Annotated in this window: 57 protein-coding genes, 1 tRNA gene and 1 other RNA gene (2 of these 59 cut by a window edge); 26 read left to right on the forward strand and 33 right to left on the reverse strand. The window is 63.5% G+C overall.

Translation table 11 applies throughout. From position 1 onward, the window contains the following. On the reverse strand, positions 1-829 hold the 5' portion of the coding sequence (locus tag KIH45_RS13945; RefSeq protein ID WP_213176646.1) for a LacI family DNA-binding transcriptional regulator. 221 nt of this gene lie to the left of the window's left edge; 829 of the gene's 1050 nt are visible here — the first part of the coding sequence; it begins with the start codon at positions 827-829; the stop codon falls past the left edge of the window. A gap of 387 nt (positions 830-1216) precedes the next feature. Here KIH45_RS13945 and KIH45_RS13950 point away from each other — a divergent pair, with 387 nt between their 5' ends. The 3 genes from KIH45_RS13950 to KIH45_RS13960 all read left to right on the forward strand — a co-directional run bounded on the left by KIH45_RS13950 (position 1217) and on the right by KIH45_RS13960 (position 6780). Then, positions 1217-2119, forward strand: coding sequence for an ROK family protein (locus KIH45_RS13950; protein WP_213176647.1), 903 nt, complete (start codon positions 1217-1219; stop codon positions 2117-2119). Positions 2120-2178: 59 nt separating this feature from the next. Beyond that, positions 2179-3252 carry an ACR3 family arsenite efflux transporter gene (gene arsB / locus KIH45_RS13955; RefSeq protein WP_213176648.1) on the forward strand — a complete coding sequence of 358 codons (1074 nt, stop codon included), beginning with the start codon at positions 2179-2181 and terminating at the stop codon, positions 3250-3252. Positions 3253-3375: 123 nt separating this feature from the next. Next, positions 3376-6780, forward strand: coding sequence for an acyl-[ACP]--phospholipid O-acyltransferase (locus KIH45_RS13960; RefSeq protein ID WP_225899926.1), 3405 nt, complete (start codon positions 3376-3378; stop codon positions 6778-6780). Between the two features lie 91 nt (positions 6781-6871). Here KIH45_RS13960 and KIH45_RS13965 read toward each other — a convergent pair whose 3' ends face one another. The 3 genes from KIH45_RS13965 to KIH45_RS13975 form a co-directional block, all read right to left on the reverse strand. Continuing rightward, on the reverse strand, positions 6872-7021 hold the full coding sequence (locus tag KIH45_RS13965) for a hypothetical protein (RefSeq protein WP_172807498.1): 150 nt from the start codon (positions 7019-7021) through the stop codon (positions 6872-6874). A 243-nt stretch (positions 7022-7264) separates the two neighbouring features. After that, entirely contained in the window at positions 7265-7606 is a 342-nt protein-coding gene (locus tag KIH45_RS13970; protein ID WP_213176649.1) for an ArsR/SmtB family transcription factor, read from the reverse strand. Beyond that, entirely contained in the window at positions 7606-8247 is a 642-nt protein-coding gene (locus KIH45_RS13975) for a peroxiredoxin (RefSeq protein ID WP_213176650.1), read from the reverse strand. Before KIH45_RS13975 ends, KIH45_RS13970 begins: the two co-directional genes overlap by 1 nt. A gap of 76 nt (positions 8248-8323) precedes the next feature. On the opposite strand from KIH45_RS13975, the gene KIH45_RS13980 reads away from it, so the two are divergent. The 7 genes from KIH45_RS13980 to KIH45_RS14010 all read left to right on the forward strand — a co-directional run bounded on the left by KIH45_RS13980 (position 8324) and on the right by KIH45_RS14010 (position 14639). Then, complete coding sequence (locus KIH45_RS13980) at positions 8324-9253, forward strand: MBL fold metallo-hydrolase (RefSeq protein ID WP_213176651.1); 930 nt, start codon at positions 8324-8326, stop codon at positions 9251-9253. Next, positions 9250-9699: a YeeE/YedE family protein gene (locus tag KIH45_RS13985; protein ID WP_213176652.1), complete on the forward strand. Its 450-nt coding sequence runs from the start codon at positions 9250-9252 to the stop codon at positions 9697-9699. The genes KIH45_RS13980 and KIH45_RS13985 overlap by 4 nt, the downstream gene beginning before the upstream one ends. Beyond that, the gene (locus KIH45_RS13990) at positions 9696-10112 is read left to right on the forward strand and encodes a DUF6691 family protein (RefSeq protein ID WP_213176653.1); all 417 of its coding nucleotides are present in this window, start codon (positions 9696-9698) and stop codon (positions 10110-10112) included. Before KIH45_RS13985 ends, KIH45_RS13990 begins: the two co-directional genes overlap by 4 nt. A gap of 3 nt (positions 10113-10115) precedes the next feature. Beyond that, complete coding sequence (locus tag KIH45_RS13995; protein WP_213176654.1) at positions 10116-10538, forward strand: protein tyrosine phosphatase family protein; 423 nt, start codon at positions 10116-10118, stop codon at positions 10536-10538. A 21-nt stretch (positions 10539-10559) separates the two neighbouring features. Further along, the gene (locus KIH45_RS14000; protein ID WP_213176655.1) at positions 10560-11789 is read left to right on the forward strand and encodes an NAD(P)/FAD-dependent oxidoreductase; all 1230 of its coding nucleotides are present in this window, start codon (positions 10560-10562) and stop codon (positions 11787-11789) included. Continuing rightward, complete coding sequence (locus KIH45_RS14005) at positions 11789-13594, forward strand: SulP family inorganic anion transporter (protein WP_213176656.1); 1806 nt, start codon at positions 11789-11791, stop codon at positions 13592-13594. Before KIH45_RS14000 ends, KIH45_RS14005 begins: the two co-directional genes overlap by 1 nt. A gap of 97 nt (positions 13595-13691) precedes the next feature. Next, positions 13692-14639: a complex I NDUFA9 subunit family protein gene (locus tag KIH45_RS14010; protein WP_213176767.1), complete on the forward strand. Its 948-nt coding sequence runs from the start codon at positions 13692-13694 to the stop codon at positions 14637-14639. A gap of 32 nt (positions 14640-14671) precedes the next feature. Here KIH45_RS14010 and KIH45_RS14015 read toward each other — a convergent pair whose 3' ends face one another. Continuing rightward, positions 14672-15343, reverse strand: a complete 672-nt coding sequence (locus tag KIH45_RS14015) for a glutathione S-transferase family protein (RefSeq protein ID WP_066763892.1) — start codon at positions 15341-15343, stop codon at positions 14672-14674. 152 nt (positions 15344-15495) lie between these two features. Between KIH45_RS14015 and mobA the strand changes: the two genes are divergently transcribed. From mobA to dcd, 4 genes are all read left to right on the forward strand, one after another. After that, the gene (mobA, locus tag KIH45_RS14020) at positions 15496-16029 is read left to right on the forward strand and encodes a molybdenum cofactor guanylyltransferase (RefSeq protein WP_213176657.1); all 534 of its coding nucleotides are present in this window, start codon (positions 15496-15498) and stop codon (positions 16027-16029) included. Between the two features lie 62 nt (positions 16030-16091). Continuing rightward, positions 16092-16574: a UPF0262 family protein gene (locus KIH45_RS14025; protein ID WP_213176658.1), complete on the forward strand. Its 483-nt coding sequence runs from the start codon at positions 16092-16094 to the stop codon at positions 16572-16574. Positions 16575-16578: 4 nt separating this feature from the next. Beyond that, the gene (locus KIH45_RS14030) at positions 16579-17277 is read left to right on the forward strand and encodes a glycoside hydrolase family 25 protein (RefSeq protein WP_213176659.1); all 699 of its coding nucleotides are present in this window, start codon (positions 16579-16581) and stop codon (positions 17275-17277) included. A 96-nt stretch (positions 17278-17373) separates the two neighbouring features. Next, positions 17374-17928 (forward strand): dCTP deaminase, encoded by a 555-nt coding sequence (dcd, locus tag KIH45_RS14035; RefSeq protein ID WP_213176660.1) that lies wholly within the window; start codon positions 17374-17376, stop codon positions 17926-17928. Between the two features lie 6 nt (positions 17929-17934). Here dcd and KIH45_RS14040 read toward each other — a convergent pair whose 3' ends face one another. Both KIH45_RS14040 and yghU read right to left on the reverse strand, forming a co-directional pair. Then, on the reverse strand, positions 17935-19260 hold the full coding sequence (locus tag KIH45_RS14040; protein ID WP_225899927.1) for a GntP family permease: 1326 nt from the start codon (positions 19258-19260) through the stop codon (positions 17935-17937). Between the two features lie 72 nt (positions 19261-19332). Beyond that, positions 19333-20169, reverse strand: a complete 837-nt coding sequence (gene yghU / locus KIH45_RS14045; protein WP_213176661.1) for a glutathione-dependent disulfide-bond oxidoreductase — start codon at positions 20167-20169, stop codon at positions 19333-19335. 106 nt (positions 20170-20275) lie between these two features. Here yghU and KIH45_RS14050 point away from each other — a divergent pair, with 106 nt between their 5' ends. Then, positions 20276-21133, forward strand: coding sequence for a DUF2785 domain-containing protein (locus KIH45_RS14050; RefSeq protein ID WP_213176662.1), 858 nt, complete (start codon positions 20276-20278; stop codon positions 21131-21133). Positions 21134-21214: 81 nt separating this feature from the next. Here the strand turns inward: KIH45_RS14050 and KIH45_RS14055 are convergent. After that, positions 21215-21289 (reverse strand) — tRNA-Gly (locus KIH45_RS14055). Positions 21290-21514: 225 nt separating this feature from the next. Between KIH45_RS14055 and KIH45_RS14060 the strand changes: the two genes are divergently transcribed. Next, entirely contained in the window at positions 21515-22423 is a 909-nt protein-coding gene (locus tag KIH45_RS14060) for a tetratricopeptide repeat protein (protein ID WP_213176769.1), read from the forward strand. Between the two features lie 13 nt (positions 22424-22436). Beyond that, positions 22437-23060: an LON peptidase substrate-binding domain-containing protein gene (locus KIH45_RS14065; RefSeq protein WP_213176663.1), complete on the forward strand. Its 624-nt coding sequence runs from the start codon at positions 22437-22439 to the stop codon at positions 23058-23060. A gap of 3 nt (positions 23061-23063) precedes the next feature. Here the strand turns inward: KIH45_RS14065 and KIH45_RS14070 are convergent, their stop codons facing one another. The 12 genes from KIH45_RS14070 to KIH45_RS14125 all read right to left on the reverse strand — a co-directional run bounded on the left by KIH45_RS14070 (position 23064) and on the right by KIH45_RS14125 (position 36071). Next, positions 23064-23699 carry a MarC family protein gene (locus tag KIH45_RS14070; protein ID WP_213176664.1) on the reverse strand — a complete coding sequence of 212 codons (636 nt, stop codon included), beginning with the start codon at positions 23697-23699 and terminating at the stop codon, positions 23064-23066. A gap of 3 nt (positions 23700-23702) precedes the next feature. Then, entirely contained in the window at positions 23703-24401 is a 699-nt protein-coding gene (locus KIH45_RS14075) for a Cif family virulence factor (protein WP_213176665.1), read from the reverse strand. Beyond that, on the reverse strand, positions 24401-25273 hold the full coding sequence (gene folD / locus KIH45_RS14080) for a bifunctional methylenetetrahydrofolate dehydrogenase/methenyltetrahydrofolate cyclohydrolase FolD (protein ID WP_213176666.1): 873 nt from the start codon (positions 25271-25273) through the stop codon (positions 24401-24403). Before folD ends, KIH45_RS14075 begins: the two co-directional genes overlap by 1 nt. After that, positions 25273-25566 carry a YggT family protein gene (locus KIH45_RS14085; RefSeq protein ID WP_213176667.1) on the reverse strand — a complete coding sequence of 98 codons (294 nt, stop codon included), beginning with the start codon at positions 25564-25566 and terminating at the stop codon, positions 25273-25275. The genes folD and KIH45_RS14085 overlap by 1 nt, the downstream gene beginning before the upstream one ends. Before the next feature lie 213 nt (positions 25567-25779). Further along, complete coding sequence (argB, locus tag KIH45_RS14090; RefSeq protein ID WP_213176668.1) at positions 25780-26688, reverse strand: acetylglutamate kinase; 909 nt, start codon at positions 26686-26688, stop codon at positions 25780-25782. Between the two features lie 35 nt (positions 26689-26723). Further along, a complete protein-coding gene (locus KIH45_RS14095; RefSeq protein WP_213176669.1) occupies positions 26724-27698 on the reverse strand; it encodes a bile acid:sodium symporter family protein in 975 nt (324 codons plus the stop codon). 25 nt (positions 27699-27723) lie between these two features. After that, positions 27724-30507, reverse strand: coding sequence for a phosphoenolpyruvate carboxylase (locus KIH45_RS14100; RefSeq protein ID WP_213176670.1), 2784 nt, complete (start codon positions 30505-30507; stop codon positions 27724-27726). A gap of 11 nt (positions 30508-30518) precedes the next feature. Further along, positions 30519-31130 (reverse strand): bifunctional 4-hydroxy-2-oxoglutarate aldolase/2-dehydro-3-deoxy-phosphogluconate aldolase, encoded by a 612-nt coding sequence (gene eda, locus KIH45_RS14105; protein ID WP_213176671.1) that lies wholly within the window; start codon positions 31128-31130, stop codon positions 30519-30521. Positions 31131-31164: 34 nt separating this feature from the next. Beyond that, complete coding sequence (gene edd / locus KIH45_RS14110; RefSeq protein ID WP_213176672.1) at positions 31165-32994, reverse strand: phosphogluconate dehydratase; 1830 nt, start codon at positions 32992-32994, stop codon at positions 31165-31167. Positions 32995-33082: 88 nt separating this feature from the next. Further along, positions 33083-34534, reverse strand: a complete 1452-nt coding sequence (zwf, locus tag KIH45_RS14115) for a glucose-6-phosphate dehydrogenase (RefSeq protein WP_213176673.1) — start codon at positions 34532-34534, stop codon at positions 33083-33085. A gap of 225 nt (positions 34535-34759) precedes the next feature. After that, positions 34760-35560, reverse strand: coding sequence for a transglutaminase-like domain-containing protein (locus KIH45_RS14120; protein WP_213176674.1), 801 nt, complete (start codon positions 35558-35560; stop codon positions 34760-34762). Between the two features lie 94 nt (positions 35561-35654). Further along, entirely contained in the window at positions 35655-36071 is a 417-nt protein-coding gene (locus KIH45_RS14125) for a secondary thiamine-phosphate synthase enzyme YjbQ (RefSeq protein ID WP_213176675.1), read from the reverse strand. Positions 36072-36263: 192 nt separating this feature from the next. On the opposite strand from KIH45_RS14125, the gene KIH45_RS14130 reads away from it, so the two are divergent. Both KIH45_RS14130 and KIH45_RS14135 read left to right on the forward strand, forming a co-directional pair. Next, complete coding sequence (locus tag KIH45_RS14130) at positions 36264-37310, forward strand: diacylglycerol/lipid kinase family protein (RefSeq protein WP_213176676.1); 1047 nt, start codon at positions 36264-36266, stop codon at positions 37308-37310. Then, positions 37310-38215 carry a hypothetical protein gene (locus KIH45_RS14135; RefSeq protein WP_213176677.1) on the forward strand — a complete coding sequence of 302 codons (906 nt, stop codon included), beginning with the start codon at positions 37310-37312 and terminating at the stop codon, positions 38213-38215. The genes KIH45_RS14130 and KIH45_RS14135 overlap by 1 nt, the downstream gene beginning before the upstream one ends. Here KIH45_RS14135 and KIH45_RS14140 read toward each other — a convergent pair whose 3' ends face one another. From KIH45_RS14140 to KIH45_RS14150, 3 genes are all read right to left on the reverse strand, one after another. Then, positions 38216-38614 carry a hypothetical protein gene (locus tag KIH45_RS14140; RefSeq protein ID WP_213176678.1) on the reverse strand — a complete coding sequence of 133 codons (399 nt, stop codon included), beginning with the start codon at positions 38612-38614 and terminating at the stop codon, positions 38216-38218. A gap of 76 nt (positions 38615-38690) precedes the next feature. Further along, positions 38691-40118: a metalloprotease TldD gene (tldD, locus tag KIH45_RS14145; RefSeq protein ID WP_213176679.1), complete on the reverse strand. Its 1428-nt coding sequence runs from the start codon at positions 40116-40118 to the stop codon at positions 38691-38693. Positions 40119-40194: 76 nt separating this feature from the next. Further along, positions 40195-40413, reverse strand: coding sequence for a zinc-finger domain-containing protein (locus tag KIH45_RS14150; protein ID WP_213176680.1), 219 nt, complete (start codon positions 40411-40413; stop codon positions 40195-40197). A gap of 102 nt (positions 40414-40515) precedes the next feature. On the opposite strand from KIH45_RS14150, the gene KIH45_RS14155 reads away from it, so the two are divergent. Next, complete coding sequence (locus tag KIH45_RS14155; protein ID WP_213176681.1) at positions 40516-41469, forward strand: ABC transporter ATP-binding protein; 954 nt, start codon at positions 40516-40518, stop codon at positions 41467-41469. A gap of 64 nt (positions 41470-41533) precedes the next feature. Next, positions 41534-42094 (forward strand): YqgE/AlgH family protein, encoded by a 561-nt coding sequence (locus KIH45_RS14160; RefSeq protein ID WP_213176682.1) that lies wholly within the window; start codon positions 41534-41536, stop codon positions 42092-42094. A gap of 3 nt (positions 42095-42097) precedes the next feature. Here KIH45_RS14160 and KIH45_RS14165 read toward each other — a convergent pair whose 3' ends face one another. From KIH45_RS14165 to KIH45_RS14185, 5 genes are all read right to left on the reverse strand, one after another. Next, the gene (locus KIH45_RS14165) at positions 42098-43456 is read right to left on the reverse strand and encodes an MFS transporter (protein WP_213176683.1); all 1359 of its coding nucleotides are present in this window, start codon (positions 43454-43456) and stop codon (positions 42098-42100) included. Between the two features lie 68 nt (positions 43457-43524). Then, on the reverse strand, positions 43525-44058 hold the full coding sequence (locus KIH45_RS14170; protein WP_225899928.1) for an NUDIX hydrolase: 534 nt from the start codon (positions 44056-44058) through the stop codon (positions 43525-43527). A gap of 32 nt (positions 44059-44090) precedes the next feature. After that, entirely contained in the window at positions 44091-44774 is a 684-nt protein-coding gene (locus KIH45_RS14175; RefSeq protein WP_213176685.1) for a TPM domain-containing protein, read from the reverse strand. Beyond that, a complete protein-coding gene (locus tag KIH45_RS14180; RefSeq protein WP_213176686.1) occupies positions 44774-45607 on the reverse strand; it encodes a TPM domain-containing protein in 834 nt (277 codons plus the stop codon). The genes KIH45_RS14175 and KIH45_RS14180 overlap by 1 nt, the downstream gene beginning before the upstream one ends. Before the next feature lie 13 nt (positions 45608-45620). After that, positions 45621-46301: a LemA family protein gene (locus KIH45_RS14185; RefSeq protein ID WP_213176687.1), complete on the reverse strand. Its 681-nt coding sequence runs from the start codon at positions 46299-46301 to the stop codon at positions 45621-45623. Positions 46302-46537: 236 nt separating this feature from the next. Here KIH45_RS14185 and mscL point away from each other — a divergent pair, with 236 nt between their 5' ends. From mscL to KIH45_RS14200, 3 genes are all read left to right on the forward strand, one after another. Continuing rightward, the gene (mscL, locus tag KIH45_RS14190) at positions 46538-46999 is read left to right on the forward strand and encodes a large conductance mechanosensitive channel protein MscL (protein WP_213176688.1); all 462 of its coding nucleotides are present in this window, start codon (positions 46538-46540) and stop codon (positions 46997-46999) included. A 12-nt stretch (positions 47000-47011) separates the two neighbouring features. Further along, positions 47012-47357, forward strand: a transfer-messenger RNA (tmRNA) gene (gene ssrA, locus KIH45_RS14195). Between the two features lie 259 nt (positions 47358-47616). Further along, complete coding sequence (locus KIH45_RS14200; RefSeq protein WP_213176689.1) at positions 47617-47826, forward strand: hypothetical protein; 210 nt, start codon at positions 47617-47619, stop codon at positions 47824-47826. 73 nt (positions 47827-47899) lie between these two features. On the opposite strand, the gene KIH45_RS14205 is transcribed toward KIH45_RS14200, so the two are convergent. The 4 genes from KIH45_RS14205 to KIH45_RS14220 form a co-directional block, all read right to left on the reverse strand. Beyond that, positions 47900-48103: a hypothetical protein gene (locus KIH45_RS14205; protein ID WP_213176770.1), complete on the reverse strand. Its 204-nt coding sequence runs from the start codon at positions 48101-48103 to the stop codon at positions 47900-47902. Positions 48104-48279: 176 nt separating this feature from the next. Then, positions 48280-49530 carry an N-succinylarginine dihydrolase gene (locus tag KIH45_RS14210; RefSeq protein WP_213176690.1) on the reverse strand — a complete coding sequence of 417 codons (1251 nt, stop codon included), beginning with the start codon at positions 49528-49530 and terminating at the stop codon, positions 48280-48282. After that, positions 49530-50546: an arginine N-succinyltransferase gene (locus KIH45_RS14215; RefSeq protein WP_213176691.1), complete on the reverse strand. Its 1017-nt coding sequence runs from the start codon at positions 50544-50546 to the stop codon at positions 49530-49532. The genes KIH45_RS14210 and KIH45_RS14215 overlap by 1 nt, the downstream gene beginning before the upstream one ends. Continuing rightward, positions 50543-51778: a hydrolase gene (locus tag KIH45_RS14220; protein ID WP_213176692.1), complete on the reverse strand. Its 1236-nt coding sequence runs from the start codon at positions 51776-51778 to the stop codon at positions 50543-50545. The genes KIH45_RS14215 and KIH45_RS14220 overlap by 4 nt, the downstream gene beginning before the upstream one ends. Before the next feature lie 217 nt (positions 51779-51995). Between KIH45_RS14220 and KIH45_RS14225 the strand changes: the two genes are divergently transcribed. Continuing rightward, positions 51996-54113 carry a malate synthase G gene (locus KIH45_RS14225; protein WP_213176693.1) on the forward strand — a complete coding sequence of 706 codons (2118 nt, stop codon included), beginning with the start codon at positions 51996-51998 and terminating at the stop codon, positions 54111-54113. Positions 54114-54191: 78 nt separating this feature from the next. Beyond that, a complete protein-coding gene (locus tag KIH45_RS14230) occupies positions 54192-55271 on the forward strand; it encodes a sensor histidine kinase (protein WP_337925491.1) in 1080 nt (359 codons plus the stop codon). Between the two features lie 3 nt (positions 55272-55274). Here the strand turns inward: KIH45_RS14230 and rsmA are convergent, their stop codons facing one another. Then, positions 55275-55411: the 3' portion of a 16S rRNA (adenine(1518)-N(6)/adenine(1519)-N(6))-dimethyltransferase RsmA gene (gene rsmA / locus KIH45_RS14235; protein WP_213176695.1), read on the reverse strand. 685 nt of this gene lie beyond the right edge of the window; only the last 137 of its 822 coding nucleotides appear in the window; its start codon lies off the right edge, out of view; its stop codon occupies positions 55275-55277.

The raw sequence follows: 55411 nt of genomic DNA on the forward strand, positions 1-55411 counted from the left end.
TTTCGGTCAGGATACGCATCGCGGTTACGGCAATCAGATCGGATGCCGTCACGATGCCGTCGATCTCGTCCGCGTGAGCGGCGAGATGTTCGCGCAATTCGTCTTCCATCAACTGGTCGGACATGTGGCAAGGCAGGTGAAGCAGGCTCGCCCCCGCTTCATTCGCGGCTTGCTCCACACCGCTCAGGCGGTCCGCGATCTCGATGCCGGTGCGATAGCCGAAGAACGCAAGCTTGCGCGCGCCGGCAGCGATCAACCGCCTCGCCGCGATCGCGCCGCCTTCGATGTTGTCGGTGCCGATACTGCACTGGTTCTGGCCGGGGCGATGTGCCCCCCAGATCACCATCTTGTAATAGGATTTCGCCACCTGCTCGATCGTGTCGAACTGGTCGGATTGACCGATCACGATGACGCCGTCGACCATGCCGGACCAGCAGATGCGATCCAGCCAGTCCGGCGTTTCGGACGGGATCGCACGGCTGAGCAACAGATCGTAACCGCACTCCGTCAGTTCATCGGCAAGGTGGCCGATCAGCTTCATGAAGAACGGGTCGGAGATGTGCTGCTTCAGTTCGTGGCCGAGCGGGATGACCACGCCGATGATGCCGGTGCGCTGGGTGCGCAGCTTGCTCGCCATCTGGTTCGGGCGAAAGCCGTGTTCGCGCGCCAGCGCCTGAATTTGTTCGCGTGTCTTGGTCTTGACCAGTTCCGACCCTGCCAGCGCCCGCGAAACAGTGCCGGTCGACACGCCTGCCAGCTTCGCAAGGTCCGCAAGGGTGCGAATTTTAACCGATTCTTTTTTGCCCGAAGGGGTGTCCGGCCTCTCCATCGGGGCACCTTAGATTGCCTTTGGCCAAGTGCGCAAACCCTTGTTTCGGGTGCGCGGTTCGAGATTGTACCAAAGGTCGAATTGACACCCTGTACAATCGATTGCAGTCTTGTTCCACAAGCGGACCGGCGCGGACACCGGGAGAGGGCGACAAGGCGAATGGACTGCCGCCTCGCAAAACCCTCTCCCGCGACGCAACCTCTCCCCCCTCGGCCGGTCCCTTCGCATGGCGCTTCGACCCGACTGGTTCGGACAGGGCGCGTGGGGGTGGTTCCGGCTCCCTCGACAGGGCCACCCCCCAACCATCCCGATCATCGGTTCTTTGCCATGCACCGCGAAAACGCTACGCGCTGTTTGGCACGATAAAGACAAGGACTGCGCCGCTTCATGGACAGCGAAACGCCGGTTGCCGGGATTGAACTGGGCGGAACGAAAGCCATCGCCGTGCGCGGCAGGGGCATGACCGTCACCGAGATGCGGTCGTTTCCGACCACGACGCCTGATGAAACGCTTGGCGCTGTTCTCGACGTTCTTGCAGAATGGAATGCGCAGGAAGCGCTAGCCGCCATCGGGATCGCCAGTTTCGGGCCGATCCGAGTTGCGCGCGATGCGGCGGATTTCGGGTCCATTCTGGCTACACCCAAGGCAGGGTGGGCGAATACCCCGATCCACGCGCCGGTCGCCGCCCGCTTCGACTGTCCGATCGGTTTCGACACCGACGTAAATGCCGCGGCGCTGGCCGAACACGCGATCGGGGCGGCGCAAGGGTGTTCGAATACGATCTACATCACCATCGGAACGGGCCTGGGCGCAGGGATCTTGCTGGATGGTGTGCCGGTCCATGGTCTATTGCATCCAGAGGCCGGCCATGTCCGAACGCGCCGTGCAGTCGGCGACGGTTTCGAAGGCGTGTGCCCGTTTCATGGAGACTGTGCCGAGGGGCTGTTGAGCGGGCCGGCACTTCTGGCCCGCCTTCCCAAGCATCCCGGAGAGCTTGAGCCCGACGATCCGGCTTGGGGGCCGGTGGGACGGGACCTTGCCGAACTGCTCGCCCAGCTGATCCTGACCTTCTCGCCGCAGCGGATCGTTATCGGTGGCGGCGTCACCAATCGTCAGCCGCACCTGCTCGACAAGGCGCGAAGCCATATTCCCGAAATACTCGCAGGCTACCTGACCGACATAGACGCGGTGCGGCTTGCCGACATGATCCGCCCGCCGAAACTCGGCGATGAAGCGGGACCGGCTGGCGCATTGGCGCTGGCTTTGGCGGCAGTTGCCGAAAATCGTTGATCGCCTCGCGTCAATCTGGAAGGCGACTGGCTTCGGATTGACGGGGGAATCGGACTTCCATGGCATCGACTGCATCCACGCCCATTGACGCTCGCGAGGCAGGCCTCGGCCTGTTCGAGAAATGGCTTTCGCTTTGGGTAGCGGCCGCGATCCTTGCCGGGATCGTGCTGGGCAACGTCCTGCCGGGCGCTTTCGCCGCGCTGGCGGGGATCGAATATGCCTCGGTCAATCTGGTCGTCGCGGTGCTGATCTGGGCAATGATCTTCCCGATGATGGTCGCGGTCGATTTCGGGGCGGTGCGCCGGGTCGGTGACAAGCCCAAGGGGCTGATCATCACGCTGGTCGTGAACTGGCTGATCAAGCCCTTCACGATGGCCGCGCTTGCCGTCCTGTTCTTCGAGGTGTTCTTCGCCGACCTGATCGCGCCTGCCGACGCGCAGCAGTATATCGCGGGCCTCATCCTGCTGGGCGCTGCGCCTTGCACCGCGATGGTTTTCGTTTGGTCGCAGCTCACCCGCGGCGATCCGGCCTATACGCTGGTGCAGGTGGCGGCGAACGACCTCATTATGATCGTCGCCTTCGCGCCCATCGTGGCACTGTTGCTGGGCGTAACCGACATCGCGGTGCCGTGGGAAACGCTGCTGCTCTCGGTCCTGCTCTATGTCCTCGTGCCGCTGGCGGCGGGCGCATTCGTGCGTTCGCGCCTCCTGGTGAAAAGCGGCGGGGACGAGGCGGCAGTGTCGCGCTTTACGCATGCATTGAAGCCGCTCTCCATCGTGGGACTGCTGCTGACGGTCCTGCTGCTGTTTGGTTTTCAGGCAGGTACGATCGTCGGCAATCCGTTGCTCATCGCGCTGATTGCCGCGCCGATCGTGGTGCAAAGCTACGGCATCTTCGCCATCGCCTATGCCGCTGCGCGGGTCTGGCGCGTGCCCCATGCCATTGCTGCCCCTTGCGCGCTGATCGGCACGTCCAACTTTTTTGAACTGGCGGTCGCAGTGGCCATAGGGCTTTTCGGCTTGGGCAGCGGAGCGGCGCTCGCCACTGTGGTCGGCGTACTGGTCGAAGTGCCGGTCATGCTCTCGCTCGTCGCCATCGCCAACCGGACGCGGGGCAGCTTTCCCGCCGCCTGATCGCGGGCGCGTTTCGTCGCAAGCCGTAGCGTCTACGCACAATTTTAACGCGCGCGGCCCTAGCGCGGCCAAGCCGCGGTCGACTAGCGTTGCGGCCATCGCGAGAGCGCGAGGGGGAAACGATTGTCCGCACCTGACCTGTCCCTGCTGACGAAGCGCCGCTTTGCGCCGCTTTTCGTCGTCCAGTTCCTTGGCGCGTTCAACGACAACCTGCTGAAGTTCTCGCTACTCTTCCTCGCCAGCTTTACCGTTTACGCGGCAGAGCCGGGCAAGGCGGAAATGCTGGCCACCGTATCGACCGGCCTGTTCATCCTGCCCTATTTCCTGTTCTCCGCTATGGCGGGGCAGATCGCCGACACGATCGACAAGTCGAAAGTGATCCGCGTCGTCAAACTGGGCGAAGCGGTGATCATGGGCTTCGGCCTCTTGGGGTTCCTGCTGCAGTCGATCCCGATCCTGTTGCTGGCCTTGTTCCTGTCGGGGCTTCAGTCGACGTTCTTCGGTCCGGTCAAATACTCGATCATCCCGCAGCACCTTAAGCGCGAGGAAGTGATGGGCGGCACCGGCCTGATCGAGGCGGGGACGTTCGTTGCCATCCTCGGCGGGCAATTGCTGGCGGGCATCATCGATCCGTGGCTGGGCGGCATCACGGCACTGTGTTTCGCAGGGCTCGGCTTCCTCGCCAGTCTTGCCGTGCCCAGCGCGCCGCCGGTTCGCGAAAGCCACCGGATCGATCGCAACATCTGGCGCGCGACGGCGCAGATCCTGTCCATCGCCAGACACGGTCGCGGCGTCTGGCTCGCCATTCTCGGCATCAGCTGGTTCTTCGCCTGCGGGGCGGTGGTCGTCTCGCTGTTCGCTCCGCTCGTTAGCGGTACGCTGGACGCGCAGCAGGGCGTGGTGACGCTGTTCCTGATCGTCTTCTCGATGTTCGTCGCGATCGGCTCGCTGCTGGTGAACCGGCTGCTGAGAGGCGAGGTTTCGGCCAAGTTCGTGCCAGTCTCCGCGCTGTTCCTCGCACTGGGCCTGATCGACCTCTATTTCTCGACCAGTGGGTTCGTACCGCGCACCAGCGATGCGACCATCGGGCTATTTCTCGACCATCCCTCGTCGAAGCGCATCCTGGCCGACCTTGCCGTCATCGCACTGTCGGGCGGTATGTTCATCGTGCCGCTCTACGCGATCCTGCAAGTCCGCTCCGATCCCGAGGAACGTTCGCGCGTGATTGCCGCGAACAACATCGTGAACGCGGGCGTGACGGTGTTCCTCGTCGCGATCATGACGGGGCTGCTATCGATCGGTTTCGCAACGCCGGGACTGCTGGCGGTGCTGGGCGTGATGACGCTGGCCGTGGCGCTGATGTCGATCTGGCTGCTGCCCGAATACCTGTTCAAGCAGATCACGGCTTTCATCCTGCGCCTGCTCTACCGCGTCGAAGTCACGGGCCTTGAAAACATGCCGGCCAAGGGCGAGCGTGCCGTGGTCGTCGTCAACCACCTCTCGTTCCTCGATGGCGTGCTGTTGGGGGCGTTCCTTCCGGGCAAGCCGACTTTCGCGGTCCATACCGCGATTGCCCGCAATCTCTGGCTCAAACCGTTCTTCAGCCTTTTCGAGATATTCCCCGTCGATCCCACCAACCCGATGTCGGCCAAGGCCATGGTCCGTGCGGTTCAGGAAGGACGCACGCTGGTGATCTTCCCCGAAGGCCGCATCACGGTCACCGGTGCGCTGATGAAGGTTTTCGACGGCCCCGGCATGGTCGCCGACAAGGCCGATGCGCCGATCGTGCCGGTGCGGCTGGACGGCCCGCAGTTCACGCCGTTCTCGCGCCTCAAGGGCAAAGTCCGGCAGCAGCTTTTCCCGAAGATCACCATCGATGTCCTGCCGCAGCGGCGCTTCGCGATCGAGGGCGAGATGAGCGCGCGCGAACGCCGCGCAATCGCGGGCCGCAGGCTCTATGACGAAATGAGCCGGATGATCTTCGACACGACCAAGATCTACCGCACGCTATTCTCCGCCTTGTGCGCGGCGCGCGAACTGCACGGCGGGGACACGCCGGTGATCGAGGATGTGACCCGCAAGCAGGTCTCGTTCGACCGCCTGATCGCGGGCTCGGGCGTGCTCGGCAAGCGGCTGTCGCAAGGGACCGAAGTGGGCGAGGCGGTCGGCCTGCTGATGCCCAACGTCAACGGTGTCGTCGTCGCGTTCTTCGCGCTGCAGTCCATCGGGCGCATTCCCGCGATGCTGAACTTCACGGTGGGCGAGGCCAGCCTCAAATCCGCTTGCGCGACGGCGAAAATCAGGACGGTGGTGACCGCGCGGGCCTTCGTCGAACAGGCAAAGCTCGAAGGCGCGATTGCTGCGCTGGAAGCCGACGGCATCGCGATCCGGTACCTCGAAGACCTGGCGGAGACCGTCGACGGGCCTGAAAAGGTCTGGGCCGCGTTCACCGTGGGCCGGATCGAACATCGCCACGCCAAGCTGAACGTCGATCCCGGCAGTCCTGCCGTGATCCTGTTCACCAGCGGATCGGAAGGCACGCCCAAGGGCGTTGTGCTCAGCCATCGCAACTTGCTGGCCAACTGCGCGCAATTGTCGGCGCGGATCGATTTCAACGGCAGCGACGTGGTGCTGAACGCGCTGCCGGTGTTTCACAGCTTCGGCCTGACCGGGGGCACGTTGCTGCCGGTGCTCAACGGCATCAGGACCGTGCTCTATCCCAGTCCGCTGCATTACCGGATCGTGCCTGCGCTGGCCTATGACGCCAATGCGACGATCCTGTTCGGGACCGACACGTTCCTGTCGGGCTACGCCCGCATGGCGCATGGGTATGACTTCTACTCGGTCCGCTATATCTTCGCAGGGGCCGAAAAAGTGCGCGACGAGACGCGGCGCGCTTATGCTGAGAAGTTCGGGCTGCGCATCCTCGAAGGCTATGGCGCGACGGAGGCGGCGCCGGTCATCGCGGTCAATACGCCGATGCATTTCAAGGCAGGTTCGGTTGGGCGGATGTTGCCCGCGATGGAAGCGCGGCTGGACGATGTGCCGGGGATCGAGGAGGGCGGACGCCTCTTCATTCGCGGGCCGAACGTCATGGCGGGATATTACCTCGCGGACGAACCGGGCGTCCTGCAACCGCCGGAGGGTGGCTGGCACGATACCGGCGACATCGTCACCATCGACGAGGAAGGCTTCGTCACCATTCGCGGCAGGGCAAAACGCTTTGCCAAGATCGGCGGGGAGATGGTCTCGCTACCGGCGGTAGAGGGATATGCGGCGGCTGTCTGGCCGGATGCGGAAACCGCCATCGTGACACGGCCCGATTCCAAGAAGGGTGAGCAAATGGTGCTCTACACCACTGCGGCGGATGCAGACGCCAAGGCGCTGCAAAGCTGGGCCAAGGCCAACGGCATTGCCGAGATCATGGTGCCGCGTGAAATACGTGTCGTCGACGCGCTGCCGGTGCTGGGCACGGGCAAGATAGATTACGTCACGTTGAACGCCATGGCACGCGACGAGGGCGCATAACGGGCGCACCCATGAAAAGAGGCCGCCCGGACGAACCGGTACGGCCTCTCCCATGTGGATTTGTGGCCCGCGGGTTTACCCCGCGTGGCGATCAGGCGCCGCGGATCAGGCGTTCCCAGAAGCCGGGGGCTTCCATGGGCTGAAGGGCACCAAACTTGGCATAGCGCTGTGATGCGTCCGAAAACGGACGCGGCATAGTCCACCGATCGGGCGAACTGCTGCGATAGCTGGGTGTGAACATCGTACTACCTCATGCATTCGTTACTTGTCCGTTAAAATCCTCAAAGCCAGAAAAGGTTTCCCGCGTCGAACCGATTAACCAAGCCCAGATGGTGCGAAACCGCGCCAAACTGCCCCTTCGCCATGCTTGACGAAGGACTTAAATGGTTAAGTGAAGGTTGAAAAAATTGGCTGATTCGGCCGGAATCGAGCCGACGTTAACCATTTCCGCGAGGAAAAGAGGGTTAACGAGGGGGCCTGCGAATCAGGAAAGTCGCGCGAAATTCGCAGCGCCCGGCAAGGGGCGACGAGTAACGGCAGGCAGGTCGCCAGCCGTGGCACCCGAAAGCGACGTCAGGGCCGAGACCACTTCCTGAATGGCATCACGGTCGAGACTGTAGAACACCAGTTTTGCCTGCTTGCGCGACTGGACGAGGCCGGCACCGCGCAGAACGGCCAATTGCTGCGACAGGCCGGGCTGGGCGATCTCGGTCGCTTCCTCGATCTGCCCGACGTTCAGTTCGCCGCCCGACAACGCCTGCAGGATGCGAAAACGCACCGGGTGGGCAACGGCCTTCAAGGCATCGATCGGAGGCCCGTCCGCCATTACTTCGTTTCCTTGATGGTGCGCAGGAACCAGTCGCTGTCGCCATCAGCGCCATAAACATCATCGAGCGTCGCAATGGGCTGTTGCAGCAGCGGCTCGCCCACCTGCCAGTTCGCAGGCGCAAGGGCAGGTTCGTCGTTCGTCGCCTGCAGCGCATCGAGCATGCGGAGCATTTCGGGCGTCGAGCGACCGACATTGGCCGGATAGCAGGTCATCGCGCGCACGACGCCATCGGGATCGATGAAGAAGGTGGTGCGTACAGTACCACTGTCATGGGCGTCGGCTGCGACCATCCCGTAGGCGCGCCCGATCACGAGAGTTGGATCCTCGATGATGGGAAAGCGAACTTCCACGCCGAACCGGTCGCGGATCATCCGCAGCCAGGCGAAGTGCGAAAAGAGGCTGTCGACCGACAGGGCCATCAGCGCACAATCCCGATCCGCGAAGTCGCTGGCCATTTTCGCCAGCTCGACGAACTCCGTCGTGCAGACGGGCGTGAAGTCCGCCGGATGCGAGAAGAGGATGAGCCAGCGTCCGCGGAAATCGGACAGGCGAACATTGCCTGCCGTGCTGCGGGCCGAGAAATCCGGCGCGACATCGCCGATGCGCAGGCCGGAACAAGGTGGGTTGGTCAGGTCCATTCCGGCCTTATTGCACCTTGACTTTCGGAAAGCAATACATATACACGATTTATGTAAATAAAGTTTGGAGGCTGCAATGTCCCGAGATGCCGTTATCGATCGCGCTGCCGAGCAGGTCGGCCGCGCTCAGGCCGACAAGGCGCTAAGGCCCACGATTGCTGGGTTTTTCGACGAGGCAACTTATACCGTCAGCTACGTCGTGCACGATCCTGCGACGAACGAGGCCGCGATTATCGACTCGGTCCTCGATTACGAGTCGGCCTCGGGTCGCACCTCGAACGGGTCCGCTGACCGGATTATTGAGTATATAAATACGAATAATCTGAAAGTGACCTGGCTGATCGAGACGCATGCCCATGCCGATCATATTTCTGCCGCGCCCTATCTGCAGCAGAAGCTGGGCGGCAAGCTGGCAATCGGCAAGGACATCATCCGCGTCCAGGAAGTCTTCGGCAAGCTGTTCAACGCCGGCACCGATTTCCAGCGCGACGGTTCGCAGTTCGACAAGCTGTTCGAGGATGGCGAGACCTTCCGCATCGGCGAGCTTGAAGGCATGGCGCTTCACGTGCCGGGCCATACGCCTGCCGACATGGCATTCCTGATCGGCGATGCCGCCTTCGTCGGCGACACGATCTTCATGCCCGACTTCGGCACCGCCCGCGCCGACTTCCCCGGCGGCGATGCGCGCCAGCTGTTCCAGTCGATCCGCCGCCTGCTTTCGCTGCCGGGCGATACCCGCCTGTTCCTGTGCCACGATTACAAGGCACCGGGCCGCGACGAATATGCTTGGGAGACCACCGTCAAACAGCAGCGCGAGGAGAACGTCCACGTAAAGGACGGCGTCACCGAGGACGAATTCGTCGAAATGCGCACCAGCCGTGACAAGACGCTGGCCATGCCGAACCTGATCATGCCCAGCGTGCAGGTGAACATCCGCGGCGGGCGCCTGCCCGAGCCCGAGGACAATGGCGTCAGCTACATCAAGATCCCGGTGAACGCGGTATGACGATCCCCGGTTTCCCTGATGCCGCACCGCTTGCGGGTCTGATTGGCGGCATCCTCATCGGCCTGTCGGCTGCGGTCATGCTGCTTGGCATGGGCCGTATCGCGGGCGTCTCCGGCATTTTCGCCAAGGCTACCGGTGTCGGCGGCAGCGGAATTACCCGCGGCGGGGCATGGGCCTTCGTGCTCGGCCTGCCGCTCGGCGCGCTGATCGTCGCGATCGTGACCGGCGGGGTCGATGCGCAGTTTGCAGGCTTTGGCCCGATCGTTGTTGCCGGCGTGCTGGTCGGCATCGGTACGCGGCTGGGCAGCGGCTGCACCAGCGGCCACGGCGTCTGCGGCGTCAGCCGTCTTTCCGCCCGCTCGATCGTCGCCACGGTTACTTTCATGATCGCGGGGATCGTCACGGTCGCCGTCATGAACGCGATGGGGATGGAGGTGCTGAAATGAGCAGCAAGATCCTGACACCGCTCGCCGCCGGAACCCTGTTCGGCGCGGGCCTCACCATCGGCGGCATGACCGATCCGGCGCGTGTGCGCGGCTTTCTCGACATCTTCGGCGACTGGGACCCGACGCTGGCCTTCGTCATGGGCGGCGCAGTCATCGTCATGGCCATCGCGTGGCGCATCGTGCCCCGCATGGTGGAGCCCCTTTTTGCCGAGAAGTTCCACATTCCCGACCGCTCCGACCTTACGCCTAGCCTCATCGGCGGTTCGGCCCTGTTCGGTGTGGGCTGGGGCATCGCGGGCCTGTGCCCCGGACCGGGCATCGCCGCGCTGGTGATCGAACCCACGCTCGCCGCGACATTTGTCGTCTCGATGTTCGCGGGGATGCTGATCCTGCGCCTTTTCGAACGGAACTGACCCATGGAAATTCGCCGCATAGACGACCAGTTCGCGGTATCGCCCCAGATCACGCCTGCAGACGTTGAAAAAATTGCGGACGAGGGCTTCACCACGATTATCTGCAACCGTCCCGATAGCGAAGAGGCGGGCCAGCCAACGTCCGTCGCCATTGCCAAGGCGGCGAAGCAGGCAGGGCTCGATTTCCACCTGATCGCGGTTTCGGGCGGCGCCTTTCCAGAGACTGCCGTCGCGCGTTTTCGCGGCGTGCGACAGGCGGCTGAAGGGCCGGTGCTGGCCTATTGCCGCACCGGTACGCGCTCGATGACGCTGGAGACGCTGGCCAACCCCGAAGACCGCTCGATCGAAGATCGCCTCTCGCGCGCAGAGGGGGCTGGATACGACCTGTCCTCCCTGCGTGAGCGGCTGGTCTACGAAGACAACTAAAAAGAGGCAGGAGAAGACACGATGGCCCAGGCACTGAAGCACACGGTCGTGATCATCGGCGGCGGGGCCGCGGGCATCGCGACGGCATCCTCCATGCTCAAGCGCGAGCCCCTGCTCGACATTGCGATCGTGGAACCTTCGCCGTCTCATTATTACCAGCCCGGCTGGACGATGGTCGGCGGCGGTGTCTTCAAGTCGCCGGTGACGTGCCGCCCGATGGCGGATGTCATGCCCGACCGCGTGAAGTGGATCCGCGAATCCGCGGCCAGTTTTCAGCCCGACGACAATATGGTCACGTTGGCTGACGGGACGACGATCGCTTACGAGTTGCTGATCGTCGCACCCGGTATCCGGCTTGCCTGGGAACAGATCGAGGGTCTGTCCGACACGCTGGGCAAGAACGGCGTGACGTCGAACTATCGTTTCGACCTAGCGCCCTACACCTGGGATCTCGTCAGCAACCTCAAGTCCGGCCGCGCGCTGTTCACGCAGCCGCCGATGCCGATCAAGTGCGCCGGTGCGCCGCAGAAGGCGATGTACCTGTCGTGCGACACGTGGGAGCATAACGGCGCGCTGCCCAACATCGATGTCGAGTTCCACAATGCGGGCGGCGTCCTGTTCGGCGTTCCGGCCTATGTCCCGGCGCTCATGGAATATGTCGATCACTACGGCATCGGGCTGAACTTCGGCTCGACGCTGGTTGCCGTCGACGGTCCGTCGCGCAAGGCGACGTTCAAGACCGAGGCGGGCGAGGTGACCCGCGATTTCGACATGATCCATGTCGTCCCGCCGCAAGTCGCGCCCGATTTCGTGGCCGACAGCCCGCTGGCAGGCGAAACCGGTTTTGTCGATGTCGACAAGTTCACCATGCGCCATGTGAAGTACCCCAACGTCTTCGGCCTCGGCGATGCTGGCTCGATGCCCAATGCCAAGACTGCAGCTGCGGCGCGCAAGCAGGCGCCGATCGTGGCCGTGAACGCGCTGTCGGTGCTGAACGGCGGCGAGCCTGTTGCCGACTACGACGGCTATGGCTCGTGCCCGCTGACGGTCGAGAAGGGCCGCATCGTCCTGGCCGAGTTCGGATATGACGGAAAGCTGCTGCCGACGTTCCCCAAGTGGATCATCGACGGCACCCGCCCGCGCCGCCTGTCGTGGCTGCTGAAGTCCGAGGCGCTGCCGTGGGTTTACTGGAACGGCATGCTCAAGGGGCATGAATGGCTGGTCAAGCCGCACGAGAAGCAGGACCACTGATGACCACCGAAGCCGCCGCGGCCAAGCCTCGCAAGGCAGCCAAGCCGGGCATTGTCGCGCAGTATCTGCCGATCCTCGACTGGGGACGGCGCTATGACAAGTCGATCTTCACGAACGACCTGATCGCGGCGGTGATCGTCACGATCATGCTGATCCCGCAGAGCCTTGCCTATGCGCTGCTCGCAGGTCTGCCGCCGGTCGTCGGGCTATATGCCTCGATCCTGCCGCTGGTCGCCTACGCGATCTTCGGGACGAGCCGGACGCTGGCCGTGGGGCCGGTCGCGGTCGTCTCGCTGATGACGGCATCGGCGGCTGGCGCGGTCGCGGCGCAGGGCACCGCGCAGTACATGGAGGCGGCGATTACGCTGGCCGCACTGTCGGGCGTGATGCTGGCGGTGCTGGGCATCCTGCGCATGGGGTTCCTTGCGAACCTGCTGTCGCACCCCGTCATTTCGGGCTTCATCACGGCGAGCGGCATCCTGATCGCGACCAGCCAGTTGAAGCACATCCTCGGCGTGAAGGCGGGCGGCGACAACTGGCCCGACATGCTGGGATCGCTCTTCGCGGCGCTGAACAGCGTGAACGTCTGGGCGCTGGGTGTCGGCGTCTTTGCGACCGTGTTCCTGTTCTGGGTGCGCAAGGGGGCAAAGCCTGCGCTGATGAAGCTGGGCCTCAAGCCGCGCATGGCCGAAATCGGCGCGAAGGCGGGGCCGGTCGTGGCCGTGGCGCTGACCATCCTCGCGGCGCTCGCGTTCGATCTTGGCGACAAGGGCGTGAACCTCGTCGGCGCAATCCCGCAGGGGCTGCCGCCTTTTGCGGTGCCGTCGACCGACCTTGGCCTCATTTCGCAGTTGTGGGTTCCGGCGCTGCTGATCTCGATCATCGGTTTCGTCGAATCGGTCTCTGTCGCGCAGACGCTGGCCGCCAAGCGCCGCCAGCGTATCGCCCCGAACCAGGAACTGATCGGGCTCGGCGCGTCGAACATCGCAAGCGCATTTTCGGGCGGTTATCCGGTCACCGGCGGTTTCGCCCGTTCGGTCGTCAACTTCGACGCGGGCGCGGAAACGCCGGCGGCTGGCGCGTTCACGGCGGTTGGCATCGCGCTCGCCTCGCTGTTCCTGACCCCGCTGCTGTTCAACCTGCCCATCGCGACGCTGGCTGCGACGATCATCGTCGCCGTGCTCAGCCTCGTCGATCTGAAGACGCCGGGCCAGCTCTGGCGCTATTCGAAGTCCGACTTCGCCGCGCACATGGCGACTATCGGGATAACGCTGCTGGCAGGCGTGGAACTGGGCGTGATCGCGGGTGTCGCGGTTGGCCTGCTGCTTTACCTGTGGCGCGCTTCGCGGCCCCACGCGGCAGTCATCGGACGCGTGCCGGAGACCGAGCATTTCCGCAATGTCGAGCGGCACGACGTCTTCACCGTGCCCCACGTCCTGTCGATCCGCGTGGACGAGAGCCTGACCTACCTCAACGCCCGCTGGCTGGAGGAATACGTGCTCGAACGCGTTGCCGACCAGCCGGAGGTGCGCAACGTCATCCTGCTGTTCAGCGCAGTGAACGAGGTCGATGCCTCGGGCCTCGAGAGCCTTGAGGCGATCAACCACCGCATGATCGACGCCGGGATCGGGCTGCACTTGTCCGAAGTGAAGGGCCCGGTGATGGACCGTTTGCAGCGCACCCATTTTGTGGACGAGCTGAACGGCGAGGTTTTCCTTTCGCACGCCCGCGCTTTTGCGAAACTGGTGCGCGACGATGGCAACGATCATCCGCCGATGCACGATCACGCGCGCGGGATGATCTGAAGAAGCGGGAGCGTTTGCGCGTCTCGACGGTTGCAGGAATGGCGGGTGCGTGCCAAAGCGCCGCCACGGTATCACTGCGATTGCGAAAGGGCAGGACATGGCGTCCTCGAATCTGGCCGGCAAGCTCGTCACTCTCATCGGCGGAAGCGGTTTTCTTGGAACCCGCGTCGCGCAGGATCTCCTGCGCAAGGGCGTTCGCCTGCGCGTCGCGAGCCGCGATCCCAAGAAATCCTGGCACCTGAAGCCGCTGGCCAACCTCGGCCAACTCCAGTTCGCGGCGATGGACATCCGAAATCCCAAGTCGGTCGAGGCAATCGTTGCCGGCTCCGACATGGTCGTGAACCTCGTCGGCGCATTCGACGGTGATCTGGACGCGGTGCAGGGCAGCGGCGCCGGCCGCGCGGCGGAACTGGCGAAGATGGCCGGTGCGACCGCATTCGTCCACGTATCGGCCATCGGCGCGAATGCCGACAGCGAAGTCGCCTATCAGCGTTCGAAGGGCATCGGCGAACAGGCCGTGACCGAGGCGTTCCCCGGCGCGACGATCATCCGTCCCTCGATCATCTTCGGTGAGGACGATGAATTCCTGAACATGTTCGGTGGCCTCATCTCGACGCTGCCGTTCCTGCCGGTCTTCGCGCCCGATGCAAAGCTTCAGCCGGTCCACGTCGAGGACGTGGCCGCAGCGATCGTCACGGTTCTGGAAAACCCGTCGCTTGCGGGCAAGACCTACGAACTGGCCGGACCCGAAGTGCTCACGATGCTCGAACTGAACGAGCGTATCGCCAAGTCGCAGGACCGTTCGCGTGGTTTCCTCGCGCTGCCCGATTTCGCGGGTCGTACCTTTGCCAAGGCTACCGGCTGGCTTCCGGGCGCGCCGATCAGCAGCGACCAGTACGAGATGCTGTCGCAGGGCAACGTGGCAAGCGGCGACTGCCCCGGCTTTGCCAAGCTGGGCATCGAGCCTTCGCCGATGACGCTGTTCCTCGACCGCTGGATGACGCGTTTCCGCAAGCACGGCCGCTTCCACGAAGCAGGCGCTTGAGCGGCTGGCCCGAAAGGGCCGCCAGCAGGTAATCAGGCGTTGATGTCGGAATAGTGCCGCGGCGGCGGCACGCCTTCCATCCTGTCCGCCAGAAGCGGCTGGAAGCTGGGCCTGCTCTTGAACACCGAATACCAGCTGCGGGCCTGTTCGTGGCCCTGCCAGTTGATGCCGCCAAGATAATCCGCAACCGAGATCTGCGCCGCCGCCGTCAGGTCGGCAAGGCTCATCGTCGAACCGGCAAGCCAGGGGCGATGGTCGATCAGATAGTCGACGTAATCGAGATGTTCGTCCGCCAACCGCATCGCGTTGCGCAATGCAGTGGAATTGGGCGCCTGCCGCGCGACAACGCGCTTGGTATAGCGTTCCATCAGCAGCGGGCCGGTAACGTCGCCGAAGAAGTTTTCATCGAACAGCGCCATCAACCGGCGGATTTCCGCTCGGTTCGTGGCCGTGCCGTTGATCATGGGGTTCTTCGGGATCGTCTCCTCGAAATACTCGGCGATCGCGCGGCTGTCCGACAGGGTGATGTTCTTGGCTGGTTCACGCATCACGGGCGTGCGGCCCGTCGGGTTCATGAGGAAGAATTCGTCCCGCATTTCCCAGGGGTTTTCGCGAACGAGTTCGAAAGACACGCCTTTTTCCGCAAGCAGCAGGCGCAGCTTGCGGCTGAACGGGCAGAGCGGAAACTGGTAAAGCCGCCACATGGCCGAAGAAACGATGCCTTTCCCTGTTGGGTCCCCCGCGCCCGTTCCCCCGAACCGGCACAATTCCGATTGACGCAGGAGTAACCCCCGCGTCAACACGTGATGCACACGATTTGGCAAATAGTGGGCAAGTCGCGATGGGGAGACGCTAAATGACGGTCGAGACGATACTCGGATGCGTGCTTGCCGGCGGCGAGGCGACCCGTTTCGGCAGCGACAAGGCGCTGGCGACGCTCGATGGCCAGACCCTGATGGACCGCGCGGTCGCGGCCCTTGCCAGTTTTTGCGAGGCCGTGGTCGTTGTCGGGCGCGAAAAAGCCTCCGTTCCGACAGTTGCCGACTGGCCGCAGGCAGGCATGGGCCCGCTTGGCGGACTGGCCGGGGCGCTGCGCCATGCGCGTGATAGCGGGTTTTCCGCCGTCCTGACCTGCGGGGTGGACAGCGTGAACCTGCCGTCCGACCTGCTCGATCACTTGTCCCCGGGGCCGGCCTGTGCCGAAAGCCAGCCGGTGATCGGGCTCTGGCCCGTATCGGCGCTGCCGGTGCTGGAGGAAATACTCACCGGATCGGAACGCCGCTCGGTCCTGCACTTTGCCGAAAGGGCGGGTGCGCGGCTGATCGACCTGCCCGAACCGCCCGCAAACGTGAATACGCCCGAAGATCTGGACCGCCTTCAACAAGGCTAGGCGTGGATTGCACCAATGCCCGCTTGTCCAGCGGCGCGGCATTTGCGATGGCAGGGTCAGCCATGGCGGACCCTCGCATCATAGACATCTCGCTGGACGAAGCGACGATCCTGTGGCGCAACCCTGACATCGAGCAGGAGCGCAGGATCGCGATCTTCGACCTGATCGAGGATAACACCTTCAAGCCGCTTCGCGCGTTCGAGGCAGGGCACGAGGGGCCGTACAAGCTCGTCCTGTCGGTCGTCGACGGTCGCCTGTCGATCGACATCGCGGACGAAGCGGGCAACCAGCTCGAAGTCCTGCTGCTCGGCCTTGCGCGTTTCCGCCGCCCGATCCGCGAATATTTCGCGATCTGCGACAGCTATTACCAGGCGATCCGCAAGGCGAGCCCGCAGGAAATCGAGACGATCGACATGGCCCGGCGCGGGGTCCACAACAACGCTGCGGAACTGCTGCTCGAAAGGCTGGAAGGCAAGGTCGACACCGACTTCGCCACCGCACGCCGTCTCTTCACGCTTATCTGCGTCCTGCACATCCGGGGCTGAAGCTATGGCTGGCAAGCGGACGCTCCGGCACAGGCCGGGCCTGTGGCTGATCGCGCTGGCGCTGATCGCGGCGATCGCGGGCGTGTTGTGGTGGAAGTTGTCGCACTGGCGGCCCGACGGGGCGGAATACCCGGTGCAGGGTGTGTGGCTGACCGGCGACGAGGATGGGGTCTCCATCCCCGAACTGCCGGGCGCGGGCGCAAGCTTCGGCTATGTTACGGCCAGCCTTGGGGCCGCCACGCGTAACGAGCGTTTTCCTGAAACAGTCGCCGCCATGCACAAGGCGGGGATGAAGGCGGGGCCGGTCCACGTCTACGACCCCTGCCGCCGCGCGGATGAGCAGTCGGCCAATTTCGTGACCATCGTGCCCCGCGATGCCGACATGCTCCCGCCTGCGGTCGTGCTGGCGCGTTCGGGCGAGGATTGCAGCCCGCGGGTCCGTCCGGCCGAGCTGGAATCGGAGCTTGTCGTCTTTCTCAACCAGATAGAGATGCATTCGGGCAAGCGCGCGATCCTTGCGCCATCAGCTTCGTTCGAGGACGAATACGGCTTCGGCGCGCGGGCGGAGCGGCAGTTGTGGCTGTCGCGTGACTGGCTGGAGCCGGACTATGTCGGACGCCCCTGGGCGCTGTGGACGGCCAATGCCGCGGTCCGTGTCGGTCCGGTCGAGGGGCCGGTCGCGTGGCTGGTCGCGCGGCCCTGATGCCAGCTTAATCCACGACCTATCGGGCGGCGAGGGTTGCCCCCGCTTTGCCGGAACGGGCAAGGAAATCGCCGCTGCAAGGAAACGGGTGAAGGCATGGCGATTCTTTCCGACAAGTGGATCCGCGAAAAGGCGCAAAACGAAGGCATGATCGAGCCTTTCGTCGAGGCGCAGCGGCGCGATGGCTGCATCTCCTACGGCCTGTCATCCTACGGCTATGACGCGCGCGTGGCGGACGAGTTCAAGATCTTCACCAACATCGACAGCGCCATCGTCGACCCCAAGGATTTCGCCAGCAATTCGTTCGTCGACAAGAAGACCGACTGCTGCATCATCCCGCCCAATTCTTTCGCGCTGGCCCGGACGGTCGAATACTTCCGCGTGCCGCGCGACGTGCTGGTCATCTGCCTTGGCAAGAGCACTTATGCGCGCTGCGGCATCATCGTGAACGTCACCCCGCTCGAACCGGGCTGGGAAGGGCACGTGACGCTCGAATTTTCGAACACCACGCCGCTGCCGGCGAAGATCTACGCCAACGAAGGCGCGTGCCAGTTCCTCTTCCTCAAGGGGAACGAGCCTTGCGAGACGAGCTATGCCGACCGCGCGGGCAAGTACATGGGCCAGCGCGGCGTGACCCTGCCGCGCCTGTAACGCCTCCTAGAATACCGAGAACAGTACCAGCGCGAGCACCGTGCCGATCACCGGCACGATCACCGTCGTTGCCGCCACGGCCTTGTAAGCGGCCTGGTGCGTCTCGCCGCAGACCGCGCGGATCGTCGTCACGACATAGCCGTTGTGCGGCAAGCTATCGAGCGCGCCCGATGCGATCGCCACGACGCGGTGCAGTTCTTCCGGATTTGCCCCTGCGTCGAGGTAGTGCGGCGCAATGAGCGGCAGGGCGATCGTCTGGCCGCCCGAGGCGCTGCCGGTCAGGCCCGCGATGACGGTAACGGCAATGGCCGCGCCGATTAGCGGGCTGCCCGGGATGGCCTGAACCGTTTCCAGCGCCTGAAGGAAGGCAGGCGAGAGCTTTGCGACCGATCCGAATCCGACCACGGCGCAAGTATTGGTGATCGCCACCACCGCGCCCGTCGCCCCGCGTGAGAACGTTGCGGCAAAGCGGCCACGCTCGCTCCACCCGACCATGCAGGCCAAGGCGACGCCAGCGCCAAGCGCGAGGACCAGCGCCCACTTGCCCAGCGACTGCGAGATCAGGAATACGCCCAGCACGCCGACGAGCGGCATGATCGCCAGCAGCGGGGAAGGCAGGGTGGTGTCGACCTCGAACCGTTCATCCGCTTCGCGCGTGGTGAAGCCTTCGCCAGCCAGAACCGCTTTCTTCACCATGCGCGAGAGCAGGATGTAGCCCAGCGTCGCCATGAACAGCGCGACGACAAGGCTGACTTCCCACGCGGCATAGGCCGTGGTGCCGAGGTAAGGCATCGGGATCAGGTTCTGGATCTCGGGGCTGCCCGCGCTGGTCATCGTGAACGTGACCGAACCGAAGGCCAGCGCGCCGGGGATGAAGCGGCGCGGCAGGTTCGCCTCGCGGAAAAGCTCGACCGCAAGGCCATAGACCGAGAACGCGACGATGAAGACGCTGACCCCGCCGTAAGTCAGCACTGCGCAGGCGAGCACGGTCGCGGCCAGCGCGTACTTGCTGCCCAGCTTGTGCGTAATGAACCGCGCAACGGAGGCGGCGGCGCCTGATGCCGCCATGACCTCGCCGAAAATTGCGCCCAGCAGGAACATCAGGAACCAGTCGGCCAGAAAGCTGGAGAAACCGGCCATGTAGCTACTGGCGTAATCAGGCGCGGCCGTGCCGTCCGCCAAAGTGGCAGCCAGTGGCGGCAACAGCGGCAGGCCCGCGGTGACCGCCACGACCAGTGCGGCAACGGGGCCTGCGATAAGAATGTTGATCCCCCTGACCGTCATCCAGATCAGAAGGGCAAGGCCACCGATGAGCCCGATCCAGCTTAGCATTCGTCCTCCCCGAAGGTTTGCACCTTCATGGCGGCGACGCGGTGCGTGGTCAAACCATCGGAAAGAAGAGGCTTATTCGAACAGAGCGTCGAGATCGGCTGCGCTGTGCCGTTCGGGCGCGCCGTCGCGCTGGTTTACTTTTTCACCGCGACGAACCGCCGTGCGCTCGGCAATATTGGTCGCCCAGCGTTGCAGGTGTTCGTATTCCTGCACCTGCAGGAACGTGCCTGCATTCTTGTACGACTTGTCGAGCGCCAGCTTCCCGTACCAAGGCCAGATCGCGATGTCCGCGATGGTGTAGTCGTCGCCCGCGATGAATTCACGGCTGGCCAGCTGTTTGTCGAGCACGTCCAGCTGCCGCTTCGTTTCCATCGTGAAACGGTCGATCGGATATTCCATCGGATAGGGCGCATAGGCATAGAAATGCCCGAAGCCGCCGCCAAGGTAAGGCGCACTGCCCATCTGCCAGAACAGCCAGTTCAGACATTCGGCGCGGCCCGCGGGATCGGTCGGGATGAAGGCGCCGAACTTTTCGGCAAGGTGCAACAGGATCGAACCCGACTCGAACAGGCGGATCGGCTCCGGCCCGGTCAGGTCGATCAGCGCCGGGATCTTCGAGTTCGGATTGATCTCGACAAAGCCCGAGGTGAACTGGTCGCTGTCACCGATCCAGATTGGCCAAGCGTCGTATTCCGCACCAGCATGTCCTGCGGCCAGCAGTTCTTCAAACAGGATCGTGACTTTCTGACCGTTCGGCGTGCCTTGCGAATGGAGCTGGAACGGATGCTCGCCGCGCGGCAACTCTTTCTCGGTGCGCGCACCCGCGAAGGGCCGGTTGATCGAAGTCCACTCCCCGCTGCCCTGATCGTCCCACTTCCAGATTTCGGGCGGGGTGTAGGTCTCGGTCATGGCGGCAGATGTCCTTTGAGGGGAAAGATACGCAGCGCAGATAGGCAGCGATCGGGCGATCGCAAGCACTGGACAGCAAGGCTCTGCAGGGTGAGAACTTCCAGTCATGTCGATCAGCCTGCTTGTCGCCGCCGCCGTCGCCGCCTGCCCGTTGGTGAATGCCGAACCCGATTTCGATGCCGTCGAGGCAATTGCCTCCGGAAGCCGGGAGGACATGGCGGGCATGGTCGCCTGCCTTGGCGAACCCGATCCCGTCGTCCGTGACGAGCAGGCGTACAGCGCCTTCGTGACTGCGCTGCGCGAAGGGCGCGTCACGGTCGAGAAGCGCGGCGCCCTGATGGACATGCTGGCAGAGGCGGCTTCCCCCGCGATCGAGGGCCATGACGAGGCGGGCTTCCTGGGGCCATTCGCGGTGCTGGTCATGGCCGAAGTAGCGCGGACCGACCGGATCGAGCCATGGCTGGACGAGGACGAGCGCTACCGGCTTGCCCGGTTTGCCTCTCTCTACCTTGAGAGCGTCACCGACTATCGCGGTTTCGTACAGGGCGAGGGCTGGCGCCACGGCGTCGCACACGGGGCGGACCTTTTGATGCAGCTTGCCCTCAACCCCGAACTGGATCGCGGGACAGGCAAGGACCTGCTCGCCGCCATCCTGCCGCAAGTTGCGCCCACCACCCATGCATACCGATTCGGGGAGCCGGCGCGGTTGGCAAGGCCGGTGATCTATCTGGCCGACCAGGAAGTGATGTCGGAAGCGGAATGGGAGCAATGGTTCGACGCGATCTATCCCGAAGCGGAGGCGGCACGCTCCGATCGCTATCGGGACGAGGCGGCCCTGACCCGCATGCACAACGCCCGCGCCTTCGCGCTGGAAATCATGGCGATGTCGGGACGGTTAGGCGACAGTCCGGCGATCGCTCTGGCCGATCACGCGCAGCGAATCATAAGCCGCACCGCGCCCTGACAGGGGCCGTGTCAGCCGCGCACGCGAACTGAGCGCATGGCGCCTAAGCGCCTGCGATCGTTCGTTTTCCATGTGAGGAAATGGAGCGGGCGAAGGGATTCGAACCCTCGACCCCAACCTTGGCAAGGTTGTGCTCTACCCCTGAGCTACGCCCGCTCTGAACGCCTGCAACCGGTTGGAAAGAAGCCCTTCCGGTCGGGGTGAGGCGCGCCTTTAACAGGGGTATTTCAGGCCTGCAACCGGAAAAATTCACTCCGCGTCACATTCTTTGCGAACCCTTGGAAAAACCGGGTCGCTGCCCCACATTGGCGAGCAACGATAGATGCCGCAGGAATGCTGGCGCAAAGCACGAAGAGACAGGAGAATTCCCCCTTGGCGAGCATGGGCCTCAACATCGAAGAGCAGAAAGCGGTCGAAAGGTTCCGCGACAATATTGTCGAGCCTTCGAAGACCAAGCTGGTGATTCTCGATTTCTGGGCGGAGTGGTGCGGGCCGTGCAAGGCGCTGACCCCGGTGCTGGAAAAGGTCGCCGCCGACTATGCGGACAAGGGTGTGATTCTCGCCAAGGTGAACGTCGACGAAGAACAGTTCATCGCTTCGCAGTTCCAGGTCCGATCGATCCCGACGGTTTATGCCATGTTCCAGGGTCAGCCGGTGGCCGACCTCACGCAGGCGCGCACCGAATCGCAGCTGAAGCAGGTTCTGGATCAGCTTCTCTCGCAGCTTCCGGTCGAGGCCGGTGCCGATGGTGAGGAACCGGCGCAGGATATCGCCCCGCTTCTGGCGATGGGCGAGGAAGTGCTGGCAAGCGGCGATACCGAACGCGCGCTGGGTATCTTTGCGCAGATCGTGCAGATGGCGCCCGACAATATCGAGGCGCAGGCTGGCCTGCTGCGCGCCATGATCGAGGCAGGGCACATCGAGGACGCGGAAGCCGCGATCGCGGGCCTGCCCGAAGACGTGCGCAAGGACCCCGCCATCGAACGCGCCGTTGCCGCGCTGGAACTGGCCAAGAACAAGCCCGACGACAGCGAGCTTGAAAACCTGCGCAAGGCCGCGGCCGAGCGTCCGGCCGACATGGAAGCGCAGATGGCGTTTGCCGAAGCCGCCTTCGCAGCCGGTTCGCGTGACGAGGCGGCCGATACGCTCCTGTCGATGATCCGCACCGAGCCGCAGTGGCAGGAAGGCGCGGCCAAGGCCAAGCTGCTCCAGATTTTCGAGGCCGTCGGTCTTGAGGATCCGTGGGTTGCGGCGCAGCGTCGCAAGCTGTCGCTGATCCTGTTCGGATAACGCCGTTACGCCCATGGGATCCGGTACCGAAACCTCGCGCATTTCGATTTTTCCCTTGTCGGGTGCGCTGCTCTTTCCCGGGCTGCAACTGCCGCTGCACATCTTCGAGCCGCGTTATCGTGCGTTGGTAACGGACTCGCTGGCGCGTGACCGCATGATCGGCATGATCCAGCCGGTTCGCCCCGCCGAAGGCTCGCCCCTGTTCGAGATCGGCTGCCTTGGCCGCATCGACGATGTCGAGGCGCTGGAAGACGGGCGGTTCAACATCGTGCTCGACGGTCTGGCGCGCTTCCGCACGGTGCGCGAACTGGATGTGACGACGCCGTTCCGCCAGATCGATGCCGAACTTCTGGAAGAAAACGAGGATGCAGTGCTGCTTCCGATCGAGCGCGCCTCGCTCGAGCAAGAATCGCGAAGGTTCGCGGACCGGCAGGGCTATTCGGTCGACTGGGAGCAGGTGTCGCGGCTTGATGACATGGCGCTCGTCAACGGGATCTCGCAGGTCGCGCCGTTCGATCCCGCGTCGAAGCAGGCGCTACTCGAAGCGAGCGACCTCAACGAGCGGTGTGAACTGCTGGTCCAGTTGATGCAGTTCTACGGCTGCCACGACGACGACGAGAGCGGAACGCTCCAGTAACTGTCAGAGGTTGAAGCTGCCGCGTAGGCCGTCGATCACGAACTGCGCGGCCAAAGCGGCCAGCAACACGCCGAGCAGGCGAGTCACAACCGATTCGAACTGGTCACCGAAGAACCGCATAAGTGGCGCAGCGGCAATCAGCGCTGCCAGCGTCAGCACCATGACAACGCCGAGAGCAGCGAGCACGGCTGCCGTTTCCTCGACCGTCGAGGCACGCGCCATCAGCAGCATGATAGACGCGATCGCGCCCGGGCCTGCCAGCATCGGCATCGCCATCGGGAAGACCGAGACGTCCTCTACTTCCGGCGAATCGGCGTGCTGGGCGCGGACCTTGTCGGCGCGGTCGTGGCGGCGTTCGGTGCGCTTTTCGAAGACCATGTCGATGGCGATGGCGAACAGCATGATGCCCCCCGCGATGCGGAAGGAATCAAGTTCGATGTGCAGTGCGCCGAGCAGGCCTTCACCAAACCATGCAAAAATCAGCAGGATGATCGTCGCGATCACAGTCGCGCGGATCGCCATCGACCGGCGCTGCGCACTGTTCGCGTCAGCCGTCAGACCCGCGTAGATCGGGGCGCAGCCCGGCGGGTCGATCACGACAAACAGCGTGATGAAGGCAGAGATGAAAAGCTCGACCATCGCTTAATGATCGGCCTTGGGCGGCGCGACGGTCTGGTGCAGGACGCGCTGGAACTGTCCGCCGTCCCAGACATCGACGGTGACGATCCGGCCGCCCCACTGGTCGACCCGGCCGCCCCAGCGCAGGGTGCGGTCATCGGACGATCCGCCGAAGAACTCTCCGTTGCCCGGTACTGCCTCAAGCAGTTCCTGTGCCGGAGGCCAGGGCAGTTCGGGGCAGTCCGCGACATGGGCATCGATCAGGTCCGGCTGCGTCAGCGGTTTGGTCAGCGTGTCGCCATGATCCATCAGCCAGCGATATTCGCCGTCTTTCTGGCGTTGCCAGACGGTGGTGAACCAGCCGGTGCTACCGTCGGGACGCTGCCATGCGCCGCGCGTGACGTTGACCGATCCGTCACAGCTCGACCAGACTTCGTGCGGTTGCCATGCGACCGATTGCGCCGGATTTTCGCGCTTTTTCAACCAGTCCTTCGCATTGACCAGTTCAGGTACGAACATCACGCCATCTTCGGCGGCATATTCGCGGAACGCGGTCCACTGGCCCTCTTCCTGCGCCATGCTCGCGAATGCCAATTCGGCGGCCACGACGTCGCCGGGCTGGGCGATCGGCTTCAGGTCAGGCCCTCCGGGGCCGCCACGGGACGGGCCACCAGCGGCACAACCAGCCAGCGCCAGCGCAAGAAAAGCAACGCCAAGGCGCATCAGGCGAAGCCTTCGCGGCGGTTCGCAGCCTCAAGCGTGTTGTAGAGCAGGCACGCGATCGTCATCGGGCCGACACCGCCGGGAACGGGGGTGATCGCGCCGACGGTCTCGCTTGCGCTGGCGAAGTCGACATCGCCGACCAGCTTGGTCTTACCTTCTTCGGCAGCCGGAACGCGGTTGATGCCGACGTCGATCACGGTCGCGCCCGTCTTCAGCCAGTCGCCCTTGACCATTTCGGGCCGCCCGACGGCAGCGACGACGATGTCGGCACCGCGCACGACTTCGGGCAGGTCTTTCGTCCGGCTATGCGCGATGGTGACCGTGCAGCTTTCGCGCAGCAGCAGCTGGGCCATCGGCTTGCCCACGATGTTGGAGCGTCCGATGATAACCGCGGTCTTGCCCGACAGGTCGCCCAGCCGGTCCTTCAGCAGCATCAGGCAGCCGAGCGGCGTGCAGGCGACGAAGCCGGGAAGCCCGGTCATCAAGCGCCCTGCGCTGGCGGTGGTGAAACCGTCGACGTCCTTGTCCGGATCGATCGCCTGGATCACCGCGTTTTCATCCAGCCCCTCGGGCAGGGGAAGCTGGACGAGGATGCCGTCGACCGCCGGATCGGCGTTCAGCTGCGCGACGAGAGCGAGCAGGTCCTCCTGCGAAGTGTCGGCAGGCAGGCGATGTTCGAAGCTTTCCATCCCCGCGCCCACGGTCGCCTTGTGCTTGTTGCGCACGTAGACCTGGCTGGCCGGATCTTCGCCGACCAGTACAACTGCCAGGCCGGGCTTGCGGCCTGCTTTCGCGCTGAATTCGGCAACGCCTTCGGCCACTTTGCCGCGCAAGTCGGCGGCAAAGGCCTTTCCGTCGATGATGTCGGCCATCAGTAGCCCGCCACCGCAAGGTTGCGCAGGATGATCTGCAGGATGTTGAGCCCGATAATCAGCACCAGCGGCGAGAAGTCGATCGCGCCGGTATTGGGCATGATCCGGCGGATCGGCCGTAATATCGGTTCAAGCAGGGCGTTCACCGCCGAATAGATCGCGGCGACGAACTGGTTCGACGTGTTGACCACGTTGAACGCGATCAGCAGCGACAGCACGAACTGGACGATGACCAGGAAGACGACGACCGAAACGAGCAGGTCGATGATCTGGATTAGGGTAAGCAGGAGCACGCGCGAATATCCTTGGCGGCAATGGGGGCTTGCCCTTGTGCGTCTAGCCGAGGGGCGGGCGGTGTATCAACCACCCAATACGCCTGAACCTGCCGAAAAGCGGCGTTTGATCAGTCCTGAATGTACGGCTGGATGCACCGCCGAGGCCTGTTGGCAGGCTTGTCGGCGGTCACGCCGGTGCAATCGAGCGATTCGCCGTTGGGCGGCGCGTGATCAGTCGTTGCGGATCAGCGTACCGGCGCCGCGCTCGGTAAAGATTTCGAGCAGCATTGCATGGGGCACGCGTCCGTCGAGGACGACTGCCGCGTCGCATCCGGCCTCAACCGCCTGTACGCAAGTATCGAGCTTGGGGATCATGCCGCCGCTGATGGTGCCGTCTTCCTTGAGCGTGGCGATGGCGCTTGGCGTAAGGTCGGTCAGCAAGCCGCCCTGCTTGTCGAGAACGCCCGGAACGTCGGTCAGCAGGAACAGGCGTGCCGCGCCCACGGCGGCGGCGATGGCGCCGGCCATGGTGTCGGCGTTGATGTTGTAGGTGTGCCCGTCGTCACCGACGCCAATCGGCGCAATAACGGGGATGAGGCCCGAAGTGACCGCAGTATCGATGATCCGCGTGTCGACATGCTGCGGTTCGCCCACGAAGCCGAGGTCAACGACCTGTTCGATCGCGCTATCCGGATCCTTGCGGGTGCGGTGGACCTTGGTCGCTTTCACCAGACCGCCGTCCTTGCCCGAAATGCCGATGGCGCGACCGCCGGCATTGGCGATCCAGCTGACGAGTTCCTTGTTGATCCTGCCTGACAGGACCATTTCCGCGATCTCGGCCGTCTGCTTGTCGGTGACGCGAAGGCCGTCGACGAAGCTCGATTCGACGCCCAGCTTCTTCAGCATGGCCCCGATCTGCGGACCGCCGCCGTGGACGACCACGACATTGATCCCGACCGCGCCCAGCAGCACGACATCTTCGGCAAAGTCCTGAGCAGCCTCGGGATTTCCCATCGCGTGGCCGCCGTACTTGATGACGAACGTCCGCCCCGCATATCGCTTGATATAGGGAAGCGCCTCTACGAGGATTTCCGCCTTGGCGAGGACCGCCTTGTCGCTGGGGTTCAGAGGATCGACCATAATGGCAGCGCCATTGCACGCCAATGCGGCTGCAATCAATCGCTTTGCGCGCCTTGGCGTGCCCACCTCGCGGCCAGAAGCGCAGAGACGATCATCTGCGCCTGGTGGAATATCATCAGCGGCAGCATGACCGCGCCGACGCTGGCGGGCGGAAACAGGACGCCTGCAAAGGCGACGCCTGCGGCAAGGCTCTTCTTCGAACCTGCGAACTGGATTGTGATCCGGTCCTCGCGCGAAAAGCCGAGATAGCGACCGGCCAGCGCCGCTGCCGTGAACACTGCCACCAGCAGCACGAGGCAAAGCGCGATGACGAGAGCCAGTTCCTCGATCCCCGTCCGCTGCCAAAGGCCTTCGCGGACAGAGGCGCCGAACGCGACGAAGACGATCAGTACGATTGTGCCCTTGTCGGCCAGCCCGACGGCCTTCTTGTGGCGTGTGACGAAGTCTCCGACGACGGGGCGCAGCATGTGCCCGACAATGAAGGGCACGAGAAGCTGGAGGATGATGCGCAGGGCCGCCGTACCGGAAATCTCGGCCCCGCCGCTGCCGCCAGCCATCAGCGCCGAAAGCGAAGGCGTGACGAAGACCGCCGCCATGTTCGAGATCGCTGCCGCGCAGACCGCGCCCGCGACGTTCCCGCCCGCCATCGCGGTAAAGGCAACCGCACTCTGCATTGTCGATGGCACTGCGCCGATGAAAACGAGCCCGCGGGCGAGATTTTCATCGAGGCCCGGAACCGCGGAAAGCAAGAGCGTGCAGACAGGGAAGAACGCAAATGTCACGGCAAGGATCACGAGGTGAAGCCGCCAGTGCGTCATCCCGCCGATGATCGCTTCACGCGATAGCTTTGCACCGTGGAGAAAGAACAGCAGCACGATCCCCGCGTCCGCCGCCCATGCAAAGACGTCCGCCATGATCCCGCGCGGCGGCAGGAGCGAGGCAAGGACGATCGCGGCGAACAGCGACAGGACGAAAGGATCGGGCCGGAAACGGGCCAGCAGACCTGCCAATGTGTTTTTCCCTTACGCGGTGGGTTCAGCCGTGTGCGCCGAACTCGTTCGCGATCGCGGTACCGATCCTGAGCACGAGTGCATAGGCTTTCTCGATCGGATCGATGAAATCGCGCCGGATGGCGTGATAGCCGCTGTCGCTGCCGTCCGGATATTGGCTGCCCTCGGCAATCTCGAAATCGTCGATCGAAGGGAAGCTGGTCGGGAAGGCGCGGCGCATTTGCGCAAGTGCGTCGTCGATCCGCAGCGTGAAGACCATCTCCAGCACGTCCTCGCGGCTGATGTCGTTCGACCGTGAGAAGACCGGGACCTGCACCGCCTTCAGGAACATGTGCTGCAAAAGCGCGAGGCGCAGGGCCTGAAGCACGCCGATGGATCGGCGCTTGTGCTCTCGATCCGTGATGGCGGGGCCCCATTCGTCCGTTGCGCCTGGGATCGAATCCATCAACTTGTGCAAATGCATGGCATCGACGCGAAGCCGGCTGGCGAGGCGACGGAACGTGCCGACGCGGTCGTCCTTGGTCAGGTAATCGGCAAGGATCAGGCACGGATCGGTGAGGTGCTTTTCCGTCCCGCGATATGGGCGGCTGGCCCAATAGGCGGAATTGAACAGTTCGCCATAGGCGGCCACCGTCTTGATGCTGGCCAGCGCGTCAGCTGCACGGACAAGGCGCAGGAGCTGCTTGCCGCGCTCGCTGGTTGAAAGAAGCTCGGCAATCTCCTCGATGTTGTTTTCCGCAGCCGTGCCGAAACCGGCGATGACGTTCACCGGATAGCCAAGCTGTTGCAGGATGGCGTTGTGCGGGATCGCGCGGATCTGGCGCAGGCTCATCTTCCGGTCGGAAGCAAGGTCCGACTGGCGGCGCGAACGACGGCTGCCGGTATCGTTCAGCAGGCCGAGGCCAAAGGCGGTGATCGCGCGGCTGTAAGTGGCCGAGACGAGGTGCATGTTCTGCACCCGCCGGATCGCGCGGTAGAAATCGAGGCTGAGGTCGGTGCGGCGATAGAACTGGTCGGTCGGCGCATCGGGGTCGGCATCGGTCGGCGGGTTTTCGGCGATGCGCGTCAGAGTGGCGAGCGCGAGTTCGGGCGTGCCGAACCACAGGTAACCGTCACCGCCCTGGAAGCTGACTTCGGGTTCCAGCCTGATGCCAGCGCGCACGAAGCGGCGGCGGGCCCACGGTGAAAGCGGCCATTCCAGCCGGTCCTTCATCGACGCGGGATGCGCGCCGCGGCCCATGGATTCGCCGTGGGTGTTGAAGATCAGCGCGGCAACGTCGGTAAGGTCATTCGACTTCATCGCGTCGGCAAGGCGGCCCTGAAGACGCTCGATCGCAAGGCTGGCGGGTATCTGCCCGACAAAACGGCCCGCGTCGGAGAAACCGGTCTGGATGCAGACGCGGCCACGCTTGCGCGCATAAATTCGGTATTCGTCTTCGGCCAGCAGGGCGTCGAGAAAGCGGCCGCCGTGTTCCAGTGCGGCTTCGGTCTCGAACAGGGGCGAGACGTCGACCTTGTCCTCTATCCCGAAAAGCTTGGCGAAATAGAGCGCGGCCAGCACCGTCTGCGGCTGTTCGCATTCGGCGATCAACATGCGGATCGGCGCATCGGCGTCGATGTGCTTCAGGATCTGCTGCATCGCGAGGAACTGACGGATCGCGGTGCTGCCCTCGATCGCCAGCGCGGCGAAGTTGGCGTTGAGCGGGGTCACGTCCTCGAGCGCGGTGCGGATCGTGTTGAGCGCGGCCTGGCTCGACAGGTCGAGCTTGGATTCGGGGTCGACCCGGCGGCGGATCGCGTTCTGCAACTGGCTGGAGTTCACGCGGAAGTGAATTAGCCCCATGCCGAGACCGTCGGCGCGCATGGCGGCAGCGGCGGTCAGCAGGGTGGTTGCGGTATCTTCATCCGCATCTCCGGCCATCGCCTCAAGCTCGGCCATGACGGGCGCGAGCGAGACGATCTTGGCGGGGCTGTCCGCGGTCAGCGAATTGGCGGTGTGCGACAGGAGCGCAGGGTCCGACAGGTCCTTGGCGAACATCGCCGCCATCTCGCCGGTATGCTCCGCAGCGGCCGAGAGCCGTCCTGCGATCTCCGGCGCGTCCTGCACCAGCATCGCGGCATAGGACGCAAGGCGTTCGGCCTTTTCCTGGAGGCGATAGCGGATCGAGGTGTTCCACCCGATGTCGGTGCGCCCGTCCATGTCGTAACCGACCCACGTGGCAAGGCGGACGGGAGTGGGTGCAAAGCGCTTCCAGTCGGACGGCCACTTGCCGCGCGCCTGTTCGAACAAGGTACGCACGATCCGATCGCGGGCGCCTTGCGCACGCGACATTGCCGACATCGCGGCATCGTGTTCGGAATCGAGCGTGATCATCGTCCGTTCGTGCGGAGCAGCGCAAACGGTGTCGCCGTTCACTTCACCCTCGGTCGCCGCGTGTGCCACCGATCCGGCCTGCGCCGGGGTCAGCAGGAAAGTCGGGTGCGCTGTGAAGACGACGTGAAGGAGGGGATGCTGCCAGCGGGCTGCGAAAGTTTCGAAATCCTCTGTCTGCTTTTCGAAGGCCTTGAGGTTTTCTTCCGGCGCCATCGGCGCGACCATGCGATCAAGCTTTTGCGCGCGAGCCAGCAGGCCTTCACATTCGAGCGCGCTGACGAGAGCGTCGATCTCGGCAAGGTCGATCTCTTCCGATTCCAGTTTGCGCGAGAATTCGAGCCCCAGCTGGAAGACCGGGTTGAACAGAGGCGTTTCGCGGGTCCGTGAATGCAGGTCGCGAAGACGGTCGTGGAGCGCGGCGATCTTCGGGTTCATGCAGTTCCCCTTCAGGATTGGAGTGCGGCGGCTTCGGATGCGAGCTTGCGGATGGTGTCCTTGTCGGCGCCCTTGGGCGCGACCCAGCTACCGCCGACACACAGGATTTGCGGGTGGGACAGCCAGTCGGGCGCGGTCTTCAGCGAGACGCCGCCGGTGGGGCAGAACTTGGCCATGCCGAACGGTGCGGCAATGGCCTTCAGTGCGGGCAGCCCGCCATTCGCTTCTGCCGGGAAGAACTTGAAGTGCGAAAGCCCCATGTCGAGGCCTTCCATGATTTCCGCGCTTGTCGCCACGCCCGGCAGGAACGGCACGCCCGCGTCCTTGGCCGCGCGACCGAGATTTTCGGTGAGGCCGGGGGAGACGACGAATTCGACGCCTGCGCGCAGGACCTTCTCCAGATCCTTGGTCGAAAGGACAGTGCCAGCGCCCACGATAGCGCCGGGCACGGTCTTCATCGCCTCGATCACGTCGAGAGCGCAAGGCGTGCGCAGCGTGACTTCAAGGCATGGCAACCCGCCTTCGACCAAAGCTTCGGCCACTGGGATCGCATCGTCGACATCGTCGATCACGAGGACCGGAATGACAGGCGCTTTCGTCATGATGGAATGAATGTCGGTCATCGTATTCCCTGTTCTTTTACGTCGTCAGGCGCGGTCAAAGACCGGCGAGCGCAAGCATGGCTGAGCCGCCTTTTTCCGCACCGTCGGCACCGGCGCGCATCATGGCGAAGAGTTCGCGGCCTACGCCCCAAGCCGCGGGCGGCGCGGCGGCAGGCTGGCGGGCCGAAAGGTCGGCAGTGGTCGAAAGCGTGCCGTTGTGCGCATCGACGCGGATCACGTCGCCATCCTGCACATAGGCGAGCGGACCGCTGTTCCCGCCTGCATCGGCCAGCGCTTCGGGCGTGCAGTGGATCGCGGCGGGGACTTTGCCCGATGCGCCAGACATGCGGCCATCGGTGACCAGCGCGACCTTGAAGCCGCGATCCTGAAGAACGCCCAGCGGCGGGGTCAGCTTATGCAGTTCGGGCATGCCGTTGGCGCGCGGGCCCTGGAATCGGACAACGACGACGACGTCGCGGTCCAGCTCGCCGGCCTTGAACGCCTTGGCAACGTCTTCCTGCGTCTGGAACACGCGGGCGGGTGCCTCGATAACCCAGCGTTCCTCGTCCACCGCGCTCGTCTTGATCGTCGCGCGGCCGAGATTGCCGGTCAGCAGGCGCATGCCGCCGTCCGGGTTGAACGGATCTGACACGGGGGCGAGCATCGTCGGATCGAGCGGGGTGGCGGGTGCGGCCTGCCACGACAGGTCCTTGTCGTTCATCACAGGCTCTTGCGACTGATCCGAAAGGCTGCCGCCGCCGACAGTGACGATGTCATCATGGGCAAGGCCGGAACCGAGTAGTTCGCGGATGACATAGCCCATGCCGCCCGCCGCGTGGAACGCGTTCACGTCGCCAGTACCGTTCGGATAGACGCGGGTGATGAGCGGGACGACCTTCGACAATTCGTCGAAGTCTTCCCAGTCGATCTGAACGCCTGCGGCCCGCGCGATTGCGGGCAGGTGCAGCGCGTGATTGGTCGAACCGCCCGTGGCGAGCAGGCCGACTACGGCGTTCACGATCGCCTTTTCATCGACGCAGGCCGAAAGCGGGCGCGGATCGGAACCGCGGGTCGAGATCTTCGCCAGCTGGTGCACGGCGGCGCGGGTGAGGGCGGAGCGCAGCGGCGTGTTCGGCGGAATGAAAGCCGCGCCCGGAATATGCAGGCCCATCATCTCCATCATCATCTGGTTGGAGTTGGCCGTGCCATAGAACGTGCAGGTGCCCGGCGCGTGATAGGAGGCAGACTCGCTGGCGAGCAGTTCGTCGCGCCCGACCTTGCCCTCTGCATAGAGTTGGCGGGTCTTCTGCTTTTCCTTGTTGCCGATCCCGCTGGGCATCGGGCCCGAGGGAACGAGAATGCAGGCAAGGTGGCCAAAGCGCAGCGCGCCGATCAGCAGACCCGGTACGATCTTGTCGCAGATGCCGAGGAGGGCCATGCCGTCGTACATCTCGTGGCTGAGGGCAACGGCAGTGCCCATCGCGATCGTGTCGCGGCTGAACAGTGACAGGTCCATGCCGTCCTGCCCTTGCGTCACGCCGTCGCACATGGCGGGGACGCCGCCAGCGACCTGCATCGTCGCGCCGACTTCGCGGGCGTAGATCTTCATCGCTTCGGGATAGCGGCCATAGGGCTGATGCGCCGAAAGCATGTCGTTGTAGGCAGTTACGATGGCGAGGTTCGGTGCCTTGCCGCTGCCGATCGCGGCCTTGTCGTCCCCCATCGCGGCATAGCCGTGCGCAAGGTTGGAACAGGCTAGCGCCGTCCGGTCGGGATGACGGTCAGCCTCTCGCGCCATGAGGTCGAGGTATCTGCCACGGCTGTCGCGACTACGTTCAACGATGCGCTCTGTCACGCGGGCGAGGGTGGAGTGCAATTCGGCCACGGTTTTCCTTCGGTCTTGTTCGGGCGGCACCGGGCTCCCTCATCCCGGATTACCGCGTTGCAGCGTATCAGTTCGGCAGTGCGCCCGGCTATTCGTGCCAGGTGACCCCGTCACGTTCGGCCAGCGCGATGGCCGCGGACGGCCCCCAGCTACCGGCGGTATATGTCTTGGGCGTGATATTCGCCTCGTCCCAGGTTTCGCGGATACCGTCGATCCAGTTCCACTGGGCCTCGACCTCGTCACGGCGCACGAAGAGCGTCTGGTCGCCCTCGACAAGGTCGAGAAGCAGGCGTTCGTAGGCGATACGGCGTTCCGGGCCGGCAAAGGCATCGGGCATGGCGATATCGAGCGGAACCTGACGCAGGCGAATGCCGCCGCGATCCAGCCCCGGCACCTTTGCCATCAGCGAAAGACGGATGTTCTCACGCGGCTGGATGCCGATGACGAGCGTGTTGGGCAGTGTCTTCGCGCCGCGATCCTCGAAGATCGAGAAGGGCACGTCGCGGAACTTCACGATGATCTCGGTCGTGCGTTCGGGCAGCCGCTTGCCGGTGCGCATGTAGAAGGGCACGCCCTTCCAGCGCCAGTTGTCGATATGGGCCTTCAGCGCGACGAACGTTTCCGTCTCGCTTTCCCGGCCCAGCTCGTCGTCATAACCGGGCACGGCTTCGCCATTGATGGCGCCTGCGCGGTACTGGCCGGTCACGGTTTCGTTCGGTTGGATCGGGCGCAGGGCGCGCAGGACCTTTACCTTTTCGTCGCGCACGGCAGTCGCATCGAAGCTGGTCGGCGGCTCCATCGCAACAAGGGCGAGAAGCTGCAGGATATGGTTCTGCACCATGTCGCGCAGCGCGCCGCTGCCGTCGTAATATCCGACGCGGGATTCGAGGCCCACGGTCTCGGCCACGGTGATCTGCACGTGGTCGATATGCGCTGCATTCCAAAGCGGCTCGAACATGATGTTGGCAAAGCGCAGGGCCAACAGGTTCTGGACCGTTTCCTTGCCGAGATAGTGGTCGATGCGGAAAATCCGGTCCTCCGAAAAGGCCGAGGCGACCGCATCGTTGATCTGGCACGAACTGGCGAGATCGACGCCCAGTGGCTTTTCCAGCCCGATGCGCACGTTTCCGGTGGCAAGCCCGTTGGCGGCAAGGCCCTTGATGGTCGGTTCGAACAGCGAAGGTGCAGTCGAAAGGAAGATCGACAGGCCTTCGTTTTCTTCAGTCCCAATGGGGCCAACGCACTTTGCCAGCGTGTCGAAACCTTCGGGCGTGGAGGCGTCGAGGTCCTGATAGCGCAGCTTTGTCAGGAACGTGTCGACATCGACCTTGCGCCCCGCAGGCAGGAACTTTGCCAGCGCTTCTGCTGCGAAATTGCGGAAGCTTTCGTCGGTATATTCCGAACGCGCCGTGCCGATGATGTCGATGTTGTCGGGAAGCAGGCCGTCAGACGCGAGCGCGCAGAGCGAGGGAAGCAGCATGCGCTGCGACAGGTCCCCGGTGGCGCCGAAGAGAAGAAGCTTGTTCGCTGAAAAGGTCATGCGGCGTACCGCAAAACTGGGGTGCACATGGTCGCTGGTCTTCTCCCGCTCGGGCCTTCGGACCCTGTTGTTAGCAATTGCAGCAAAGCTTGGGAAGCAGAGGCTTCTGCGCGCCACAATGCTCCATTGCAAAAAGCATAGATAGCTTTGAGAACGTTCACAACCGGCAAATACGTATGCAACGCAAATCTTGGGCGCAAGCCGCGGAAGAGCGCAGCCCGCTCGTCAATCGACTGTCACTGTGATCTGCTTGTCGATGAAGTCGGCCATTCCGTAACTCGTGAGGAAGCTGACTTCAGCGGCGTCGCGCCCTACGCCGATTTTTACGATCATGGACCTGTCGGCCATCTCGGTCGCATCGACAAGGTGCCAGCTGCCTGTACCGACAGGGCCGTCGGGATCGGCAAGAAAAACCTCTGCCACGGCATGGAAATCCTGCGGCTCGACATTAGGGGCGTAACAGCTGACATAGCGCGCCGGGATTCCCGAAGCGCGGATCATCGTGATGACGACATGGGCATAGTCGCGGCAGACGCCCTGCCGTTCGACGAAACTGTCGAGCGCCGTCGTCGTCGCGGTGCTGGAACCAGGCGTATAGCTGAACTTGCGTGCGACCCAGTCGTGAATGGCGGCAACGCGTTCGCCACCCTGAAGGTTGCCGAACTCCGCTTCGACGAAGCTGTGGAACTGATCTGCGGGACAGAAGCGGGAATCGAAAAGATAGGGCACCGCCTCGCCCGGAAGTTCGTGCGGCAGCATCGACGGGAGCCTGGAAATATCCGGCAAGGCGCGATTGATCTCGGCTGAAATCTCGTACTCGGCGCGGAATTCGCCCGAACAGCGCAGCCAGATCCGCTCTCCGATCGCATCTTCGCCAGCGACGCGGGCGGTATGCTCGGTCGGTGAGAATGTTAGGCCGGGGCCGGTCAGGACCTGCTCGGGAATGGCTGCTGCCTCCATCTGCAGCAGGAAATCGGTAGGGGCTGCGAAGTTGTAGGCGATGGACGACTTGATATTGATGGTCATGAAGACTCTCGGAAATGTCGGTATGGGGGGTGCGGGCATGACCGCTTCACCGCCACAACGCAGGTGACGGCGTTCCTATCCGCGCGTGATCAGATTATTCGCCGAGAAGGTGCAGGTCGACCTGTCGGGTGTGCGGGCGCGTGCGATGCTCGACAAGATAGATGCCTTGCCACGTCCCGAGAGTTGGCCTGCCCGAAGCTACGGGGATCGAGAGCGAGACGCCGGTCAGGATCGATTTCAGGTGCGCGGGCATGTCGTCCGGCCCTTCGTCGTCGTGAACCCATCCGCTATCCTCGGGCGCGATCCGGTCCAGCCAGTCGACAATGTCCTGCCTGACTTCGGGCGCCGCATTTTCCTGAATGGTCAGCGATGCGGAGGTATGCCGACAAAAAACCGTAAGCAGCCCGACATCGATGCCACTGTCAGCCACCCAGGCGCTGACCTCGCGCGTTATTTCGATAAGACCGCGCCCTCCGGTTCGGACATCGAAAGGGGTGAGGGACTGTCGCATCGCGGTCGTATTCGCAAATTGGATCGCTTTTGCACAGGGCAATCGCCCGTCGTTCGCCCGTGCCGCCAGAGCCTGCGAAGCGGCGATTTACCTTCGTGTTTCAGGGATGCTGCACTGTTGCCGCAACACCATGACCGAATATTTCAGTTTTTTACGGATGATTTTTGGCCGCCCCGTCGCTATGTCGGACCGATGGATGGCACGATCTACGACGATTGCACCAGGCCGCTTTTCGCGTTCGACGGTGTAGGCGGACCTGCTCGCTCTGAGCAGGCCGAACCGTCGCGTCGTGGATCGAGCGCGCGGGAAGGATCGCGTGTCGCCGTCATTTCCAATCCGCGCAGCTACCGCAACAAGCGCCGTCCGCTGACGGTGCCAGGCGGTGTGCTGGTGGAATCGCCGCGTACGCGACACGAACTGCGCCGTACGCTGGCCGCGTTCAAGCATGACGGCGTGGAACTGGTGATCGTTGCCGGTGGCGACGGTACGGTACGCGATGTGCTGACTTGCGGTACGGACGTGTGGGGCGACAGTCCGCCGGTGATTGGCGTCCTGCCTTGCGGCAAGACGAATGCCCTGGCGATCGATCTTGGTGTTCCCGATGACTGGGACATCAGCCAGATGATCGCGGCCTGGAAAGCACGCAGCTTTGTCGAGCGTCCACCGATCGAGATCGAGCGTGTGAACGAAGGGCGTCCGGTTCTCGGCTACTTGTTCGGTGCCGGCGTTTTCGTCGATGCGACCGATCTTGCCCAGACGACGCATCGGTTCGGAGCCGTGAACAACCTCGCCGTTGCCCTTTCGATTTTTGGCGCGGTGGCGAGCACGATCATGGGCGGCAACAATTCGGAATGGCGCCAGGGCAAGGCCATGGCCATCCGTTATGGCGAAGATGCCAAACTTCTGGACGGGACCAAGGCCAACAGCGAAGGCCAGCGCTTCATCATGCTGGCCTCGACGATGGAACGCCTGCCGCTGGGCCTGAAGATTTTTGGCGAACGTCGTCCGGGCATGAAGACGCTGGTCGTCGATGCGCCGCCGCGTCGCTTCATGCGTATCTTCACACGTGTCCTGCGCGGTATGACGTGGAAGACAATGGCAGACGATGGCGTCCACCGCGTAGATACCGGCGAAATGCGCATCGACCTTGAAGGTGGCTTCATCCTCGACGGCGAACGCTTCCCGGCGGGCGACTACCTGCTGCGCAAGGGCACACCGGTCACTTTCGTCACTTCCTGATGTCCCACGATACGCTAACGGCGCGGATCGAGACCGCGCTCGCGGCCGACGTTCGGCCGGAGGTGCAGGCCTTTGCCGCAAAGCTCGCCACGCAGGCCGATGCCCTTGCCGTGCTGTTCTACGGTTCGAACTTGCGCAGCGGATCGCTCGAAGGTGTCCTAGACTTCTACGTTCTCACCCGAGGGCCACGCGAGAAGGGCCTGTGGCCTCGCGTCGGGTACCACGAGCTGGAAATGGGCGGCGAAGTCCTGCGCGCTAAAGTGGCGGAGATGCGCCTGTTGACTTTTGCCCATGCCGCATCGGGAGATCACGTCGACACGACGATCTGGGCCCGCTTCGTCCAGCCTTGCGCACTGGCATGGACGGCGGACGAAGCGGCGCGCGAAACGGTCGTTTGTACCATTCGCGCCGCCGCGATCACGGCCAGTCGGTTTGCCGCCGCGCTGGGACCAGACGAGGGCACCGAGCAGGATTACTGGGGTGCTCTGTTCCGCGCGACCTACAAGGCCGAACTGCGGGTGGAGAAGCCCGGGCGGGAGCAGCAGATCCTGGCGTTCGGGGCAGGGCACTTCGACGGCCTGATGCGCGATGCTTGGGCGGCGGACGGCATTGCGTTTTCGGTAGAGGGCGAGGTGCTGAGCCCCACACTGACCGAGCGCGAAGGCAGCCGCATTCTGAAAAAATGGTCGCGTAGGCGTCGGCTGGGCAAGCCGCTCAATGTCCTGCGCCTGCTGCGTGCTGCCACGACGTTTGAAGGCGGTGCGCGTTATCTTGCCTGGAAGGTGGAGCGGCATACCGGCGTTGCGGTGCCGCTGACGCCGTTTCGCGAAAAGCACCCGCTGATCAGCAGCCCGGTGCTCATCGCGTCATATCTTCGCGCGAAGTCCCGCGCGAAGAAGGGCTGATCAGCCCTCTTCCTTAACCTTTTTATAGGGCACGAATTCGCCAAGGAAGACGACCCCGCTCCAGAACCCCATGGTGTCGCGCATCTCTATGGTGTCGACGCTGCACAGCTGATGCGAATGAGTCTTGGTGACCATGATGTCGTTCCGGCGCAGCGAGTTCTCACCGCTGTCGGGACGGTTCACGTAGAGCGTGGAGCCTGCATCGAAGACGATTGCGGTCTTGTCGTAGATCGTGCTGCTGGACACGCGGGCCATGTCGATGCAACGCACCGGTTCACCGGCGACGCGCCCTTCGAGCTTTTCGGCAAGGCGTGTCTCGGGATCCTTCTTCGCGGCCATCGCGGGGGTGGCCAGCATTCCGGCCAGCGCGGCGGCGGCAATGATCTTGGCAGTCTTCATGTTCTCGCTCCTATCGTGCGAGTCTTTAGCACATTGCGGCTGAACCGGTGCTGACTTTCGATGAACGGCGAACGGCTTAGCCGGTTCCGCCAATCGTCAGCCCCTCGATCAGCAGCGTGGGCTGCCCCACACCGGCGGGCACGCTTTGTCCGCCCTTGCCGCAAGTGCCGATACCTTCGTCGAGCGCGAAGTCGTTGCCGATGCCGACGATCTGGGTGAGCGCGGTCGGCCCGTCGCCGATCAGCGTCGCGCCCTTTATCGGGGCGATGACCTTGCCGTTCTCGACCTTGTAAGCTTCGGTGCAGGAGAACACGAACTTGCCCGATACGATATCGACCTGGCCGCCGCCGAAGCTCTTGGCCCAGATGCCGTCCTTCATGGAGGCGAGCAGGTCGTCCGGATTGTCTTCGCCTGCAGTCATGAAAGTATTGGTCATGCGCGGCATCGGCGCGTGGGCATAGGACTGGCGCCTGCCGTTGCCGGTCGGCTCCACGCCCATCAGGCGCGCGTTCAGCCGGTCCTGCATGTAACCCTTGAGGATGCCGTCCTCGATCAGCACGGTCTCGCCGGTTGGCGTGCCTTCGTCGTCGATGGTCAGCGACCCGCGACGGCCCGTCATCGAACCGTCGTCGATCACGGTAACGCCGGGAGCAGCTACCCGCTCTCCGATGCGGTCGGAAAAGACGCTGGTCTTCTTGCGGTTGAAATCGCCTTCCAGCCCGTGGCCCACCGCCTCGTGCAGAAGGATGCCGGGCCAGCCGGATCCAAGCAGGACGGGCCGCACGCCAGCAGGGGCCGGCACGCTTTCAAGGTTTACCAGCGCTTGTTCGAGCGCCCGGTCCAGCGCCTTGTTCCAGCATTCGGGATCGAACATGTCGTCATACAGACGACGCCCACCCATGCCGAAAGTGCCGGTTTCGCGACGGCCGTTTGCCTCTGTCACGATCGAAATGTTGAGCCGGACGAGCGGCCGTACGTCGAGCGCGGTGAAACCGTCGGGACGCACGATCTCCACCACCGACCAGCTGCCGAGTAGCGACGCGCTGACCTGCTTCACGCGCGGATCACGGGCGCGGGCGGCGGCGTCGATCGTTTCGAGTAGCTTGACCTTGTCGGCAAACGGCACAGTGTCGAGCGGGCTTTCCTCTGTATAGAGGTGCCGGTTCGTCGCGCGCGGCGCAGCCGCCATGGGCGACTTCGTTTCGTCCAGCAGGCTGAGTGTCTCGCCCGCGCGGCGGATCGCCTCTGCCGAGATTTCGTTTGCGTGGGCAAAGCCTGTCGCCTCGCCCGATATGCCGCGAAGGCCGAACCCGCTTTCGCGGGAATAGTCCGCCGTTTTCAGGCGGCCATCGTCGAAGACCAGCGATTCGGAGGTGGTGAACTGAAGGAACAATTCCCCGTCGTCGCAGCCTGTCAGCGCGGCAGACGTCAGATCACGTGCAGTGTCCGGGTCCAGAAGATCGGACCGGTACAGCAGCGAGCGGGGATCTGCGGGACTTTCCATCACCGCAATATAGGCACAGATGAAACCAAATCGGAAGCATGCAAGTAAGAACTACTCGCATGGCAGGCAATCGCGATCAGGCGGTCCCTTCGGGCGGGGCGCCGGTCACGTCATGCGCAGGGCCCCCTTCGAGCACGAAGCGGCGGTCGCAATAGCCGCATTCGACGTAGCCCTTCTCGTCGATTTCGAGCCATACGCGCGGGTGGCCAAGGGCGGCACCGCCGCGGATGTCGGTGGCCCCGTCGCACTTCACGCGGGGCTTGTCCGTGTAGATCGTTTCGGGCGGCTGATTCATGGCCAAGCCGATTACCAACAGGTCCGCCCTGCCGCAAGCGAGAGTTGCGGCAGAAAAGTGGCAGCCGGTGCACGCCACTTGCCTCGCGCTCCGCCATGGCGCATGAGGCCGCGCGTGACCGAAGCAGCAATTTCCATCCGCAACCTGACCAAGCGTTACGCCCCCACTGGCAAGCAGGAGGAGGGCAAGCTCGCGCTGAACGATGTGACGTTCGACGTGCCGCAGGGCGGCATCTTCGGACTTCTCGGCCCCAATGGTGCGGGCAAGTCGACGCTGATCAACATCATGGCGGGTCTTGTCGGCAAGACCAGCGGATCGGTTTCGATCTGGGGTTTCGACATCGACCGCGACCGCCGCAATGCCAAGGCGTCGATCGGCATCGTGCCACAGGAAATTGTATTCGATCCCTTCTTCACGCCTGCAGAGGTGCTGGACAATACCGCCGGATATTACGGCGTGCCCAAGGCGGATCGCCGGACTGCGGAACTGCTGCAGGCGGTGCGGCTTGAGGACAAGGCCGATGCCTACGCCCGATCACTGTCGGGCGGCATGAAGCGCCGCTTGCTGGTGGCCAAGGCGATGGTCCACTCGCCGCCGATCCTCGTGCTGGACGAACCGACCGCGGGCGTCGATGTCGATCTGCGTCGCCAGCTTTGGGAACTGGTCGTCGATCTCAACAATCGCGGCGTAACGGTTGTGCTGACCACCCACTACCTCGAAGAGGCGGAAGAACTTTGCGACCGCATCGCGATCATCAACCATGGCAAGCTGATCGCCGACAAGCCGACCCGCGAGCTGATCGCGCTGGGCCGCGAGAAGGTCGTCGTCCTGACGCTTGACCGCGACATTACAACCGCGCCCACGCACGAGGCATTCAGCAAGAGCGAAGTGACCGCAGAGCGCACCGTCGCGATCACGTACGACATGGACCGCATGAACGCGGGCGATGTGCTCACGCTGGTCAATCAGCAGGGCTATTCGATCGTCGACGTGACTACGCGCGAGGCGGACCTTGAGGACGTTTTCGTCCAGCTGACCAGCGAGGCGGCGGGCTGAACGGCCACGCGCTTGCGGCAGGCAGGCTTTGCAAGGTGAGGGTGCTATCCCTACGTTGTCATGGATGAGCGAGCCGCAATACCTGACCGGACGCATCCTCCTGGCCATGCCGGGGATGGGCGATGAGAATTTCGAACACGCGGTGATCCCGATCTTCGTGCATGGAGAGGAAGGCGCGTTCGGTGTCGGCATCGGCCACTTGCGCGAAGGCATCACGTTCCACGACGTCCTGCGCGAAATGGACATCGAACCCGGTGTCGCGCCCGATTGCCCGATCCATCACGGCGGGCCGGTTGAAACGGGCAGGGGTTTCGTCATCCACTCAACCGACTGGACCGACGATTCCACCATGCTGGTCGAGCCTTTGGGCGCGCTGTCCAGTTCCGCCGCCATCCTGCGGGCCATCGCGGACGGTGAGGGGCCGGATCGGTGGATCATGTCGCTTGGCTATGCCGGCTGGGGCGATGGGCAACTGGACGAGGAAATGCACCGTCACGGCTGGTACGCTGCCGAAGGGCGGCCCGAGATCCTGTTCGAGACAGAGGCAGAGGATCGCTGGGCCGCGACATGGGCGGCAGAGGGTGTCGATCCCTCGCTGCTCGTCGGCCAGACCGGAAACGCCTGAAGTCTAGTCGATCTTTGCCGGTATCCCGTCCGCGCCGGGCAGGTCCGAAACAACTTCTTCAACCGCCTGGCCCTTCTCCGGAAAGCGGATGAAGATCGCGAGCAATGTCGCGCCGGCCCAGGCAATGGCAGAGCAGAAGTAGAGCCATTCGGGATATCCCGCGCCAGCAGTCCACGACGCCATCCACGCACCCAGTGGACGCCCGAAATTGCCCATCGCCATGTAAATCGTGAATTGCGTTGCCGCGACGGCGGGCAGGCACAGGCGCATACAGATAGGAATGGTCGCAACGATGTAGAGCAGGCCGAGAATATCGAACAGGATTATAAAGGTCGTCAGCCACCAGTCCTGGGTCCACAAGTCGGTCGCAAAACCCATGAAGGTGAGCAGCAGGATGCCGAGCCCCGCAGCGATCAGCAGGCTGGCCCGGGATCCGATGGCATCGACCAGCCACCCCCCGATGATGAGTCCGAGCATCCCGCTGACGAGCGAGGAGGTGGAAATAAGATTGGTGTAGCCGCTGATTTCCCATCCCGCGGTCTGGGTGAAGAGTTCGGGATGAAACGCCTCGAACGCGCCGTGCGGGATGGATCTGGCCAACAGGATCGGTGCGATGCCGAGCGTGATCGGTACGACCACTGCCTTGAACGAAGACTTCAGCAGCGGCCACCATGCTTCGACCTGAATGGCCCGGTTGCCCGGATGGGCATTCCCCTCGGTCCACGGCAGGCAGCGTTCGCCGTCGCGTTCACGAATGACGACACCGAATAGCATGATCGCCAGCGGGATGAGCGCAATCACGGCAAGGCCCACTGACAGATCGAAATGCTGGAATAGATTGCCGCCCAGCGATGTCGCCGCCGCGATACCCAGCATTTGCGCCCCGAACATGATCCCGGCCGCCCGCGCGCGTTCGTCTTCGGGCATGATGTCGACGGCAAGGCTGTCGATGCCAACATCCTGAAACGTCACCGCCGCATTGGATGCAAAGCCGAGTGCCGAGAGTAGAAAAACCGCACGCGCATCAGGGGCGATCAGGGCCCCGATCAGAAAGGTCGCGACGATCACCGCTTGGGCGCAGATGATCCAGATGCGCCTGCGCCCCATCGGCAGGAAGGTGTAACGATCGATCAGAAAGCCGTTCACCAGCTTTAGGGACCAAGGCAGACCTGCCGCGGCGACGACAGAGGCGACTTGCGGTGTGGATGCACCGTTCGCGCTCATCCACGCAGGCAGCGCATAAAAGAACAGCCCGATCGGGAAACCTTGCGCGAAATAGAACAGCAGCAGCGTCAGCAAGCGGAGCGGCTTGCTCCTTGTCAGGATAAGCCCGTTGTCCGCACCGATCGCAATGCTCGCCATAGAATGTCCCCCTGCGACTAGTATGCAGGAGAACACCGCAGCGCCAAAGCGCGGAATAGCGCGGTTTTCTAGGCCTTTGCCAATTTCAGCAGATCGGCGGAGAGCAGCATCAGCATCCTGACGTCGATCGCTTTTCCGGCCTTGCGCTGTTCTTCGATGAAGGTGCCGATGGCGTCCAAGGGCACGCGGTGGACCGTGATGTCCTCGCTCTCCGTGCCGCCGCCGGGGCCGACCTTGGTCAGACCCTTGGCGATCACCAGCGTGAAGCTTTCGGTCACCATGCCGGGGCTGGACATGAATTCACCCGCGTCGATCAGCTCGTCCGCGCGGTAGCCAGTTTCTTCTTCCAGCTCGCGCCCCGCTGCATCAAGCGCATGTTCGTCCTCGCTTCCGTCATCGTCGCCGATGAGACCTGCGGGAAGTTCGATGCAGCGCTTCGACAGCGGCGTGCGATACTGCTCGACCAGCAGCACATGACCATCATCAATGGCCAGGATCACCGCCGCGCGGATCGAGCGCGAGCGGCTGACATATTCCCAGCGGCCACGTTTTTTCGCGACGATCCAGTCGCCTTCCCAACAGATCTCTTCAGGCTGATCCATGTCGTTGTGTGCCGGAGCATTCATGCGGGTGTTCAAAGCTCGATCAAGCGGTCGGGCAGTTCGTTCTGATCGTCCTCGGCGCGAGGGAAATGTTCTGACAGAACTTTGCCAACTTCGTGCACGGCCTCGACCATGCCGTCGGCAATGCGGCCATCACGGACGCAGGAGATCATCGCGCTCATCGCATCACCCCATGTTTCGGGGCTGACCTTGTCGGCAATCGCTTCGTCGGCGACGATCTCGGCACGGTGTTCGCGCATGGAAAGGTAGATGAGGACACCGGTGCGCCCATGCGTGCGACGCTCCGCCCCCACCTTGAACAAGTCAACCGCGCGGGCTCGGACGCGCCGGCTTTTGACGGGGCCGGGGACCAGAAGGAACTTCAGCGGCTGCCACATCTGGATGAGCCAGCTGCCAAGAAACTTCACGATCCCGAAAGCGCCTGCGATGGCGAAGATGGTCCCTGCGCTCCATTCCGCGTTCCAGTTGCCGGTCACGCTGTCGAGCAGGCCGAGGTAAAAGTCTGGGAACAGGGCCAGGAACATAATCGCGGTAAAAGCGACGAGTGCCGACCAGGCAAGGGCTATGTCGGAATAGCCGTCCGACCTGTCGGCAAGGACGGTTACGATTTCGCCAGACGTCTGCAATTCCGCCGCGCCGACCGCGTAGCTGACCTGCCGGTGCTCGGCCTCGGTAAGGTAGACGGGTCTGCTCATCACCAGCTCCCCGAGGCGCCGCCGCCGCCGGACATGCCGCCGCCGAAACCGCCAAAGCCGCCACCGCTGGACCCGAAGCCTCCGCCGCCAAAGCCGCCCGAACCACGCCCTCCGGCATGGCGGGCAAGCTCGCTCGCACCCCATAGAATGACCCACGGGCTGATGCCGCCGCCCCTGCGATAACGCCGCCCGCCACTGCGTCGTCCGAAAAGGATCATGAAGACGACGATCATGATAACCCAGAACACGAAGCCGGCCGCACTCGTCCCTTCGATGTTTCCGGCCATCTCGCGCTGCTGAGCCTCCGCAGCGGCTGCTGCCTCGGCCATGGCTTTCGCCTCGGCAGGGGTCAGGTCCATCTGGGTGATGAGAGCGTCGAGCCCGGCATTGATGCCGCCGGGGTAATCGCCCGCCTTGAAAGCAGGCAGGATGTCATTGCGTATGATCCGCCCCGACAGGATGTCGGTGACATAAGGCGTCAGGCCATAGCCGACCTCAATCCGCACCTTGCGATCATTGGGCGCGACTAGCAGCAACAGGCCCTGGTCCGTTTCCGCGCCGCCGATGCCCCATTCCGCGAACATGTTGGCCGCGTACATCTCGATCGTTTCGCCATCGAGCGAATTGACCGTCGCCACCACGACCGCGCGGCCCGTCTGCTCGTTATAGGCGCGCAGACGGGCATCCATCGCGGCTTCCTGATCGGCGGGGATGATGTCCGCCTGATCCAGCACAGGGCCTTCGGGGCGTTCGGGATAGGCCGCCCATGCCGGTGAGCCCGATAGGCCCGCCAGCAGGGCGAAAGCGGCGAAGAAGCGAAACAGGGCAGTCACGATGCTTGGACGATCAGTTGGCTGCCGCGGCAGGCTGATCGGCACCAGTGTTGTCGTTTGCAGCCGGAGCAGCCGCCGGTTCACCGCTCATCGTGCCGAAGTCGACGGTCGGTGCCGTTTCGGCGCCGGGCGCGGCGTTGAACGGTTCCATCGGTTCTGCGCCGTGGATGATCTTTGCGCCGATCACGTCGGGGAAGGTGCGGATCGTCGTATTATATTCCTGCACCGCCTCGTTATAGCGAACGCGCGCCACATTGATCTGGTTTTCCGAGCCTTCGAGCGCGGTCATCAGGTCTGCGAAACGCGCCTGGCTCTGCAGGGTCGGGTAGTTTTCGACCACGGTGCGAAGCTGGCCGAGCGCCTGCGTCAGCTGGTTCTGCGCTTCCGAAAAGCGGCGCAGTTCTTCCGGGTTCGACAGGTCGTCGGTCGTGATGTTGATCGAGGTGGCGCGGGCGCGGGCCTCGGTCACGTTGGTGAGGATCTGCGTTTCCGAAGCGGCTGCGGCCTGGACCGTCGCGACGAGGTTCGGGACGAGGTCGGCGCGGCGCTGATATGCGCTCTGCACGTCGGCCCAGCGGGCCTTGGCGTTTTCTTCCGCCGTCGGAACCGAGTTGATGCCGCAGGCGGCAAGCGAAAGCGCGGCGAGGCCGGCGATGGCCATGCGCAGGGCGCGGGTGAACGGGCCGGTGGTCATGCGATCAATTCCCTCTCGAGTAGGTCCGTTGCCAATAACTGTCCCCATAGCAGGGGTGTATTACGCATATAAGGCGGTTTGCCCCACGCGCAACAGGTCTGCCCATATAACAGGTCCGGATGCGCGCAGCACCCGGTTCTGTCGGTGATTGTCATGGCTCGCTGCTTGCGAAAGCGCGGCGGTTGGGCAGGATGCCGGGCCAACGGGTCCTAATACTTGCAGGGGAAGACAGGCACATGATGGCCGAGTTCAAGAAATTCATCGCACGCGGCAACGTCCTCGATCTCGCCGTCGGCGTGGTCATCGGTGCTGCGTTCGGCAAGATCACCACGTCGCTGACCGAAAGCATCCTTATGCCGATTATCGGCGCGGTGTTCGGCTCGGTCGATTTTTCGAACAAGTTCATCCTGCTCGGCTCCGTACCCGAAGGCTATGACGGCGCGCTCGACAACTACGCCGCTTTGAAAGAGGCGGGCGTGCCGATGATCGGGTACGGCGATCTCATCACCCAGATCCTGAACTTCCTCATCATCGCCTTTGCGCTGTTCATGATCGTACGCGGCGTGAACCGGATGATGGACGCGATGGAGGAAGAGAAGAAGGCGGCAGAGGAAACGGCAAAGGCCGAGGCCGTGCCGACGGACCCCACACTCGACACGCTCAAGGAAATCCTGGCCGAATTGAAGAAGAAGCCCTGATTTTTCCTGCGCTCACTTCACATTAATACCGGCATCGCTATATAGGGCGGTGCCGGTTTCGGCCGGCTATGGCGATAAATTGCGGTGTGCAATAGGCACAGCGGACCCGGGGGCAGTACCCGGCGGCTCCACCATTATCCCCCTGTTGTCGAGGGTATGGTTAGGGGGCCGAACCAGGATCGACGTGTGTTGAAAGACATTGTTTTCGCCCGGGCTGAGTAACCCGTTTAAGGCTCAAAACTCACAAGTGCCAACGACAACGAAGCACTCGCTCTCGCTGCGTAATCTGACGGCCTAACGGCCTGATCTTACAAAGCTAAAGCGCGGTTGGACCCACCGGGCAACAGAAGCGGATTCCGGGGCCCCGGGGGGCGGCTAGCAACAGAAGTCCCCCCACCTTTCCTGACATAAGAGAAATGCCGTTGCCGATTGCGCGACGGTCCTGTCCCCTTTCATCGAGGGCGCGGGCGGCTCGCAGTGGAACTCCCACCTCGCTGAGCTTTGGTCCGACTCGTCTGGGCATGATACCTTTGCGCCTATCGGCCGCGAGCCAGACCGGACTGCGGCCAAAGGAGCACGCGCATCAGACGCGTCGCCCATGACCGGAGAGAAAGCCCATGAAACTCGTTGGCGAAGAGGTCCACGTATCTACCGACGAAGCGCGAGGCGGCGATACGCCGCACGTGATGCGCTATGTTCTGCTGTTCAGCCTTCTGCTGGCGATCCTGGTACTGTCCGCCGTCTGGATCATCGGGGCATGGCGAAGCGCGCCTGCCGACGGATGGACGGTGACGGCGGAGCAGCACGCGCTGGGCGGGGGCAGGTAAGACGGGACAGAAAAAGAAGGGCGCCCGTTGCGGGGCGCCCTGTTCAGTCTGGCTAGCAGTTCTTCAAAATGCGTCAGCTTTCAGCGGGCACAGCCTCTGCTTCCGCGTTGTCCTTTTTCGCGTTTTCGTGTCGGACGCAGTCGAGCATCTTCGCGCCGGCCATAAAGACCGAACCCGTGCAGGCGAGAAACAGCAGTTTGCCGCCGATGCCGGGATATTCGCTCAAGTAAGCGGTGCCACGCTCAATAGCACCAAGGGCGAGTGCGTAGGTCACCATAAACACCTCAAGGCGTGTCTTGATGACGAACAGTCGTCCGATCTTCTTGAGCTTCGAGGCCACGCGAGGGTCACTCCTTGTCTTGCGTCCGGTCAGGCCTTTCGAATCTTCTTAAAGTCTCGACGGCCTTTGCGTTAATAAAACAGTAACCCCTCGTAAGTTCCGAGGCAAAAGCGTTAACCAAGTTCCTTAAGATTTAGAACGGAAAGCAGTTTTTCCCTTGCGTTCGTCACCTGTTCCGCAAGTTTCTGGCCGCCGATTTCATCGGGCGCAATGCTTTCAGGCCAGTATTGATCGATAACGGATCCGATCGATTCGGCCTTGCTTTCGTCGAGCAGGAAACGCTGATCCACCGTCGCCGGATCGGCTACGACACGCAGGCGCAGGCATGCAGGGCCGCCACCGTTGGCCATCGACTGGCGTACATCGACGTACAGCACTTTGCGGATCGGCCCGTTGCCCGCCAGCATCGCATCGAGCCAGCCGCTGACGGCCGCGCTGTCGCGGCACTCTGTCGGCACGATCAGCGCCTGTTCGCCCGTCGGCAGGGTCAGCAGCTGCGCGTTGAACAGATAGCTTGTGATGGCTTCATCAAGGCTCACCGCGCTGGTCGGAACCTCGACGATTTCCGCGCCGGGTACGGCATTGCGGATCGCGGCATGCGCGCCTTCGCGGTTGGCGAAGGCCTGTTCGTGGCAGAACAGGACGTGCTCGTTCGCGACGGCGACAACGTCGTTGTGAAACGCGCCCGCTTCGATCGCGACCGGCGACTGTTCGATGAACAGGGTGCGCGTATCGTCCAGCCCGTGACGGCGCGCGATGGCGCGGCTCGCTTGTTCATGCTGGCGCGCGGGGAAGCGACCGCCGGGGCGGCCATAGACGAAGATTTCGACGCAAATGCCGGAATGGGCCGAACCCATTCGCATATGGTTGGCCGCGCCTTCGTCGCCGAACGTCGGCGGGATCGGGCCGTGCACTGCGAAATGGTCTTCGTTGCCAAACGCCACGCGAAGCTGCGCCAGCGTATCGGGCCATTCGATCGAACGGTGCGGCATCGTGACGAGGTTGGCGACCGTCAGATGACAGCGCCCGTCCGAGGTATCGGGCGCAGGGCTGACCGTTGCGGCATTGGCCGTCCACATCGAGCTTGCCGACCAGGCCATCGCCTTCAACGCAGGGTCCGCATCGGCATCGAAAGCCATGTCGTCGAGGAACGACAGCTTGGGACGCGGCAAAGGCAGCAGGAACCCCTGCGTCAGCCCCAGCGCCATGTTGTGCCGCATCTTGGCAACGCCCTGCAGCGCGGCTGCGCGCGGATAGGCGACCTTGCCAGCGTTCTTCGTGGCGGCCAGATTTCCGAGGCTAAGCCCCGAATAGTTGTGGCTCGGCCCGACGATGCCGTCGAAGTTGATCTCTACCAGTGCCATCAGCGTGCTGCCCAACAGACTTGATCGCCGTCTGCGACCTTCAAGGCTTCCCGCGTCGCGGGGTCGAGTGCGATCAACCCTTCTTCACTTACCTCGATGCGACCCATGCAGCAGCGGAAGCTGCCAAGATGGCCCGTGGCGACCAGCGCCTTGGTGCCGTGCGCCGGGGCCTTGTGCGTTACCGTGGCCGTCGCGGTGTTCGCGATCGTCTTCACCGCGTCGGTGCGCGCGGTCATCGTCGGGCCGCCGTCGAAGATGTCGATGTAGTTTTCCCAGGCGAAGCCCTCTTCCTCCAGCATCCGCATGGCCGGCCGACCGCTTTCGTGAGGCACGCCGATTGCCTCGCGCGCTTCTTCGGAAATCATCGCGACATAGATCGGGTGGCGGGGCATGAGATCGGCAATGAACTGGTTGCCGTTCAGCGCATTGAATTCGTCCGCATCGCGGAAGCTCATCCCGAAAAACCGGCCTGCGACACCGTCCCAGAACGGCGAGTTGCCATGTGCATCAACAATGCCACGCAGTTCGGCGAGCAGCCTGTCGGCAAACCGTTTCCGGTGCATGGCGATGAACAAGTAACGGCTGCGCGCCAGCAGCAGGCCGAGACCGCCCGCCCGGGCGGACGGGTGCAGGAACAGGCCGCCAACTTCGCTGGACCCTTCAAGGTCGGTGACGAGCTGCAGGGTGCGGTTGCGGAATGTGCGGTCCAACTCGCGCGAATAGGCGGTGTGGCCGGTGATGCGGTAGGAATAGAACGGCCACGACCCGCCGATGCGGCTGAAGATCTGGCAGGTACCGCGGATGGCGCCCGTTTCAGCATCCTCGAGCACCATGACGAACAGGTCGTCGGCGATTTCGTCATTGTCGCGGGCGATGGCCGCTTCGTTGCGCTGAAGCTTGGCCTGCAGGGCAGGGCGGTTGGCGGGCAGGTTGGTGAACCCGCCGCCGGTGAGTTTCGCCATTTCATACATGGCTTCGAGGTCATCGGCGCGGGCCGGTCGCATCACGTAAGTCATCGAACGATCTCTCGTGCATCGAGGGCACCGAGCGCAAGCCGGTGAAACAGAAGGGCGGAAAGTTTTGCCCGTTCGGCAAGCGATTTCACGATCATGAACTCGTCCGGCGAATGGATCGAGCCGCCACGAACGCCCATCGTGTCGACCACGGGCACGCCGCAGGCCGCGATGTTGTTGCCGTCGCACACGCCGCCGGTGTCCTTGCGGCCATAGTGCAGGCCAAGCCCTTCGCAGCAGTCCTGCACGGCGGAGAACAGCTTTTCGGCTTTGTCGTCGATCGGCTTGGGCGGGCGGGAAATGCCGCCGTGCAGCTGGATCTGCACGTCATGCTCGGCCGCAACTTCCTCCAGCATCAGCGAGAGCGAGAGGTCGAAGTGCTGAGCCGCCTGCGTGGTTTTGGGCCGTATGTTGAAACGCAGGACCGCGTGATCGGGCACGACGTTGTTCGCGCTGCCGCCTTCGATCTTGGCCGGATTGACGCTCATTTCATCATGAGTCAGCGCTTTCAAGCGCATCGCCAGATCGGCAGCGGCGACAATCGCATTTCGCCCGTCCTGCGGATTGCGGCCCGCGTGGGCAGAGCGGCCCGTGACAATCAGGCTGTAATTTCCCGACCCGCCGCGCGCGCCGGCCAGTGTACCGTCGGGCAATGTCGCGGGTTCGTAAGTCAGCGCCGCCATCTTGCCGCGCGCCAGCCGTTCGATCAGCGGGGCCGAGGCGGCAGAGCCGGTTTCCTCGTCCGAATTGATCATCACGTCATAGCCGATGTCGCCTGCTACTCGGCTGGCCTCGAATATCTTGAGCGCTTCGAGGATGACCGAGATGCCACCCTTCATGTCGGCGAGGCCGGGGCCGTTCAGAACGCCGGGTTCGACTTCGCGCACGGTGCGGAAATCGGTGTCGGCGGGAAAGACGGTGTCCATATGGCCGGTGAGTAAAAGGCGGCGGTTCGAATTTGGGCGGACCGAGACGACGAGATGCTTGCCGCGGGTCAGCGGCATCTCCGTGCCGTCGGCGCCGATGGCGGTGATCGGTTCGGGCTCTTCCAGCCGGACTTCGCCGGGAAGGTCGGAGAAGGCATCGGCCAGCGCCTGCGCCTGTCGGGCAAGGCCGTCGAGATTGCCGGTGCCGGACTGGATGCCGCTCCATTCCAGCGTGCGGTCCAGCATGGCGGCGGCGTCGACCCGCTCCAGCATGGCCTGTTCGGTCGTATCGGGAATATTCGGTTTCATCGGAAACTTACCTAGCGATCGGCGGCCCATATTGCCAGCGGGGAGCATGGCAGGAACCGTGGCACGATACGATCGTATCTCTTGCCATAACCGCGCGGGGTTGGCATGAGCCGCCCCGGCGAATCTGAAAATCCTCCCTCCTCGGACCGTGCATGGTGCTATGAAGCCCTGCGCGCGATGGGCCGTGACACGAATTGTAACGACGAGGCAGGAAATTATGGTTGAACGCGTTGAAAAGGCTGGCCTGAAGGTCGAGACCGCGCTGGCGCAATTTGTCGAAAGTGATGTCCTCGCACCGCTGGGCATGGATGCCCGCGCATTCTGGCAGGGCTTTGCCGACCTCCTCGAAAAATACGTGCCGGTAAACCGCGATCTGCTGGCCAAGCGCGACGACCTGCAGGCGAAGATCGACGCATGGCACAAGGCGCGCGCCGGCAAGAAGATCGATATGGCCGAATACAAGGCCTTCCTGTTCGAGATCGGTTACCTGGTCCCAGAACCGGGCAGCTTTGAAATCGGCACCGAGAACGTCGACGCGGAAATCGCGACGATGGCAGGGCCGCAACTCGTCGTTCCCGTGCTCAACGCCCGCTTCGTCCTCAACGCCGCGAATGCGCGCTGGGGCAGCCTTTATGATGCGTACTACGGCACAGATGCCCTGACCGACGAGCCGGTTCCGGCAGGCGGCTTTAATGCAGAGCGCGGCGCGATGGTCATCGCCAAGGGCCGCCAGACGCTCGACCACATCGTTCCGCTGGCAAATGGTTCGTGGGCCGACCTTGAAAGCCGTGACGCGATCGAACTGGCCGATCCGTCGCAGTTCGTCGGCACGACCGAGAAGGGCAATCTCTACGTCCACAACGGCCTGCACCTCGAAGTCGTGTTCGATGCAGACCATTCCATCGGCAAGACCGACAAGGCGGGCATCGCCGACATCAACATGGAAGCGGCGCTTACCACGATCGTCGATCTTGAGGATTCGGTCGCAGCCGTCGATGCCGAGGACAAGCGCGAGGCATATACCAACTGGCTGGGCCTGATGCGCGGCACGTTGGAGGCCAGCTTCCAGAAGGGCGGCAAGACGATGACCCGCTCGCTCGAGGCGGACAAGGCCTATACTGCGACCGACGGCACCGCCGCCTCGCTGCCGGGCCGCAGCCTGCTGTTCGTGCGCAATGTCGGCCACCTGATGACCAACCCCGCGATCCTCCTGCCCGATGGCAGCGAGATCCCCGAGGGCATCATGGACGCGGTCATCACCAGCGCCATCAGCCGCCACGATCTCGAAAAGCTGGGCAAGCTGAGCAACAGCCGCACCGGTTCGATCTATATCGTGAAGCCCAAGATGCACGGGCCGGAAGAGTGCAAGTTCACCAACGACCTGTTCGACGCGGTCGAGGACCTGCTCGGCCTTGCGCGCCACACGATCAAGGTCGGCGTGATGGACGAGGAACGCCGCACCAGCGCGAACCTTGCCGTCTGCATCCACGCCGTTCGCGACCGTATCGTCTTCATCAACACCGGCTTTCTCGACCGCACCGGCGACGAGATGCACACCTCGATGCAGGCCGGCCCGATGATCCGTAAAGGCGCTATGAAGGGCAGCGACTGGATCGCCGCCTATGAAAAGCGCAACGTGGCGATCGGCCTGAAACACGGCCTTTCCGGCAAGGCGCAGATCGGCAAGGGCATGTGGGCCGCGCCCGACAAGATGGGTCAGATGCTGGTCGAAAAGATCGGCCACCCGATGACCGGCGCGAACACCGCGTGGGTGCCTTCGCCGACCGCGGCGACGCTGCATGCACTGCACTATCACAAGGTCGATGTCTTCGCCCGCCAGCAGGAAGTCGCAGCAGAGGGCATTCCCTCGCTCGACAAGCTGCTGACCGTGCCGCTGGCAGACGGCGTGAACTGGTCGGAAGAGGAACTGGGCGAGGAACTCGACAACAATGCGCAAGGGCTTCTGGGCTATGTCGTGCGCTGGATCGATCAGGGTGTGGGTTGCTCGAAGGTGCCGGACATTAACGACGTCGGGCTAATGGAAGACCGCGCCACGCTGCGCATTTCCAGTCAGCACATGGCGAACTGGCTGCTCCACGGTGTCGTTACCGAGGAACAGGTGATGGAAGCCATGCGCCGCATGGCCGCCAAGGTCGACGAACAGAACGCGGGCGATGCAGCCTACGAACCGCTTGTCGGTAACGAGGACGGTCCGGCCTTCCAGGCGGCCAAGGACCTCGTGTTCAAGGGTGTCGAACAGCCTTCGGGCTATACCGAGCCGTTGCTTCACGCATGGCGCCTGCGCAAGAAGGAACGCGCTGCCGCGATGGCATGATTGTTTCGCGCGCATGAAATCATTCGCTTAGAAGTGGTTTAGTCTATAAACCCCGGGTAAAGCCAAGCTGCTTAAACGGTGCGGCATTGCCCGGGGTTTCTTCCCCGACGATTCGTTCGGGGACCACCATTGTTTCAACGACTTGCGACCTTTGACGTCAGTGCGGGATTTGCCTCGCCGGCGGCGAAGCTTGGTGCGCAATCCCTGTTCGGACTTGCCTGCGCGCTCGCGATGATCGGGACGCGCAGCGTGCTCGACCTGTTCGCGCCGACGTCCGGGCCATTCGCCCTGGTCTATCCGACCGTGCTGATCGCAACGCTGTTCGGGCATTGGCGGGCAGGGCTTGTCGCCTATCTCTTCAGTTTCTTCTGGGCATGGTGGTTCGTCCTGCCGTCTGTCGGCAGCTTCCGGTTCGTCGTGCCGACGGATCCTTCCCGCGTAGCCATCAACGCATCTGCCGTCGCGATCATTGCCTTGCTGGCCGAGACATTCCGGCGCGCGGTCCAGGCCGCAGCGCAGGCCCGCGATGCCGAGATCGAGAGGCGCGGTCTGCTCATGGCGGAGCTTGAACACCGCACGAAGAACAACTTTGCGCTGGTGGCGAGCCTGCTGGAATTGCAGAAGCGCCGCACCGACGACGTAGCCGTAATTTCCGCGCTTAGCGAGGCCACGGGCCGGGTGCACACGTTCGCGCGGGCCTATGCGAACCTCGTGGATAGTCAGGGCGAGGGCAGCAGCGTGGAGATGCGCGATTACCTTGAAGAGGTGATCCTGCGCGTGCGTGAAGGCGCCTTTGCCGACAATGTTGCGGTGCGAACCGACATCGCATCGTGTGTCCTGCCGCGTCAGGTCGCGGTCGCGCTAGGTCTCTTCGTTAATGAGGCCATAACCAATTGCGCCAAATATGCCTTTCCCGAAGGTCGTGCGGGCAGCGTCGATATCGGCTTTACTTGCGACGGATCGGGCTGGTCAGTGACCGTGCGTGACGATGGCGTCGGCAATCCGGCGCAGCCTGAAATCGTGGAAACACAGCCGCGCCGTGGTGGCGGCATGGGCACCGGATTGATGCAGGCGTTCGCGCGTCAGGCGGGTGCGGAACTGTCGGTCGAGCCGACCAACCGCGGCCACTGCGTGAAGCTGGTCAGCGATCCGGCCTAACGATCAGCGCGGGGAAAGCCTCTCCGCAATCGAGACGAATTCACCCACTGACAGCGTTTCGGCGCGGCGTGTCTCGTCGATGCCGAGTTCCTTCAGCGCATCGAGCGCTCCGGGCACGCGTTTCAGGCTCTGGCGCAGCA

This window comes from Croceicoccus gelatinilyticus, from assembly GCF_018398395.1.
Lineage (GTDB): Bacteria > Pseudomonadota > Alphaproteobacteria > Sphingomonadales > Sphingomonadaceae > Croceicoccus > Croceicoccus gelatinilyticus.

Coding starts and splice junctions, on each gene's coding strand:
- KIH45_RS13950 (WP_213176647.1), top strand. CDS start 1,217: ATGGACAGCGAAACGCCGGTTGCCGGGATTGAACTGGGCGGAACGAAA.
- arsB (WP_213176648.1), top strand. CDS start 2,179: ATGGCATCGACTGCATCCACGCCCATTGACGCTCGCGAGGCAGGCCTC.
- KIH45_RS13965 (WP_172807498.1), bottom strand. CDS start 7,021: ATGTTCACACCCAGCTATCGCAGCAGTTCGCCCGATCGGTGGACTATG.
- KIH45_RS13970 (WP_213176649.1), bottom strand. CDS start 7,606: ATGGCGGACGGGCCTCCGATCGATGCCTTGAAGGCCGTTGCCCACCCG.
- KIH45_RS13975 (WP_213176650.1), bottom strand. CDS start 8,247: ATGGACCTGACCAACCCACCTTGTTCCGGCCTGCGCATCGGCGATGTC.
- KIH45_RS13980 (WP_213176651.1), top strand. CDS start 8,324: ATGTCCCGAGATGCCGTTATCGATCGCGCTGCCGAGCAGGTCGGCCGC.
- KIH45_RS13985 (WP_213176652.1), top strand. CDS start 9,250: ATGACGATCCCCGGTTTCCCTGATGCCGCACCGCTTGCGGGTCTGATT.
- KIH45_RS13990 (WP_213176653.1), top strand. CDS start 9,696: ATGAGCAGCAAGATCCTGACACCGCTCGCCGCCGGAACCCTGTTCGGC.
- KIH45_RS13995 (WP_213176654.1), top strand. CDS start 10,116: ATGGAAATTCGCCGCATAGACGACCAGTTCGCGGTATCGCCCCAGATC.
- KIH45_RS14000 (WP_213176655.1), top strand. CDS start 10,560: ATGGCCCAGGCACTGAAGCACACGGTCGTGATCATCGGCGGCGGGGCC.
- KIH45_RS14005 (WP_213176656.1), top strand. CDS start 11,789: ATGACCACCGAAGCCGCCGCGGCCAAGCCTCGCAAGGCAGCCAAGCCG.
- KIH45_RS14010 (WP_213176767.1), top strand. CDS start 13,692: ATGGCGTCCTCGAATCTGGCCGGCAAGCTCGTCACTCTCATCGGCGGA.
- KIH45_RS14015 (WP_066763892.1), bottom strand. CDS start 15,343: ATGTGGCGGCTTTACCAGTTTCCGCTCTGCCCGTTCAGCCGCAAGCTG.
- mobA (WP_213176657.1), top strand. CDS start 15,496: ATGACGGTCGAGACGATACTCGGATGCGTGCTTGCCGGCGGCGAGGCG.
- KIH45_RS14025 (WP_213176658.1), top strand. CDS start 16,092: ATGGCGGACCCTCGCATCATAGACATCTCGCTGGACGAAGCGACGATC.
- KIH45_RS14030 (WP_213176659.1), top strand. CDS start 16,579: ATGGCTGGCAAGCGGACGCTCCGGCACAGGCCGGGCCTGTGGCTGATC.
- dcd (WP_213176660.1), top strand. CDS start 17,374: ATGGCGATTCTTTCCGACAAGTGGATCCGCGAAAAGGCGCAAAACGAA.
- KIH45_RS14040 (WP_225899927.1), bottom strand. CDS start 19,260: ATGCTAAGCTGGATCGGGCTCATCGGTGGCCTTGCCCTTCTGATCTGG.
- yghU (WP_213176661.1), bottom strand. CDS start 20,169: ATGACCGAGACCTACACCCCGCCCGAAATCTGGAAGTGGGACGATCAG.
- KIH45_RS14050 (WP_213176662.1), top strand. CDS start 20,276: ATGTCGATCAGCCTGCTTGTCGCCGCCGCCGTCGCCGCCTGCCCGTTG.
- KIH45_RS14060 (WP_213176769.1), top strand. CDS start 21,515: ATGGGCCTCAACATCGAAGAGCAGAAAGCGGTCGAAAGGTTCCGCGAC.
- KIH45_RS14065 (WP_213176663.1), top strand. CDS start 22,437: ATGGGATCCGGTACCGAAACCTCGCGCATTTCGATTTTTCCCTTGTCG.
- KIH45_RS14070 (WP_213176664.1), bottom strand. CDS start 23,699: ATGGTCGAGCTTTTCATCTCTGCCTTCATCACGCTGTTTGTCGTGATC.
- KIH45_RS14075 (WP_213176665.1), bottom strand. CDS start 24,401: ATGCGCCTTGGCGTTGCTTTTCTTGCGCTGGCGCTGGCTGGTTGTGCC.
- folD (WP_213176666.1), bottom strand. CDS start 25,273: ATGGCCGACATCATCGACGGAAAGGCCTTTGCCGCCGACTTGCGCGGC.
- argB (WP_213176668.1), bottom strand. CDS start 26,688: ATGGTCGATCCTCTGAACCCCAGCGACAAGGCGGTCCTCGCCAAGGCG.
- KIH45_RS14100 (WP_213176670.1), bottom strand. CDS start 30,507: ATGAACCCGAAGATCGCCGCGCTCCACGACCGTCTTCGCGACCTGCAT.
- eda (WP_213176671.1), bottom strand. CDS start 31,130: ATGACCGACATTCATTCCATCATGACGAAAGCGCCTGTCATTCCGGTC.
- zwf (WP_213176673.1), bottom strand. CDS start 34,534: ATGACCTTTTCAGCGAACAAGCTTCTTCTCTTCGGCGCCACCGGGGAC.
- KIH45_RS14120 (WP_213176674.1), bottom strand. CDS start 35,560: ATGACCATCAATATCAAGTCGTCCATCGCCTACAACTTCGCAGCCCCT.
- KIH45_RS14125 (WP_213176675.1), bottom strand. CDS start 36,071: ATGCGACAGTCCCTCACCCCTTTCGATGTCCGAACCGGAGGGCGCGGT.
- KIH45_RS14130 (WP_213176676.1), top strand. CDS start 36,264: ATGGATGGCACGATCTACGACGATTGCACCAGGCCGCTTTTCGCGTTC.
- KIH45_RS14135 (WP_213176677.1), top strand. CDS start 37,310: ATGTCCCACGATACGCTAACGGCGCGGATCGAGACCGCGCTCGCGGCC.
- KIH45_RS14140 (WP_213176678.1), bottom strand. CDS start 38,614: ATGAAGACTGCCAAGATCATTGCCGCCGCCGCGCTGGCCGGAATGCTG.
- tldD (WP_213176679.1), bottom strand. CDS start 40,118: ATGGAAAGTCCCGCAGATCCCCGCTCGCTGCTGTACCGGTCCGATCTT.
- KIH45_RS14150 (WP_213176680.1), bottom strand. CDS start 40,413: ATGAATCAGCCGCCCGAAACGATCTACACGGACAAGCCCCGCGTGAAG.
- KIH45_RS14155 (WP_213176681.1), top strand. CDS start 40,516: ATGAGGCCGCGCGTGACCGAAGCAGCAATTTCCATCCGCAACCTGACC.
- KIH45_RS14160 (WP_213176682.1), top strand. CDS start 41,534: ATGAGCGAGCCGCAATACCTGACCGGACGCATCCTCCTGGCCATGCCG.
- KIH45_RS14165 (WP_213176683.1), bottom strand. CDS start 43,456: ATGGCGAGCATTGCGATCGGTGCGGACAACGGGCTTATCCTGACAAGG.
- KIH45_RS14170 (WP_225899928.1), bottom strand. CDS start 44,058: ATGGATCAGCCTGAAGAGATCTGTTGGGAAGGCGACTGGATCGTCGCG.
- KIH45_RS14175 (WP_213176685.1), bottom strand. CDS start 44,774: ATGAGCAGACCCGTCTACCTTACCGAGGCCGAGCACCGGCAGGTCAGC.
- KIH45_RS14185 (WP_213176687.1), bottom strand. CDS start 46,301: ATGACCACCGGCCCGTTCACCCGCGCCCTGCGCATGGCCATCGCCGGC.
- mscL (WP_213176688.1), top strand. CDS start 46,538: ATGATGGCCGAGTTCAAGAAATTCATCGCACGCGGCAACGTCCTCGAT.
- KIH45_RS14200 (WP_213176689.1), top strand. CDS start 47,617: ATGAAACTCGTTGGCGAAGAGGTCCACGTATCTACCGACGAAGCGCGA.
- KIH45_RS14205 (WP_213176770.1), bottom strand. CDS start 48,103: ATGGTGACCTACGCACTCGCCCTTGGTGCTATTGAGCGTGGCACCGCT.
- KIH45_RS14210 (WP_213176690.1), bottom strand. CDS start 49,530: ATGGCACTGGTAGAGATCAACTTCGACGGCATCGTCGGGCCGAGCCAC.
- KIH45_RS14215 (WP_213176691.1), bottom strand. CDS start 50,546: ATGACTTACGTGATGCGACCGGCCCGCGCCGATGACCTCGAAGCCATG.
- KIH45_RS14220 (WP_213176692.1), bottom strand. CDS start 51,778: ATGAAACCGAATATTCCCGATACGACCGAACAGGCCATGCTGGAGCGG.
- KIH45_RS14225 (WP_213176693.1), top strand. CDS start 51,996: ATGGTTGAACGCGTTGAAAAGGCTGGCCTGAAGGTCGAGACCGCGCTG.